The following is a 57671-nucleotide window of genomic DNA, read 5'->3' on the forward strand; positions in this document are numbered from 1 at the left end:
AGGCGTCGACGTCAGCCGCGAGCAGATGGCCGCCCTTCACCTTGAGCGCTCCAACTTCCATGGTGAGTGGAATTACACCCTCCGGCCAAACTGAAACTTTATTTCTGCGCGGCTCCTTAGCGAAATCTTTATGAGAGCCCCCAGACCCATTACGCGCCAGGTGGGGCCGACTCCTAATGGTGCGTCCTGAGCATAGATGGGATGAAGCGGCAGGACACTACCCATGTGGTAGTCCCGCAGCCCCACAACGTAGGACGGGTGGAGGCTTGCAATGGAGTACATCGGGACCGAGCGGGAGCACTTCGCCGAGCTACTCGAAGGCAGGTCCTCTGCCCGCATCCTCATCGAGTCCTCCACCGAGAGTGCGTGCGTGGCCCGGTGCCAGGAGGGGCTGGGGCACGAAGTGGTGGTGGCCGACCCCAACTTCGCCCCCATGTACGCAACACGCAGCCGGCGGGTGAAGACGGACAAGCGCGACGCGCGGACGCTGGCGGAGGCCTGCAAGCTGGGGGCGTACAAGTCGGCTCATCGCACCTCAGATGGCCGCCGACATCTGCGTGCCCAGCTGACCGTGCGCGAAGCGCTGGTGCGCACCCGCGCGCGCTACATCAGCCGCATGCGTGCGCTGGTGAGGCGCGAAGGGTTTCGCGTAGGCAGCGGCAGCGCAGAGGCCTTCCCCACGCGTCTGGAGCTCCAGCTCCGAGCGGCGGGTTCGAATCCAGCCGCCTCAAAGCAGAACAACTTATTGCCCGCAGCCTCGGACCTCCACCGACAGGCTGTTCACCATCTTAACAGCTACGCGTACCTACCGGCGTGCGCTCATTCATAGGCTCCCAGGTTGCGCACCTCGCACTGTCGCTGCGGACGCCTCGTACAGGTAAACGCCCCCAGCGTCGTCCAGTGGCCCATCCAGTGCTGCGGCGCTCGTGACAGGCCCATCCTGGATGGCGCCGTCAAGTGCGGCTTCTACGGCGGCCACGTGGAGCGCGACAAGCGTGAGTTGAGCCTGCTTTGTCCGGAGTGCTTCGCGTGACCTGGAAGCCCCAGGTGCTTCTGGGATGCCTGCCAGGCAGTGCCTCTGCCGCAGGAACAAGGCCTCACGATAGAGTCGGTCCCATGAGCGAGCGGAAGTCAGATCGGCGAGCCGCCGCCGCGGGCGCCTTGCTCGTAGCCCTGGGGATCGCAGGGCTCTGGCTCTTCCTGGGCGATCCTTCGGAGGCGCCTGGGCCCGAGAACAGCTCCCTCACCCGTTCACAGCCTCCCGTCACTCGCCCCACGCAAGCCACCCGGCCCCCACCGGCTCCCCGCCCCGAGCGGCCCTCCAAACCGGGACAGGACAACCCTCCCACAGGCGTGCTGGAAGTGGAGGTCTTCTCCGAGAACCAGCCGCTGCCCGGCGCTCGGATCCAGGTCTACGAACGCGAGCCGGGTGACCCCACCCTCTTCCCAGCACGATGGACTGGCAAGGACTCGGGCGATACAGGCGAGAACGGGCGGTGGGTGCTACCCGTCTCTCCAGGCAGCTACTACGTGACGGCTCGCGCGGAGGGGTTGGCTCCAGGCTATGCCGCCGTGGTGCACCCACCGAGCTCCGCGAGAACCCGTGTACGACTGATCCTGAACAAGGGCGTGGAGCTGGTGGGCTTTACCTTCGCGAAGGCAACAGGCGAACCCGTGTCGTTCGCGGAGGTCTCCCTCATTCCTCCCGCCCTTACGTCGGGCGCGGGAGTTCGCCCGGATGTACCCGAGGAGGAAGCACTCGTAGCCACGAGCAACCAGGTGGGCGAGTTCCGGTTCTCGGGAGTGGCTCCGGGCCGCTACCGCATCGAAGCCCGCGCCCCCGGCTACATCACCGCCATGCTGCCCTCCGTGCCAGCTCCATTTGAATCACGCGTGACCCTTCTGATGGGCACAGGCGGCAACGTGAAAGGCACGGTCCTCGGCGCGAATGCTCAACCCGCGCCTGGGGCAGAGGTACTCGCCCTGAGCGGAGAGCAAGGCAGCTCGGTATTCACCGACGACGAGGGGCACTTCTCCTTCGAGCTGGCTTCAGGCACCTATTCCTTGTCGGCTCGGAAGGGAGAGGAGGCGGGAGCTCTAGAAGGCAGGGTGACGGTCGCCGTGGGGCAACCCACCCAGGGGCTGCGCCTTCAGCTCGGAGCGGGAGCCTGGGTCTCTGGGAAGGTGCTCCGCAAGGACGGCTCGCCTGCGCTGGGAGCGCGGGTGGAGGCGCTGCCTCCAGGTAGCAGCGTGGCGCGGGGACAGACGGGAACGGACGAGCGCGGCGCCTTCTCGCTCCCAGCCCTGGCTCCGGGCACCTACGTCCTCCAGGTCACCTTCCCCGAGGACCGCTCCTTCCAACACGGTCCCCTCACACTGGCTGCGGGCGAGCATGTCTCCCTCACGCTCACCCCCAGCGATGAAGCGCCCGGAGAAGACATCGAGTGCCTGGTGGTGAATCCGCGCTCCCGTCCCGTGACGGGGATATACATCCGCATCAGCGCGACCACGGCCGTCCCCAAGCCCTTCACGGGCCTCACGAATTCCCAGGGCATCGCTCACATCAGCGGGCTGCGCCCCGGAACGTTCCGCATGGAGGCACTGTATGGCGGCCGCCCCGTGGGCCCTGAACAACCCTTGCTCGTGCAGGAGGGGCAGCGTACCCCATGCTACCTCCAGATTCCGGACGTGTTCGAGCCGGAGAAGGGGCTCGTGGAGGGCCAGGTCCTGCTGCGCTCGGGCGGACTTCCCGAAGAGCCCGTGCAGATCCAGGTCACCGGTCAGGTCTGGTCGCCGCAGGAAAAGAAGCAGATCCAGGCGCCCTATAAGTCGTTCCCCGCGGATGACCAGGGGAGGTTCCAGCTCGCATTGCCCCCCGGGCCATACACCCTGAGCGCGCTCCGGCAGACCCGCCTCGGGTGCGGCACGGTGGAGCAGAGCCAGATCCAGGTGGAAGCGGGTCAACGGGCGGAGGCCACGCTTCTCCTGGAGGATCCAACATCCTATTTCCGGCTGCGGGTGCTGGACTCGGAGGGAGCGCCCATGAAGCAGACGCTGGTGAAGCTGCAATTCCATACCGAGAGTGCCTTCACTGACTTCATCTGGACGAACGCCCAGGGGTTCGTGAATGTCTGTCTCCCCCCGGAACTGATGCAGCCATCCACCTCCTTTCTGCTGACTGTCAGCACCTCCTCTCTGCGGGCTGTCAGGCCCCCCTCCTCCACGCTCACGGCGAGGGCGGAAGTGACGAGCGGAACGCGTGAGCTCACCGTCCGGTTAAAGCCCATGGCTGTCGTCCAGGGGCGGATCATCCATCCACACGGGCTTCCCGTGAGGAACTCCATCGTGGACATCCGCTCGCTCGACCCGAACGAGTACCCCAGCACCTACGCGTTCATGGGGGACCGGTTCGAAATCCCCCAGTTCCCCGTGGGCCCCGCCCAACTCGTCGTCATCGCCGAGGGGATGAGCGCCTCGCTCTACCTCGATCTGCAACCCGAGGAACGCAAGGTGCTGGAGCTCCCCGTGTATCCGGGTGTCACGGTGACAGGCCGGTTCGTGAATGCGGCCACGCGGCAACCGGTGATCGGACTTCTGAGGTTCTATCCCACCGAGACCGGCCCGGACGGCCGCTTCGTCTTGCGCGATCTGCCCCCGGGAGAGTTCTTCCTCCGGATCGACCTCGGGCCCTACCTCCGAGTCAAGCTGCCCCCCGGACAGGACACCGACTTGGGGGAAATCGCCATCCCCGGGCGGTGAGACGGCGGGGACTCGAACCCACCCCAGCCAGTGGCGAAGTCCCTTCCCAAGAAGTCCAGGTGCAAGCAATAGCGTCCAGGCTTCAGTACTCCTTGTCGCCGACGTAGCTTGCTGTCACTCCTCTATCTGTGGTGACACCAGCTCTCCCATCACGAAGAGCAACCTCTGAGCCTCGTCATCGATCAGGACGAAAGGCCCCATGAAGTCGAGTGAGCGCCAGGCCCGAGAGGTGCTCGCCAGGCTGCGCAGGGCCTCGACCAACTCGGACCGAAGGGGGGACTTCGGCGGCAACATGTTCCGGAGCCGATCCGCCATCTGCAAGAAGAGGTGCTCGATCTCACGGCCATACTCCTTCAGTCTGTCGAGGCAGCTCCGAGCCCAGACCTCCGGGAACGCGGACACGAGTTCTTTGATGTCGTCGTGAGAAAGCTGTCGGTTGTCCGTCCAAACAAAGGGCCAGGCGAATGCGGCACGTCGTGCCCAAGGCTCTGTCTCTTCGGGTTTCAATCGCATCAGGTAGAGGCACGCCTGGTAGAGGGCCGGTGACGGCTCGACGGACTCCGCCACGGCGCGGAGGACGGGTTCGATCTGTCTCAAGATACCCGCACGCGAGGCAGCCGCGAGCCAAAGCGGGAGAGCCCCCTCCTCGAAGAAGGGCTGTTCACGGGGCCACGCATCCATGCGGTTGAGACGGTCCGCGAGCACTTGGGCTACTTCGGGCGGAAAATCCCCCTGTAACCAGGCCTCTAGCGCCGCATTCATCCGCTCCAGGTCTCCGTCGCGAACCCAGGTGGCGAGCCCCTCTCGTATCACCTTCTCATCGGTCCAGGCAGGCCACAGGGCACGCAGGAGCCCCCCAAGAGGGGCCACCCCCAGATAGCTGATCTCTCCGTTGCTGTCGGGCTTGCCCTCGATGGCGTACTTCCAGGCACCGACAGCCGTCACCCGGGCCGCCTCCCGAACCTCCGGTTGTGCCATGAGCGCGCGGAGCAGACTGCGCGGGAACGGGACAACCATGTCCACGCACAGGGGAAGCCATTCAGCGTAGATGCTCACGGCGTCACTCTCGCCTCGAGCTGCGAGCGGTTCGAGAGCGAATCCCGGAAAGAGCGACGGCATTGTGGCATCGGCCCCACTGCGCCAACGCTTCACCAACGCCTCCCCAATCCGCGAATGCTGCGAAGCAGCCTGCCCCAGGGCCTCCTGAGCTTCCCATGGGAAGAAGCGACTCTCTCCTCGCACCAACTCCACCGCAGCCTCGGGAACCTTCGCGGCGATGGAGCAGACTGCCCGGGCAATGTCCCGCGGATCGAAGCCCGCCGATTGCAACTTCCGCCGGAGCTCCGGACTGCGAAGAACGGGCGCAATGATCCAGAGCAGCTCTCGCTTCACGACGGAGGAGACCGGAGGGGGCTGGGAACTGTCCACCTCTCGTGATGCAGAGACGGACGGTTCCCTGGCGGCCGCGGACGGAGGCCTTGGCCAGTGGTGCTCAAGCCACGCCTTGCCCTCTGGCACACCGCGGTAGGCATCAATGGCCTGACAGACAATGAGAAAGCTCCACCCTCCCTGATACAGCGTCTGAAGCGCGGGAAGGGCCTCTTCGGCGGGCACCTCTCCTGGCAAGAGGGCCACGGCAGCGGCTCCCGCAGTGAGCCAATCGCCCTCGTGAAGGAGTTGCCGCAGACGCTCCCGCATGCTGTCCGAGTGCGGCATCTCACGGAGGACGCTCGCCGCCGCGAGCACAGGCTCCTCTTCCATCGAGAACCCGAAGTGATGACCTTCGTCCGAGAGCTGTCCAAGGAGAACCTCCTGAACCTCGGGGAGATGATTCCACCGGGCCAGCTTCTCCGTCGCCACCACGCGGATCGCGAGATCCGGGTCTCGGAGCTGGGCGATCCAGAACGAGACCGACTCCTCCTCGTGGCGAGCCAACCAGGCGGCCCGGCTGGCCACCGTGAACAGCACCGGCTGCAACTTCCGCCACAGCGCATCCCAAAGGGGACCGCCTTGGAGCGCGAGACTTCGCACTTCCTCCCCCACGCGGCGTCGCCTCCACGTGGATCTTTCCTCCGTGAGGAGCTGCATCAAGTGCTGTGTGAGCGATTCGACGGCGGCCGGGCCCAACCTCAGATCGCGAGCCGTTTGCAAAGCCACCAGGGCACGGCGCAGGGAGTGATCTCCCTCTTCGGCCGGGTGTCTTTGAAGGAGGCGCTGAAGCAACATGGGCACCCGCTTGGGCTGGGATAGCCCGCAGCGCTCCAGTGCCAGGCGCGCGACCTCGCTCGCCCACGGCTGACCGGCGAGGGAGATGAACTCCGAATCCTCTCGATCCAAGAGGGCTCCCGCAGCGAGGTACTCAGCGACGGCTCGGAAGGGCAGTTCCCAGGTTCCGTCCGTCTTGAAGCGAATGAGACCGAGCTCATTTTCAGCGACATCCATGGCGCGATCGACCCCGGAGTCTCCCAAGGCCTGGGCCAATTCCATTTCGAGCACATGCCTCGGCAATGGACCGCTTCCATGTTTGAATCCTCGGAGTGCTGCCCGCTCGAAGGCACCTTGGAGTTGTTTCCAATCCTGGGTACCGCGTGCCTCGGCCCACCTCCGAAAGAGTCCGTCCACGAGCGGGCGCAAGAGTTCGGCCCGGCTCCCTGGAGGCACTTCCCCCTTCGGGGCATAAAGGGCGAGCAGCGTGTTGCACAGCGGATTGGCACTCATCAAAGGGTCGAGCGCCAGGAGCGTCTCGACTGGAGAGGCGGGCTCTCGGTCCGGGGCGGCCTTCCGCCAGCGCGACAAGAACTCCCTTCTCTCGTCTTCGCTCCACGGAGGCACTTCGATCCGTTGGGCTCTCGGAAGCAGGCGGGGCTGGAGATGCGAGGCCCTGCACCCGACGGCCACCCCCGCGACCTGACCGAGGTCGACAAGCTCTGAGATCCGTTGCAGCCCTTGTGGGTGAAGCCCGACTTCTATTTCATCGATCAGGAAGATCCATTGGCTGAGAGGATCCGCCCATAGAGAGGCGTGCTCTCTACTGTGCTGAACCAGTTCCTCCAGGGATTCGCTCACGAGATCGCCCGCCCGCAGGCGCCACGGCAGCGGAGCTTGTGGCTGCGCAAGAGCCACCGCCGCCAACCGAGCCTCGGCTTCAAAGAGGGCCGTGGTCTTTCCTCCTCCCATGGGAGCCACCACGAGGACGAAGGGTTTGAGCGTGGGATGGTCCGGACTCAGCCACTCGACGAGTTCTCCGTCGTAGCGCACGGATGAGGTGCCGCCTTGCGCTAGCAAGGGCTCCTCCGTCTTTTCGCCCTTCGATGCGCGCGGCTCCTCCAGCACCGTCTCCGCCCGCAGATGGGGCATGAGGCGCAGGCGCCTGGGGAGCAGAACGTCCTTCAGGAGGACCCCGCTCTGCAACAGGGCCGGAATGCTCAAGGGATACAGCGGACCAGCCGACTGGAACGCCTCCAGCTTCCGGCGGCAATACTGTTCGCGCATCCGCAGGCGTTCCCTCTGGGACAGCCATGGGCCCGACCCGCAGTGGTCACGCAACAGCTCGGAGAAGTGCTCCCAGTCCCAGACTTCGAAGTCGAGGTGAAGCTTCTCGCCCAACTCCCGCGCGGTGTCCTTGACGCCCGCGGTCACCTTCGCCGTCGTCACCACCACGAAGGTGTCGAGCCGGCTCCGATGTGGAAACCCTTCGATCAACGGGATCAGGTCCCGCAGGTGCTGCGGCTGGAGCGACGCCGAGAGGTAGTGCTTCGCCTGGAAGGCCCACAGCTTCCCGGTCCCTTCAGGCCGCCGGTCTTGTGCCACGACGTCGATTCCATGCTGCCCGTTTCCCTGCACGCCATAGCGGCTGGCATGGAGATCCTTCAACAGCGCTCGTGCGAGTCGAGCGACACAACACTCGAGTTCCGACCAGGTCTCGGGGAGGGGAATCTTCGGGGCCATCAGTTCACCAGTGCAGGCTCAGGCTCATAGCCCATCGGCTCGTACCCGGCAGCACCATCCCGCCCAGCCGCTTCCACCACGCAACACAACCCCTACCCTCAGGGCTTCGAACCCTCGGCTCCGGTACCTCAGCCTCCGGCACCGGAAACTTCGAACAGAGGGCCATTCATTCCAGTTCTCGACCACACTCACAGTGGATTCCGAGGGCGCGCCCGTCGTCGGCTGGTGCGAGAGAGACACGAGCGATCCGACCGGTCAGCTCTTCGTGCGGCGCTGGGATGGCGCGGCATGGCAGCCACTCGGGTTGAGCCAGGCACTTCGCGATCCTGTGAGGGACGCCGCAGGCCCCGCGTGTTCTTGGCTTCACGCTGGGCCTGGGCGCCGGTGCTCAAGTGGCCGCACAGCTGGTCGGCCCCTTGGGCACTCTCACTTCACGATGCTGTCTTCGAAGGCGGCAAACTGCCCCTCCAGCTTCCACTGGAGCGACGCGCGCTTGTTCTCGGAGAGGAAGCGCTCGCAGTCGGCCGAGGCAGGCGTCGCGCCCAGGTCATCCTTGGCGCAGGCGCTCACCGCCTTGCCGTAGACCTCCGACTGGGCCCAGAGGCTGGCGCCCTCGACGAAGGCGTTCTCCAGGCTGACTCGCGCCATGTACTTCAAACGCCGGTAGTCCAGGCCCTGGTCGGTGACGGCCGCGAAGTACTCGTCGCTGATGGTGCCGCGCAGGATCCCCTGATCATCCGTCGCCAGGGTGACCGGCACCCCGTACTCGATGTACTTCGAGAGCGGATGAGCGGCCCCCTTGGCCCCAAGCAGGACGCGGTTGGACGTCAGGCAGATCTCCACCGTCACCCCGGCATCGTGCATGTCCCTCACGAGATCGTCGACTCCATCACCGATCGTCTCGCCCAGCACGTCCACGCCGTGCCCGATGCGCTCCGCATGGGCCATGGCCACCGCATTGCGGATGTGGAACGTCAGGTGATCCTGCGATGTCGTCGACAACACCTGCGGGATCAGCTCGCCCGCATGCAGCGCGATGTGCACCGGCTTGCGGCCAGGCTGGTTGTCATTGAAGTCATCCAGCGTGCCCAGGGCGAACATCTCATCGTTGTAGTAACTGAGGGAGTTTCCGTTCTCCTCGGGAGACACCAGGTTGATCCCCACCATCTGGGGAACCACCTGCGCCAACTCAAAGGCATACACCCACTGACCGAAGACATTCTCCCGGGTCGCCGTCCGGTTGGCGGAAGAAATCAGGCGCACCTCCACGTCACAACCCGGGTCAGGCGCAGCGGTGTCGCAGCCGAGGATCTGACGCGCGCCGCTCAGCGTCGACGCGATGCTCGCGGCCATGTTGCTGATCGCCGTCTTGAAGGCAGGGGTGTCGATGATCTGCTGGCGCTTGGCCAGCAAGGTCGGCGCATCCCACGTATCCGAAGGGCTGAAGAGTCCGGCCGCGATGCCGCCGCCCGTACCCGCGCCGAAACCCTGCATCAGCTCCACGTAGATCTGCTTGTTCTGGCCGGCCTTGGACAGGATGTCCGCGTAGCTATCGTCGCTGCGCGAGTCGAGCTGCACCGCGCCATACTTGCCGAAGGCGTCGAAGAAGTGCTGGTGCGCATCCAGCAAGGGCCCGGAGAAGCCCTCCATGGACCACGCTCCCAGGACGGCGTCATGGAACGCGCGATCATTCGCCGCATTGGACAGCGGAACAGTGTTGGGCGCACAGGGATTGCTGGCAACGTACGTGGTGGTGTTCACGCACGCTCCATCCTCCCCTCCCCACTGGATCAGCTTCTCCGTGGTGATGGAACCCGAGGTGTGGTTGTGCAGATCTCCGCCCTTGGGCAGGTCTTGGAGAAAGGTCTTGAGGGCCGCAGGATCGGAGCGCAGCGACTCCACATGATCGTTGACCTGGTCCTCGCGTTCCTCCGGCGACGGATCTCCGCCACAGCCGACGAGGAGGAGGGTGGACATGACAGCGGTAGACAACATGCGATGCATGAGATTCTCCATCAGGGGGTTTTTAAGAGGGCCGCTCGGATCGGGAGGCGATCTCGCGGTGGACATCTCCCATGGCCGCGAAGGCCAGGAGGTGCGCGCGGCAACTTGCACGTGCCGGGCCAACCGTTCGGCAAGCCCGTAACACCCTCTCTTCCCTCGTAGCGAGGGCTGCGCCCACTGACATGGCTGTGTCAGCGCGCGCGACTGGCGTGTCAGTCTGACACGTCAGCCTCACCCCGGCTTGCGGCCCGAGACGATGGGCACGTGCCATACCGCATATTGCGGTGGAGTCTCGATCGCCGAGATCATGGCGTCGAAGTTGGCGGTGACCTCGGGGACGGAGTGTCCGCTGGCGTCCGCCAGAACCTTCACATAGCCATCCCGCCAAGCCTTGAGGATGCCCGCGAAGGTGACACGCGGCACTCGCAGCGTGTCGACAGTGACGTAGTCCATGGCGATGTCGAGGTAACCGAACCGGTCCAGCAAGGGCGGTGAGTGGCGGCCGATACGGGCATCGCAACCGATCTGGTGCGCGAACGCGACCACGCTCGTATTCCAGAACCGATCTGGATCGAAGGCATCGCCACCCAGCGCGGGCATATGCAACATGCCGTAGTCCTCGGACAACAGATGCAGCCAGCCGCCGGGCTCGAGCACGCGGGTGATCTCGGCCAGGACCTGCGGGAAGTCGGGCACTGCCTGCGACATGTGCCGGCACACCACGAGTTTGAAGCTGGCATCCCCCTGCCCCAGCGCGAAGGCATCACCCTTCTCGTAGCGAATGCGCCCACCGAACGTGTCGCCCTTGCGAGCGATCGCCAGGTTCGACTCGAGGATATCGATGCCGAGCAGACGTGCCTGCGGATAGCGCAAAGCCAGCCTCCGGGTGATCTCACCGGTTCCACAGCCGAGATCGAGGATTGTCAGTGGGCCCGACAGACCATATCGATCGAAGAGGCGTTGTTCCTGCGGCCAGATGGCATCCGCCTGGTGAGCGAGCGTGCGCACCATCGACTCGTCCCCCATCTGCTCTGATTGTGGATTGCGGTCATGGTCCATGCGGTGCCTCGAGAGGTGCCACATCCATAACACCGTCGAGGCGAGTGTTCCCGCGCATCTCCTGTGCCGAAGGACGCTCTTCTTCACCTCTGTTCCTCGGCGTCGGACGCGTTCATGGAGGAGCGCGCCTGCGCCTGAGCCCGGAAAGCACACGGCAATGCTGGTAGCTGTGTACACCGCGATGAGGGAAGATGGGGCCATGCGCACTCAGCTTCTGATCATCTCGGCTCTGATCCTGGCCGGGGCCGCGACCGCCGCGCCCGACACCTCGAAGTGGCTGCGCCACCAGGACAAGGCCACTCAGGCCTCGGCAGCCTATCAGTGGCTCGATGTCATCCTCGAGGCGAACGCCCGTGCGGTGGACCGCGTGGGGGCCCGCCCCACCATCCTCTCGCGCGACATGGCCATTGAAGTGACCGCCATGTACGACGCCTGGGCGGCCTACGACAGTCAAGCCGTCGGCACCCGCCTGGGGGGTCGCCTGCGCCGCCCAGCCGCCGAGCGCACCGATGCCCACAAGGCTACGGCCATCGCCTACGCCGTCTACCGCGCGCTGCTCTTCAACCACCCGGAAGACACGGCGTGGATCGAGAGCGAGATGCAGCGCATGGGTCATGACCCGAAGAACGACTCGAAAGATGTGACGACCCCGGCCGGCGTCGGCAATGTCGCCGCGGCCGCCCTCATCGAGTACCGGCGGCACGACGGTGCCAACCAGTTTGGGGATGAGGTGGGCTCGCTCACGAAGAAGCCTTTCTCCGACTACACCTACTACGCTCCCGTGAACCCGGGCGCGACCATCAACGACCCCAATCGCTGGCAGCCCATCCCCTTCTCGGACGGCAAGGGCGGCTTCTTCACCCCCGGCTTCCTCACCCCCCACTGGTACCGGGTGAAGCCCTTCGCCCTCGAGCGCGCCGACCAGTTCCGCCCGGCCCCGCCCCCCAAAGTGGGGGATCCGAAGCTCGACCGCGAGATCAAGCAGGTGGTGGACTTCAACGCCAGCCTGACGCTGGAGCAGAAAGCCACGGTGGAGTTCATGCGCGACGGCCCCCGCTCCACTGGCCAGTCAGGCCACTGGCTGCGCTTCGCCCAGGATGTGTCGCGGCGGGATGGCTTCGGCATCGACCAGGATGTGAAGGTCTTCTTCTCCATCGCCAACGTGGCCTTCGACGCCTTCATCGCCTGCTGGGACGCCAAGCGCTTCTACGACTCCTCCCGTCCGTGGACGCTCGTGCGCCACCTGTACAAAGGCCAGAAGATCATGGGCTGGGCGGGCCCCGGCAAGGGGGTGAAGAAGCTGCCCGTGGAGCAGTGGCACCCCTACTCGCCCGACAACTTCGTCACTCCGCCGTTTCCCGGTTATCCCTCGGGCCACAGCACTGTCAGCGGCGCGGCAGCCAAGATGCTTGAGCTCTTCACCGGCAACGATCGCTTCGAGGTGATCGAACACCGCCGGGCCGGGGTGCTCACCGAAGAAGGCATGCGGCCCGAACTGATGCAGTCCGTGAACGGAAAGGCCGCCTCCAAGGCCGACGCCGAGATCGTGCTGCTGCATCCCACCTTCAGTCAATGCGCGGAGATGGCTGGCCTCAGCCGGATCATGGGCGGCTATCACATTGAGTCCGACAACGTCGAAGGCCTGGCCCTGGGCCGCACGATCGCCACCTACTCCTGGCCAAAGTATCAGGCGTGGTTCAACGGCACGGCCGCGCCCTGAACGCTCCAGGTTGCTGAATCGGGGCCTCAGGGCTGGCCTGAGAGGGAGGAGGTGGAGGTAGCGCGACCCAGGGCTTCACGGGAGGATACGGCCTGCACCGAGGGCGTTCCCCATGGAGAGGAAAGTGCTTATGACGGCTACACCCAGGGCAAGCTCTACAGCGAAGCGTTGGGAGGAAAGGCGGTGATCATCTCGCCTCAGGTAGGGTTGATTCCATGAGGGAAAACATTCCCGTCATCCGCTTGAGGACAGACACCGACAGGCTGGTGACCCGCGATGGCGTGGTCCTCTGCTTCTTCATGCGCCGGTCGCACTCTGAAGTGGCCTCCACAGTGTGGCGGGCCTTGCAGACGTACTTGCGTGCCGTCCCTCCAACAGCACTGAGCTGGTACGGCTCGGATGATGGAGACACGCTCCCTCTCGACGACAAAGGCTGGGAGGTGATCCGTAAGCAGATGCTCGAACGCCCTGGGGGAATCGCACGAATCGTGGAGCTGGAAGAGGACGCCAGCGCCGTGGGCGGTTACCACTTCGAGTATTACGGCCGGAATCTCGCCGAACCGATGTTCTCTCACGACGAGGATTCCACGACCGGGGTGCTCTTTACGCTGCCCACCGAGTATCTCTTGGAGCAGGGCCCTGCGCGCGTCTGTGCTTTGGCGCTCGAGTTGGCACGTGAGCTACCCTTCAGCTTCGGCTACGCCAGCCTCGCCTTTGTCGCTCCACACGGGCTCTGGTACGCGGCGAGGCGCGAGCTGAACGGACTGCTCGCTCGCTACCTGGGCTTTGACTTGTACAACCTGGGGGATACCAGCCGGGCCATCGGGACGCGAGCGCGGGGAGCCTACTGGCTCACGTTCCTGGGCCAGCCGTTGCTGGGGCAGTTGGGTGGCATCGAGGGGCTGCGCGACAAGCTCTCCTTCTCGGAGGTGTCGCTCCAGCCACTGGAGGGCGAGCGCCTGTTGATCTCCCTGGGAGAGTGGCCGGATGCCATTGACACCTCGAAGGAGGTGTACCTGCCGCAGTACCGTGCGCTGGCACACCTGCTCGAGCCGTTCCTATACGAGGAACGCACCGGCTGGTTCTCGCAGGACAAGGAGAACATGCGCCGCTGGCTGAGGCGGCTGTGCCAGTAATAGCCGTTGGGATGTGGTGACGTCAGGCCTCGGCTCGCCACTCCAATGCGCGGACGGCGTGGAGTTCCTGGACGAGTGTCTCTGGCGGGTTCTTCTCCCGGAGATCCACGGGCATCCACTCACCTGAGTTGACTCGGCCCAGGAAGCCGGCCACGGCCTCCGTCTGGGGCACCGTCAGCCGATCGAACCCGAAGGCGGAGACGGGCCGCATCCACTGATCCGCGAGTAGCGCCTGCACGAACGCCGGATCCAAAGACGAGCGCAGCAGATCGAACGCTCCGATCACCTCCGGAGGCGGAGCTACGGGCCGCACGGTGCCGCCGGGGAACGCACCCCAGGAATCGATCATCTCCAGCAGACACACTCCTGCCCGGCCTGCCGCTTTCCCAGCAGGGGCGCACCGGGGGCCGGGCTCTCTTGGCTGGCTGGGGCGGCTTGAGCTTCAACACCACGCGCTCTCGGGCGGCCCTCGCGCAGGCGCCAGGTGTGCACTCGCCGGGGGCAACCCCAGGGGCTCCTCAATCGCTCTCACCCCTCCGGCTCCCTTCACCTACACCAACACCCTTAAGAGCGCCTAACAAAAGTCCTTTCCGAGGGGCTTCTCCCCTCTGTGAGGGCGCTCCAGTCCTTACTTTTGTTAGGCGCTCTAAGCCTGCCTCCACACCTCAAGCTCGCCAACACTTCCAGCGCGAATCTCCTGCGCACCAGCCCGGCACAGTCCAAACGCCGTATGCGCTCCATCCAAAGGCTCCTCCTCCGTCGCGCCAAACGCGGGGCGCTCCTCCTCCTGCACAGGCTCCACACCTGCTTGAGGGAGCAGAGAATGGCACGCTCTTCTTGCTGGGCAGCACGCCGGGCAACACGAGCTCCACCGCGCACAGCAACGTGTTCCGCGCTCAGCCCGAGGACACTCGGGCCCCGGCCTTCCCCCAGACGGCCGATCTCGGCCAGCCTCAGGGCGCCGTACGAGACGCCCAGGGCCACATCTGGCTGCTCGGCCGGAGAGGCGTGGCGCGCGTGTCTCCTGATGGCCAGGGCGTCTCGGTCATCGCCGGCTGCGAGCACCCACTCTTCGCGGGGGGCGGGCTGGCCAGGGAGGGAGGCACCAAGGTCACCAGCGGCTACCCGGGCATCGATCCGGCCGGCAACTTCTACTTCACGGTGCATCGCAAGGCGGCGGGGGACAGCTTTCCTCCGGCGCTCTACCGCGTCCGCCCCGGAGCCACCGAGGCCGAGCTGTTCTCGAATGCGCCACCCGATGGCGCCCCTTGAACGGCTATGGCTACATCGTGGGACCGGACGGCACGCTGTGGACCACCGTTGGCAACACCCTCAATGCGTCCCTGGTGAAGCGCGCGCCCGGAGAGGCGCAGTGGCGCCACCTCATCGATCTGTCTCTCGACAACCTGCACGTCTATGTGCCGAACCAGGGGCATGTGTTCCTGGTCGAGAGCGGCATCGTGTTGGATGACGGGGTCTACAAGCTCGTCAGTGAGTGAGCGCGCGCCCCATTCATAGACAGTTCTCCGGCAGGCTCCTAGCAGTTGGCCCGCGGAGGCCAGCACCCGCCTCCTGCCTCCATACTGGGGGCAGGCGGACAACCCCTGCCTTCCTGCTCCTCCTTCTCCCTCAGCTCAACATCCATTGAGGAGGCGAGCCTGCTGGTACTGAGTGGGAAGTGGGAAGCCCCAGCCGGCAGCCCTCTGTTGAGGATGCCGGGAACATCATGCCAGAGGCGGTACCTTCGAATCCCACGGCGTCACTCGGCTGTTTGCACCTGACAGATCTGCATCAGGGCTTGAAGGACCAGAGCTGGCGCTGGCCCAGCGTCCGGCAACTCCTCTATGACGATCTGGAGGCACTGCATGGAAAGTCGGGCCCCTGGGATCTTGTCTTCTTCACCGGGGATCTCACCCAGAGAGGGAGCGAAGAGGAGTTTCAGGCACTTGATGAAACCCTGACGCAACTCTGGGCGCACTTCCGGAGGCTGGGCTCTTCTCCCCTGCTCCTGGTGGTGCCGGGCAATCACGATCTGGTCCGGCCGCCCCCATCTCCGGCACTCGAGGAACTCCGGGAGTGGCAGGGACGGCCCGAGGTCCGGGAGCGCTTCTGGCAGGAACCGGCCGGCAGCATTCGAGCGATCGTCGACGATGCATTCCGTCCCTTCTCCGAGTGGGTGGCGCGCTGGTACCAGCGCCATCCGGTGCCTTCGACGATGACACTCCGCCCGGGGCTGCTGCCGGGAGACTTCTCGGTGATCTTGTTCCGCGGAGAACTGCGCCTTGGAGTCGTCGGGCTGAACTCGGCGTTTCTCCAGCTGACTGGCGGCGACTACAAGGGACTGCTCGATCTGGGCGTGCATCAGTTCCATGGAGCATGCGCGGGTGATGGCGTGGCGTGGCAGAGGCAGAACCACCTCACCTTTCTTCTGACGCATCACCCCGTGGACTGGCTGCATGCGCGGGCCCAACAGGCATTTCGTGCCGGGATAGGAGCGCCTGGCCGGCTGGCGGCTCATTTCTTCGGGCACATGCACGAGGCGGTCTCAGCTGCGGAGCGGGTCAACGGGTTCAAGCAGCAGTGCCGACTCCAAGGTGCCTCGCTGTTCGGCTTGGAGACGTTTGGGGGACAGGAGATCCGCATTCATGGCTACAGTGCTGGCCGTGTGGACTTCACCAGCCCAACGGCAGCCCGGCTGCGCATTTGGCCGCGCATCCTGCATACGACCGCACAAGACTTCGAGCACATCGTCCCGGACCAGAACTTCCAATTGAGGGAGGAGGAGTTCTCCTACCCTCTGGAGGTGCACGCCGTGACCGCGAGCACGCCGCCGGCAGCAGCAGGCCAGGCCGCGGTTCAAGCAGAGATCACCGCTGGGCGCCTGAGTCAGGCCCGCGTGAAGTACTCGGTCCTGGAGAGAACGGGCGCCAGCGAGGAGGAGCGCGCCGGCGCGCGCCGGGAGGTGATGCGGCTGCAAAGCGAGCTGCGCATGGGAAGACCCGTGCGGGCGGGCGATGTCCTCTCTGCGCGGTACGAGTTGCTCCGGGAAGTGGGCCGAGGCGGGTTTGGCACCGTCTGGGAGGCCTACGACGATCAGCAGCAGCGATTTGTCGCGGTGAAGGTCCTGCACCAGAACATGGCCGAGGAGAGCGCACGCCGCGAGCGCTTCTTCAGCGGTGTGGAGGCGATGGCGCGGCTGAGCCATCCGAATATCGTCAAGGTCTTCGACAAGCGAGGGGAAGATCCCCCGTACTTTTATGCGGTGATGGAGTATGTGCCAGGCGGCGATCTAGAGACGGCGGTGAAGCAGAAGCGCCTGTCACCCCAGCAGCTGCTCGGTATCATCCTGCAGGTGGGAGAGGCGCTCGAAGAGGCGCACCGCGCACCGCACCACCTGATCCACCGGGATGTGAAGCCAGCGAACATCCTCCTGGACAAGAAGGACCGGGCGCTCCTTATCGACTTTGATCTGGTGCGTTACACGGACGTGACGCCCAGCACTCGAACGGACAGGCTGGGGACCCTCATATACTCGGCGCCGGAAGTGTTGATCCCCGAGCCGGGGAAGCCTCTCGCAGGCCAAGCCGACGTGTTTTCGCTGGGGATGACGGTGCTCTCCGGGCTCTATGGGGGCAATCTCACGCTGGATGTCTTCAGGAATCCCGGCGCGTTCATCAAGCAGCTTGTTTGCGATGAGCGGCTCAAGCCTGTGTTGGCCCGGGCCGTGGAATGGAACCAGGACAAACGCTATCAGACGGTGGCGGAGTTCTGCGAGGCGTTGAGACGCGCTTCAAAGCCACGCGCGAGCAATATCTCCTCCCGCCAACTGTTGCAGATGCTGGCAGTCCTGGGACTGCTGGCCGTGCTTGCCCCCTTGGCGATCCCACCCGGGTTACCTCCGGCGCCCCCAGCCCCCAAGGAGTCTGGATCTCATCCTGAGCACACACAGGAAAATCAGCCAGGTGCGCAGGACGGAAACCACACCCCCCCAAAGGGGCCGGAGGAGGTCAAGCCCGGGGGGCCTCCGGGCGAGAATCAGCTAGGTGCGCAGGACGGAAACCACACCCCCCCAAAGGGGCCGGAGGAGGTCAACCCCGGGATGCCTCCGGGCAAGAAGAAGACCAAGAACCCGGGGCAGAAGGCCAAGAGACCGGGGCTGGAGATTACCTACGTGAAGGAGAGTTTCGGCCTCGGGGAGCCAACAAGTGTCACACTCCCCGATGGCACGATCGTGAAACCCACGCCCGACCGCACGATCGTCCGCCCCGACGGGTCGACCGTGAGCCCCGCATTCTCTGATGATGACCTTCTCAGCTGGAGGGTCGCCTCCCTGGCCGAGCTCGCTCTTAGTCACAACGAGCATGCGCTCCTGACGTGTTTTAGCCGCCAGGCCTCGTTCGATTGGGAGGTGCGAATCTCTCAAGAGGGAGAGTTCAAGGCAGAGGAGGCCCCGGGGCTCTCCTTGAAAGAAAGGACGTGCCTCAAGTCAATCGCGAGCCAAATCAGGCCCGTGAAGCGGCTTGATGGCGTGAGCAGCCTCGTCTTCAATTTCCATTTGAAAGTGACTCCTTGAGCGCCAAGTAGTGTCTGCACGGGCCCGTGGCAGCCCCGCACTTTCTGCGTGGAGCCCTCAAATCCTGCAAGGTGTGCGTTGCCTTCAGGCGCTTCAGGCCAAGTGGCCTCTCGGCAATTCTCTACAGGCACTCCTTCTGCTCCTGAGACCGGCAAGCGGCCCACCGCTTGAGCATGGCCCAGCGAACAAGGAGGAATACCCATGAGAAGATCTTCTGCTGCCTTCACCGGAGGGACGGCACGCCTCGTGCTGGCCCTCCTGCTCCTGGGCCCATGGACGGTCCCGGGCCCAGCTCCCGCGCGACGCCGTCATCCAGGACATCCAGGCGCCGGCATCGCTGGCCCCTGGCGAGAGTGGGCAGGTCCGGGTGCGCGTAACGAACACCGGGACCGAGACCTGGACGACGGACTGGTTCCGCCTGGGCACGACGTTCGCCGCCGGTGAGGCCAATGCGGTGGAGTGGCTGCTGGGACCGTGCGGCGGGTACTCCCAAGGCCTCACAGATGCGCGCGTGTACCTGTGCAACCCGTCGCACCGGGGCAGACCTACGACTTCGTGTTCGACGTGCGGATGCCCCAGGACGCCTCGGGCTCGCAGCGATTCGGGGCCAAGATGGTGCGCGACGGTCTGCAGGGTGGGAGCTGGTTCGGGACTCCCGGCTTCCGGGACATAACGGTCGATGGAGGTGGCGGCTCCGGGGCGGACGTGGCCGTCACCCAGGTGTGATGGACGCCGGCAGCTCCACAGGCGGGGCAGCAGGTGCAGTTCCACGCCACGGTGCTCAACCAGGGCAATGAGACGACGGGGGACATCGTCGGAGTGGGGTTCTCGATCGGCAGCTTCTACGGCTGGGCATCCAGTGGCAGCCGCTGGGACCTGGGGAGACCGCGACCATTGACATGGACAGCGGAACCGCCGGCAATCGCTGGGTCCCCTCGAGCACGGGCACGTTCACGGTGACAGCCGTAACGGACGACATCAACCGGTTCCCGGAGTCGGACGAGAACAACAACACACGCAGCGCGCAGGTCACCGTGGGTGGCGCGCCGCAGCCGCAGGCGGGCGTCGTCGTCACCGAGGTGTCGTGGACACCCGCGCAGCCGGAAGCGGGCCAGGCGGTCCAGTTCCACGCCAGGGTGGTCAACCAGGGCACCGCGGTGACCGGAGGCATCGTCGGCGTGGGCTTCGGGGTAGGCGTGTACTATGGCTGGGGCTTCCGGGCCCCGATGCAGCCGGGAGAGACCGCCCTCATCTCGATGACCGGTGGGCCTTCCAATGGCCGCTGGTTCCCGCCCTCGACCGGGTCCCTTCAGGTGACCGCGAACGTGGATGATATCAACCGGTTCCCGGAGTCGGACGAGGGCAACAACACCCGCCAGGCCATGGTCACGGTGGGCGGCGGCGGCGGTCCCGGGCCGGTTGGGCCCAACAAGTTCGGCATTGGGATGGCCGGGTATGGCAACTCCACGCTCTACGATCGCGCTCGCGATCTCGTGGGCGAAGGGGGCTGGGTGCTGGCCATCTGCCCGGAGATCACCCTGGCGAACACCGGCGCGAGCGAGGACTGCAAGGGTGCCGTCCGGGAGATCACCACCCGCGGGCAGAACGTCATCGTCCGGCTCGCTCCACCCTGGGGCAACCAGATGATCTGCCACGACGCGGATCCGGGCTCGAACCGGCTGCGGTACCCACTCTTCGCCGCGAAGTACAAGATGGTTGTCGAGCAGCTGCTGGCGGCCATGGGAGGCCCCCAACGCAAGCTGGTGGCGCAGACCGGCAACGAGCTGAACCTCTGCTACGAGTGGGAGAGCAGCGAGGAGTACGAGTGGACCACCATGGCGCACGAGGTGGCCGCCTTCCAGCGCGACGTCGCGGACGCGCTCCAAACCCTCACCGACTCGCGGCTGGTGGTGGTCTGCGCTCCGCTGGCGCCTGGAGGGGCTGGGCGCTGTGTCCCTGTGGGGGACGCTTCGCCGGGCGCCACACATCCCCGGACTTCATCCAGGAGGTGGTGAATGCCGTTCCGGGGCTGTTCAGCAAGTTCGACGGCTTCGGGTCGCACCCCTACCCCGCGGCGTACATCGGTTACTGGTACATGGTCCCGTTCGCCGAAGCGGGGACCGGGCTCCACGTCTACCGGAACGAGCTGCAGCGGGCGGGCGTGTCCTTGCCCGTCTACGCCACCGAGACGGGATGGCCTTCCATCTGGCGGGAGGCGGGCAAATACCGCGACTACTCGCACGAGCAGATCGGAAGCATGCTGGTCCAGGCCTTCACCTCCACCAGCGGTGGCTGGATGAACGACTCCCGGGTCGCCGCGGTGACGCCGTACATGCTGGAGTGGACCGGCGAGTGGCAGCAGTTCGCGTGGCTCGACGAGAGCCTCAACGCGCGGGCCCAGTACCACGCGGTCCGCAACGCGCGGTGCCAGTACTTCGGTGGCCTGGGCTGCAACCCGGTGCAGAACACGGTGGGGCCGGGCACGAACCAGACATACGCGGTGGTGGTGCCCGCAGAGCAGGCGCTGGTGACCTTCTCCACGAGCTGGCCCGGCAGTGACGTGGTGATGACGCTCACCGCGCCCTCGGGCCGGGTCATCGGCCGGAGTACGAGCGCCCCGGACGTCAGCCATGCCGTGGGCGCGACCTTCGAGACCTATCGCATCAGCAACCCGGAGCCCGGGCCGTGGCAAGTCAACCTCTTCGGCGCGGACATCCCCTCGGCCTTCGAGCCGGTGGAGCTCAACATCACCGCCGAGCCTCACTCGCCAGGGGACACCACGGGGCCGGAGATCGTCCCCGTCGTCACAGGCACGGCCGGGGCCCACGGGTGGTACGTCAGCGACGTGGCCGTCTCCTTCCGCGTGAACGATCCCGAGTCCGGCATCGCCTCCACCTCGGGCTGCGGACGCACCGGGGTGAGCACGGAGACGCGGGGAATCTCGTTCACCTGCTCGGCGGCAAACGTGAACGGGCAGGAGAGCTCCGCCTCCGTCACGGTGAGGACCGACAAGACGCCGCCCTCCGCAGTGATGGCGGTGACCGGAGGGACTCCGGGCCTGAACGGCTGGTACATCAGCAATGTCACCGTGCGCACCTCCGGTGCGGGCACGGTCAGCTGCCCGGTGCTCTGCACCCCGGAGCAGCACCAGACCGAGGAGACCTCAGGCACGGTGCTCCACGGCTTCTGCACCAACGACGCCGGGCTGCAGGCCTCTGCCAGCCCGGTGCTCGTCAAGCTAGACAAGACGCCTCCCATGCTGTCCGGCACCCGCGCCCCGTCTCCGAACCCGCTGGGATGGAACAACACGGACGTGGCCGGAGCACAGGAAGGACAGGAGCCCGCTTGGGTGTAGCGGGCGGGAGCAGAGCGGGAGGTGAGGGCCGCTGACGGGAGCCCATGAGCCGCACGCCGAGCCGGCGCACAAGCCTTTCATCTCCAGCAGACACACTCCTGCCCGGCCCTGCCGCTTTCCCAGCAGGGGCGCACCGGGGGCCGGGCTCTCTTGGCTGGCTGGGGCGGCTTGAGCTTCAACACCACGCGCTCTCGGGCGGCCCTCGCGCAGGCGCCAGGTGTGCACTCGCCGGGGGCAACCCCAGGGGCTCCTCAATCGCTCTCACCCCTCCGGCTCCCTTCACCTACACCAACACCCTTAAGCCTGCCTCCACACCTCAAGCTCGCCAACACTTCCAGCGCGAATCTCCTGCGCACCAGCCCGGCACAGTCCAAACGCCGTGTGCGCTCCTTCCAAAGGCTCCTCCTCCGTCGTGCCAAACGCGGGGCGCTCCTCCTCCTGCCCAGGCTCCGCACCTGCTTGAGGGAGCCCCCTTCGGATCCGCTGCCTCCAGCCGAGCCCACAGCGCCAACAGGGCCGCCTCGCCTCGAGGCCAGCGCCGTCCCAGCTCGCGCAGCTGCGAGTCCTCGAGCGTGTGCAGCCCCGCGTCAGGCCTGAGTGGTGTGGGGAAGAGGGAGGCCAGGAACTGGCCGAAGTCTACGGCCTCGCGCACCGCAGGCTGGGTGTCTGGCAACAGCTCCGCCATGCGCGACTCCCACACGCCGGGGGCAAATCGTGACGCGAGGAGGCCCAGCTGCAAGTCCAGCACCGACAGCAGTTGGAGCAGGGGAGCTTCCGCACCAGCTCTGCCTGGAGAGCGTGCACTTCGTGCATGCAGCGGACGATGGGCGCCGCGTCGGGCCACTGCTCGGCCTGAGCGCGGCGGAGTGCGCCGGCAAGGACTTCTTCCACCTTGGGCTCTTCCTCGAGATGTGCCTTCCAGGAGCGCCACCAGACTCCCTGGAGCAACACCATCACGGACGAACCCTATTCAGCGGCAAGAGCTGGTCCTCTTCGAGGGGCCACATCGTGTCCGCCCTTCGCACCGCCAGCGTGTCGTCGTAGGGAAACGAGTCGTCCCACGGGCCCTCGTACGTCACGAAGCAGCGATGCACCAGCAGCTCGCGCCGAGGGCCGATGGGCAGGTCCCGGTTCGAACTGCTGGTGCTCTCGAACGAGGCTGGGTCCGCAAGATCGGACTCTCCCCCCGCGTTGAAGATGACGCAGTCACGCTCCTCGTAGTCGAAGCGAAACCGGGTCCTCCAGCGTGAGTTGGAACCCCAGCCATGGGATAGGTCCTTCACCTCTCGCCGCATCCGCTCGTGCGTGAAGTAGAGCGGAGAGCGGTCCGCCACCCTCTTGTGGATCTGGAAGTCGGGGTGGCAGACGACGTCCACAGCGCAGCGGGAGAAGATCAGCTCTCCCCACCGAAGGCCCGGCCAGTAGCTCCGGCCCAGCTGGATTCCTTCCTCGCGTCGCGTCCAGTTCCCCACTTCGACGATTTATTGCAACACGGCCGCAACCGTGTTGGTCACGCAATAGAGACGACCGCCGTTGTCGTAGATCTGGGCATAGCGGAGGTAGGTTCCGCTCAATCCGCCTGACGGGGGATTCTGGTATCCGGTCAGCACGGACGTCCCATAGCCGAAGGTGCCAGGGTAGCCTTCGCCGCTCGGTGGAATATCGGCGACGCCGTTCTTGCTGCCCTGGAACACGACCGTGAAGGACGTGGGAGGCCAGTACGCCGGCAATGGCGAGAACTCGGGCCTGAGGGTGATATTGATGGTGAATGTGAAGACCTGGCCGAGCGGAATATAGGACCCCGGGTTCACATTGAGTGAGCAATAGGCATCTGCTCGCGCTTCGCTCGTTGCGAGCGCGGACATCAACACAGCGGCAGCCAGAATCGACTTGAGCTTCATGGGGGGTCCTTGTGGCCGGGGGGCTGGTGCGAGGATAGGGGAATCGCAGTGTCGAGCATAGGTCAGTGATGCGTAGCCGCTCATCCACTTCGCTCAAGGATGGAAGCAATCTCCCGGAAACGCGGGCCAACGATCCGCGTGACTGCGGCTCGTCTTGCGGGACAACGCCTCGAATTGACAAGGACTCCAGCCGTCGCAAGGGCCTGGACGCGCTCTCTCTCCGCGATCGAAATCCCGCGCTTTCAATGCCAAGAGCATGAAGCCGCGCTGAGCGCCTGACACACTCGTGTGAGCAGAGCCGTACGCCCTGCGGGGTATCGCCTCGGCTCTCCCCCTTCTCTATTGAAGGTCGGGACATGGCCGATACCTCGATACAGAACGCTGGAGGGCAAGGTCCCCGGTGCGCTGGCCAGTCCGGTCAGGCGGCGGTGGAAGCCGCGCTGACGCTACCGCTCACGGTGTTCCTCATCCTGGGCCTCCTCCAGCTCTTCCTCATGATGCAGGCGCGCATCATGGCCGAGTACGCGGCCTTCCGAGCCACCCGGGCCGGCAGTGTCCGCCACGGCGACTGCGAGGCGATGACCCACGCGGCCATCCTCGCCCTGCTGCCCACCTTCCATAGCTACCTGGGCAGCGGGTTGAGCGGCTCGCCCGCGGACAAGCTCGGCCAGGCGTTCGGGCTGCGCAAGGGCAACGCGTACACCCCGGGCTGGGACGGCAACCACAACGGCTCCATCGTCTGGATCGTCCGTGAATCCCCCCAAGGCTTCGCGGCCCGGGAGGACAAGGACTTCGACGAGCCTCGCTCCGCGGAGCAGAACGACGCGATGCGCCTGGAGACCCGGCTGGTCTTCTGGTTCCCACTGAAGGTGCCCTTCGCCAACTGGGTCATCAGCCGGATGATGCTCTCGTACTGGGGCTACAAGAACGACACGGCCCAGGACCCGCTGATGCTCGCGCGGAAGACTCGCTGGAAGGCGAGCACCGTGAACACCATGACCCTGGAGACGGCTGTCCAGGGTGAGCTGCTCCACCGGGTGGCCAGCGCGCAGTACGTCATTCCCATTCACGCCTCGGCCTCGTTGCGGATGATGACGCCTGCGCAAGGCCGCTACTTCCTCACCCAGAACTGTCCCCCGGCGCCGGAGACCTTATGAAGAGGGATACTCGAGTCCGCGGGCAGACCCTGCTGCTCTTCGCGCTCACGATGCTGCTCACCACGCTGCTGGTGCTGATGACGCTCTCCCTCAGCACCCGGGTGAAGGAGAAGATGGAGCTGGATGCGGTGGCGGACGCGGCGGCCTACAGCAACGCCGTCGTCACCGCGCGCGCCTTCAACGAGATCGCCCTGCTGAGCCGGGCGCAGATCGGCAAGATGGTGTCCCTGGCCGCGGTCCAGAGCCTCATCTCCTGGAGCAGCTACTACCGGGCCCAGGTCGAGGCGGCGCGCAAGTCCTATACGATCGCGCAGATTCCGTATGATCTCCTCGAGGCGTCGTGCTGTGTGGAGGACTCGCCCTGTCCGGCCGAGTGCGCGTGCGCCACCAAGGCCATCCTGGACATCTCCCAGTCGCGCAGCGAGCTGGAGCTGTATCAGCAGCAGCTCCAGGGCAAGTGGGAGAGTCTCGACAAGGGCGCGGCGGGCCAGGCGCGGTTGCTCCAGCATGCGACGACGTTCCTCTATATCGCTCAGCTCGAGCGGTACGACCGGATCCGGCAGAAGCTCGGCAGACACGCGGTGGCCGACGACATCGTGGACAAGGCCCGAGCCGGCAGCGCCTGGCCCAACGAGTGGAGCGCCCCCAGCGACGCCAACGAGGTAGGGCAGGACGAGGCGGTGGGGATTCCCCTCCTCAGCGGTCTGGGCGGAGCCGCGCTGCCCATCACCCCGCTGAACTCGCACCATGTCTATGCCGCCATGGGGAGCCGGGGATTCTCCTTCACCACGATGCGCACCATGGGGGCGGAGATCCTCACCCTGCAGCTTCAGCAGAAGCTGACGAAGCCCGACACCGTCGTCATCACCAACGCGGGCAGCTCCTACTTCGCCAAGACCCAGAACCACGGAAAGCTGTTCCCCAGTGACGCGTTCGCCTGGGCGGATGACCACGCGGGGCAGGGCATCGCCAATACCGTGACCTTCAACCGGGGACAGTCCCCTTGTCCTCCCTCCTCCGTGGGCGTAGCCGGCGCCTTCGCCTTCTTGAAGTCCACCGACAGCGGCGACTCCTCGGACACTCACACCTGGAATCCCGGCTTCAGCGCCGAGGAGCCAGAGCGGCATGACCTGGGGATGTGCGTCGGAAGCTGTCCGAGCGTCTGGCCCCTCTTCGTGGACTACAACCCCGCGCACCTCGTGACGGGGGACGACAACCTCTGGGGTCAGCCCAAGAACCAGGCCGTCATCCAGCGCGACTACTCGCAGCGGCTCGGCAACCCGGATCCCTGGGCCCTCTTCTTCCCGGTCCGCTTCACCCACGGCGCCGACTCGATGGACTCGCAGTTCGATGCCCGAGGAATCCGGCTGGGGCCACGGAACGGGAACCTCGACATCAGCAAGCAGACGGCCCTGTCGACGGGCCTCGCCTACTACCACCGCCATGGCCACTGGCGTGAGCCGCCCAACCTGCTCAACCCCTACTGGCGCGCCACGCTGGTGCCCTTCGATGTGGATGAGGATGGGCCGAAGGACGTGCGGAAGTCGCTCGACCGTGCAGGGGTGAGCTGGGCGAATGAGGCCTTTCAGTCCCTGGTGAACCATGGCTACAGAGGAGGGCCATGAGATGGCACGCGTCCGCGCTTCCCGTCGCCTCCGAGGTCAAGCCGTGGTGGAGTTGGCCCTCGGCCTCACCGTCTTCGTCACGGTCCTGATGTTCGCCATCCACTTCGCGGAGGTGGGGTACATCTCGTTGAAGGTGACCGAGGCTTCGCACTCAGCGATGTTGGATGCCACAGGCTACAAGCTGCACGACTGGCCCCAGGATGATGGGCCCGCCACCTTCGCGGCCCTGCAGGCCGGCCAGAAGGCAGACGAGCGTTACAAGGACTTCGACAGCCGCCGCTCCAGCGCTGGCAGTGGCACGCTCACCCAGGTCTTCACCCAGGCCACTGGCATGAGCGTGAGCTGCCAGATAGGTGGCGGCCCTGGCTTCGGCCCTGGCTTCCTCACTCAGGATGCCTACAGCGACAACGGGGGCATGACGTGCCTGTCCTCGGCGGACATCACGGCCATCCGGTTGCCCACCGAGTTCCTCGAGCATGCCAACCAAGGCTTCTTCTCGCGGCAGCACTACAAGCCCACGCCCATCCACGTGTGCGGCATCGGCCGCGCTGCGGGAGGCAGTTGCCCAGGGCAGCTCACGACGATGCTGGATGACTGGGGCCTGTCCGGTGGCAGCGAGGGGAGGATGTGCGCGCTCATCCCCGACATGCCACTGCCGTGCGCGAACAAGGCGTTCTGGAAGATGGCTGCCAGCGTGCACCTCAGGTCCGGCGCGGGGCTGGGCTTTGCAGGCAGCACCTTGGCGCAGAGCATCGTCGGCATGCTGCCCTTTCCGTTCTTCTTCGGTGGCGAGAACGCCTTCTGGATGAGCGCCATGGGCGAGGAGTCCGGCATGGTGCAGCCGCTCCCAAGTGAGGGGTGGATCGCGTGGCCCACCTCGCCGGGGCTGGTTCCGGGTGGCCTCAGCGGCATCCCCTACACCGTGGCGTACTTCCAGCGGGACAGTTGCTTCCTCGGAAAGGACTGTCCGTGAGGCGCTGGGCACAGGGGTGGGGGCTGGTCATGACGCTGGTGGCCTCTGGAGCGGCCGCCGCTCCCACCGCGCGGCCCATGTTTCACTGGGACGTGCCGGGTCTCCTCCAATGGGTGGACGCTGCTGGCGTCCAGGTGTCCGACGGCGTGCCCATCCGCCTGGACATGGCTCGCTCGAAGCTGCCCGTGGAGGAGCTGGTCCAGCACTTTGCCAACGCCTTCCAGAAGGCCGGGCTCTTCATTCCCCCAGACTCCGCACGGGCGCAGGCCCTGCAACAGCCTCAACTCACCGCGCTCGATCCCGAGCGGATGGTCGCCTACACCGTCATCTTCCAGCGCAACCCGGATAAGACCGTGACGCTCCTCCTGGGCACGTCAGATCTGTCCCACTACGAGCCGGCGAAGGGAAGCTCACTCGACTGGGCGCCGCTGCCTCCTGAGGCGCAGGTGATGGTGCGCACGGACATGGAGGGCGGTCAGAGCGCTGTCTTCTCCATCGCCGCCTCGGAGGCACAGGTGATGGCCTTCTATCGGGACACGATGAAGCAAGCGGGCTTCGTCGAGGAGGAGCCCGGCCAGTTCCGCCGCGGCTCAGAGACGATCCATGTCTTCACCCAGAGCCAGGACGGCAGGCTGTCGGTCAGTCTCACGCGCCATCTGGGAGAGCAGGGGGGCGCGCTCACACGCTGAGCTGAATCACGTCGCGGTTCACGCCGGCGGCCCCGATGGAGGGCTCCGGCAGGAGGAGAAGGAATGCACTCGATCCTGAAGACACGGACCCAGGGGTGGCTCGGAGCTCTGATCGCGGCGACACTGGCCGCTGGCAACACCGGGGCCGCGCCTCACAAGAAGCACCAGGACAAGCAGGTCGCCTGTTTGCAGAGCTGCAACGGAGGCATCGAACAGAAGATGCGCTCCTGCATGGAGAGCTGTCCCAAACCTGGGCAAGGCAAGATGGAGGAGTTCCAGGCGTGCTCCCAGCGCTGCACCGAGAGCCTCAACACCAACGCCTGCTACAACCGTTGCGAGCGCGAAGGGCAGAAGCACCGCCCCGGCCCTTGAGCATGTACTCGAACAACGCGAGCTTTGCCTCCTCACGCGTCCGGAAACTGCTCGAGGGCCCGAGGCCACCGCCCCTGATCCGGGGTGTTAATTCATGTTCCCCGACACTCCTGAGTAGATCTCCGTCGCCTCGGCGAAGGGCAGGTGCCGGTGCTCCGCGTCGGCGAGCGCCTCGTCCAGCTTCTGTAGATCAAGCTTCAGCTCGGGAGTCTGGAGGGCCTGCACCGCCGCGCGGACGCGCGGAATGTCCTTCGGCGAGAGGCATCCGCCAACCATGTAGTTCTCGTGAATGGTGTCCGCGGCGGCCCAGGGGACATCGGGAAAGGCCTTCATCACCGGCATGACGAGCGCCATGTTCGCGATGAACAGGCGGCACGCGTCTCCGCTGAGCAGTGTCGTCGGCCACGTGAAGCCGCGGCTCATCCAGCCCGGCCGAAAGTGGGCGGCGAATTCGAGGACGATCTTCATCAGCTCCCGCCCGAGGAGACTGCCTGGCTCGAAGGTTTTGTCGCCGTAGTGCACCGCGGTTCGGCGTGCGCGGAGGGCCTCGCAACACGACCGCATCAGGTCCAGCCGACTCCGGAGACCTTGGGCGAGTTCGTGGGGTGGGGGGAGCGTCCCCGTGCCCCGCGGCGTGACGCGGGTGGAGAACCCGGGCTCGAGCGCGTCACACATTTCGAGCGCGATCCCGTCGACCTCCGCGGGCTTCGCCTCGAGGTACGCATCGATTCCCGTTGCGATTTCCTGAGGGGTCTTTCCAGTCACGAAGAACGGGCGGCCCCAGACGTGCAGGTGCGGCTCGAAGCCCTCCGGTGGAGAGGAACGCATCGCGCCGAGCCCCCAGGCATTCGCCCGGAAGCGCACTTGCTCGATGCGGACCGCCTGCTCGACGAGATCATCGATTTCATCGGCTGCGCCGAGCACGTACGGAAGAATCCGCTCGGTGATTCGCCCGTGGTCGACCGGGTGGAAGCTGGTGTCGTAACCCATGAGGGGCCTTTTGCCTCTGGGCAGGCGTGCTTTTCAAGAGCAACGGTATGCTGAGAGGCCTCGTTCTCGGGAAGGTGCTCGCATGGTCGTGTCTGTCCTGGTCTCCCTGCTCGTCGTCGCGGCTCCGATCCCGAAGGGTTGGAGCACCTACGCCAACGAGCGCTTTGGCTACTCTATCGGCGTTCCTGCGGGCTTGAAGGGGCAGGGAGAATCAGGGAACGGCGATGGCCAAGAGTTCCAGAGCGCGTCGGGAAACGTGAGCCTCAAGGTGTGGGCGTCGCCGGTGGTGGCGATTGAGGGAGACCCCAAAGGCAAGACGGACCTGTACTGGAACCACAGGGCCGCCATCGCAAGATGGAAGACGGAGGGCGTCCGCGTCACCTCCAATCCCGAGAGCAGCAAGGGGTGGTGGACGCTCTCGGGAGAAGATGCGAAGGGGCGGGTGCACTACATGAAGCAGTTGGAGAAGGATGGCGTCGTCTATGGCTTCGAGTGGAGCCATCCGAAGGGTGCCAAGGCCTGGCGGGACGCCACGGATGCCATCGTCGAGAGCTTCAAGCTGCCCTGAGGGGGCAGCCGGGCAAGGGGAGGAGCTACTTCCTGGCCACGGACAGCACCAGCTTGCCGCGCCCGTGCCCCGAGTCGAGCTGCCGGTGGGCATCCGCGACCTTGTCCAGGGGCATCACGCGCTCGACGAGCGGACGCAATTGCTTGCGCTCGATGAGCGACGTCATCTCTTCCAGGCGGCGGCGCTCGCGCAGCAGGAAGACGCCGTGCAGCGTGAGGTTGCGCGGGTAGAAGGCCGAGATATCCCCGCTGACTCCCAGGATGGTGGCAATGCGTCCGAAGGGCCGGGTCGCTGGAATGCTGGCGGGCACGTTCTTGCCCACGGTGTCGAACACGGCCTCCACTCCCTGGCCACCCGTCTCCCGGAGGGCCACCTGAGCGGGATCCTCACTGCGGTAGTTGATGACCACGTCCGCGCCCAGCTTGCGCAGCGTCTCCAGGTTGTCGGGACCGGACGTGGCGAGCACCCGCGCGCCCGCCGCCTTCGCGATCTGCACGGCGAACGAGCCCACGCCTCCGGCGCCTCCATGGATCAGCACCGTCTCTCCCACGCGAACCTGCAACCGGCGGACGATGGCATCCCACGCGGTGCCTCCGGCCAGCGGGACCGCCGCGGCTTCCTCGTGCGAGAGGCTCGGGGGCTTCCTCGCGATGATGCTGGCGTTGACCACGCTCAGCTCAGCGTAGGTGCCGTGCGGGTTCTGGAAGAGCTCCGGCGTGTAGAAGACCTCGTCCCCGGCCTTGAAGTCGGTGACGCCCGAGCCCACCTGCTCGATGACACCTGAGGCGTCGTAGCCGATGATCACGGGAGGCTGCAGCCCCGCCCACGAGCCATCCTGGCGCAGCTTGGCGTCCACGGGGTTGGTGCCAGACGCCATGATGCGGACGAGCACCTGACCAGGGCCAGGGGTCGGAGTGGGAACGTCACGGACCTCGAACAGCTCGGGCCCACCGAAGCGGGGAAGAACAATCGCGCGCATGGGCCGAGGTAGTACGGCGAGGCCCAGGAGCCTGCAACACCTTGTGAACGCAAGCGTCCGTGGCTCGACGCACGGTCCACTCACTCACTCTGAAACAGGCGCTCGGGACCCACCCCATCGAACTCGAGGGAGTGGGCCCCGGGCGCTGGATACCTGCCGCTACTGCGGCCCGGGAATGGCCAGAGCCTGGCGCCAGTAGTCGGTGACGAAGAGCTGTTTGGGATCCAGCTGTGCACGCAACGCCAGGAACTGCTTGTACATGGGATACAACTCCGGCAGGGACTCAGAGTTCATGTAGCTCGCACCCGGCATGTACTTGGCCCAGTGTGGACGGAAGGCGTAGTCCTCCAGCAGATCCCAATACTGCTGGTAGAACGCCTCGAGCGCCTTCTCGTCCCGGAACAGGTCGTGGAACCAGAACACGTCCACGCGGACCACGTCCTGCTTGTAGGCCGGGCTCAGCCAGAGGTCATCGGCCTTCGCCGCGTAGATTTCGCAAGAGAAGGAGCCCGTGGCCCCGAGCCCTCCCTTGACATAGAAATCATGCAGCCTGTTCATCACCGACTGCGTCTCCTCGAGCGGAATCCACAGCTCGGTGAACTCGGTGGGCATCAAGAAGTCGGAGACATCGTTGTCCATCGGCAGGCTGCTGTACCAGGCGTCCCAGAACGACTGCTTGCCCGTCGTATCCGGAGGAGGCGTCCCATCCTTCACCGTCGGCAGGCCCTGCAGTACGTCGGTCGGGACCTGGAGATGGAAGTAGCGCGGCAGCTTCAGACCACGCTTGCTCAGCTCCGACTGCAGCTTGGCAAGGTGGGGGCCCGCCCCGGGCATCCGAGCCAGCACATCCTTCCATAGATCGATCGGGACCGACGTGACGCGGGTCGAGCCCGCGGGAATCGAGGCATCCAGGTTCTGCATCCGAAGGATCGGACCGCCAGCCGCACGCCGCCCCGCGGAGCCCAGCGTCGCGGCCCTCTGTGCGGGCTGGCTCGAGGTATTCCTCACCAGTTCGACAACGCGCGTCTCCTCCGAGAACAGGCCCGTGGGCATCTCCGCCAGGGCGGGGGCCGGTGGAGTGTTGTCCCCCGTGTAGACAGGAGCGAAGAGGTTGATGACGAAGGGCAGGATGCAGTCCTCGTAGGCAACCTCGATGATCACCGAGAGCACATCGCGCAGAAGCTGGTCTTGAACAGCCATGTCGAGCAGCGTCGGCCAGCCCGCGGACAGCTGGTAGAACAAGGACGCGGCCACCTGTGCCGGAATCTGGGACCCGAGGATGACCGGGAACTCGAGGTAGGGCTTGGGCTTGAAGTTCCCGGGGGAACCCGTCGTCGGGTTGTAATCCGCCGCCTGCATGCGCTTGGCCTGCCAGACGACCATGCGATCGACGCCCTTCTGGGGCCACCAGAGCAGCCGCGTGTACTCCGTCTGGCGCATGAACTGCTCCAGCGAGGGCTTGCCGGCCGTGCCAGGCCCCAAGAAGTCGATGGGGCAGTTGGGATCATCCAGCGCGTAGCACGTCTCGTCGCCAATGATGTTGAAGCGCTGGTCCGGCTTGAACGTGAGCGTGGAGGTGATGCCCATCAACCCCATGGAGACGACCACGCCCTCGAACTCCGGATCCTTCCCCCGGGTGTACGAGCGCACCACGCCCTGGCCATCCACCAGAGAGATACCGACGATGCTGTCGGTATAGACGTACTTCAGAGAGCCACCCGAGCACCCCATCGTGGTGAAGCCTCCCACGGCCTGATGGGTAATCCCTCCCATGTCCGGCGCGGCCAGCCCCTTCTGCTCGAGCTGGTAGAAGAAGGTGTTCTCCCAGGGCTCGGGGGCATTGAGCCCCAGGTAGCACCCCGCCTGGACCGTGACCGTCCCATCGCCGTTGAAGGTGACGTTCCTGTACTGATCCAGCGACATGTTGATGGCATTCGACTGCGTGGACAGGATGGACGCCTGCACGGAGTGGCCTGAGCCTATCACCCGGACCGGCAGGTTGTTCGCAGCGGCATTCTGAACGAGCTGGATGATGTCCTGCTCACTCTTGGGGTGGTAGAGCCCCGTCGACGCGTCGAATTGGACGGAAGCGACCTGCTGCGAGAATTCCCTTGCGGTAGACATGCCTACCTCCTGCTGGGGGTTTGACTTTGCGTGGCCGCTCTTCCCAGGCAATCCCCGTACCAACCTCGACATGCAAGCCTTTGCTCGGTGCCCCTCCTCCATGAGGAGGCGTTGGATGGGCGCTGACACGTCAATGAGCCCCGCTGACATGTCAATGAGCCCCACCGACGTGTCAGTGCGCCGGAACGGAACGCCTTGGCGGGAACCGTGCTCGGCCGTTCAGGTAAGCTGGAGCCTCGATGGACGAACAGCGTGAGCACGGGCCACGCGCCTCGGATCTCCCCGGCGCTCCCACGATCGATCCGAACTCCCCCTCGACGGGCAGCGAGTCCGTCACGCCCGTGTTTCCCATCCCCGGTTGGGAGCGCTACCAGGGCATCCGCTTTCTCGGCCAGGGGGGCATGGGTCAGGTGTTCCTCGCCTATGATCCGCGCCTGCGCCGCAACCTGGCCCTCAAGTTCGTCAAGGGAGATGACTCCGAGCACATCCGCCGCCTCATGTCCGAGGCTCGCGCCCAGGCCCGCGTCGCGCACGAGAGCGTCTGCCAGGTGCACGAAGTGGCCGAGGTGGCTGGTCGCCCCTACATCGCCATGCAGTTCATCGACGGCGCGCCGCTCGGGCAGCTCGCCGGGCAGCTCAGCGTGGAGCAGAAGGTCCAAGTCGTCCGGGATGCCGCCCGAGGCGTCCACGCCGCCCACCGCGCCGGGTTGATCCACCGCGATCTCAAGCCCGCCAACATCCTCGTGGAGCGAACCGAGGACGGGCGCCTCCGGCCCTACGTCATGGACTTCGGGCTGGCCCATGACTGGACGGCCTCGGGGGGGACCGCCACCGGCTCGGTGCTCGGCACTCCGCACTACATGTCTCCCGAGCAGGCGCGAGGCGAGGTGGGAGACCTGGACCGCCGCGCGGACGTCTACAGCCTGGGCGCCACGCTCTATCAGGTGCTCACGGGCCACCTCCCCATCTCCGGCGAGAACGGACTGGAGGTCCTCAGCCGCATCCCCACCGTCGAGCCTCGCCCACCGCGCGCGCTGGTGCCCGAGCTCCCCACGGACCTGGAGGCCATCGTCCTCAAGTGCCTGGAGAAGGACCGCGCGGCCCGGTACGACTCGGCGCATGCGCTCGCGGAGGAGCTCGATCGGTTCCTCGTGGGCGAGCCCGTGCAGGCCCGCTCCCTGGGGCTGGCCTACCGCCTGCGCAAACAGGCCCGACGCCACCGCGTGGCCGTGAGCGTGGGGGCGGTGGCTCTCGTGCTGGTGGCCTGTGCCCTGGGTTGGGCCGCCTTCACCCGCCAGCAGACCGCGGAGCGAGAACGTCTGGCCCGCCGCTTCACCGAGCGGGTCGAGAGCATCGAGGCCAGGGCCCGCTACTCCGCCCTGTCCCGACTGCATGACGTTCGCGCCGATCGCGCGGAGCTGCGCCAGTCCATGGAGGCCCTCGAACAGGAGATCCGCCAGGCGGGCGACTCGGCTCGGGGACCGGGCAGCTACGCGTTGGGGCGTGGAGAGCTGGCGCTCGGGAACAAGGCCCGGGCCCGGGAACAGCTCGAAGCCGCCTGGCGCTACGGTTTCCGCGAGCCCCGTGTCGCGTGGGCCATGGCCCTGGTCCTCGGCGGCCTCTACCGGGAGCAGCTCCTCGAGGTGGAGAACCTCCAGAGCCCCGAGCGGCGGGAGTCGGCCCGGCGCGCGCTCCAGGCCCAGTATCGGGAGGCCGTCCTGGACTGGTTGCAACGGAGCGAGGGCGCCGATGTGCCCTCTCCCGAGTACGTGTCGGCGCTGCTGGCGTTCCACGAGGAGCGGCTCGACGAGGCGCTGGGCCTCCTGGACACGATGGGCCAGCGGCGGCCCTGGTTCTACGAAGCCCTCCAACTTCGCGGAGACATCCTCCAGGTACGGGCCCACCGCCGCTGGAACCAGGGAGACCGGGATGGGGCGCGGGCCGATCTGAAGGCGGGCCGGGAGTCCCTGCTCGCCGCTTCCGCCACGGCCGAGAGCCTGCCGGAGGTCCATGAGTCGCTGGCGAAGCTCGAGTACACCGAGCTCGTCATGGAGCTCTACAGCCGGGGAGACATCCAGCCCTCCTATGCGCGGGGCCTGGAGTCCGTGGCGCGCATGGCCACGGTGGATCCGGACTCTCCCGTTGCGAAGTTCTGGGGCGCGCGCTTCCACAACCGGCTGGCGGAGGCACGCCTCACCCAGGGCGGTGACGTGGAGGAGCCACTACAGAAGGCCATCGCCGCCGCGCAGGCCGCGCTGACGCTTCAGCCCGACCACACTCCGTCCCTCAGGGAGTTGGTGCAGAGCCTGCTTCGCCGGGCTCGCAGCCTCCAGGGACGGGGGTTGGATCCAGTCCCCTCGCTGCGCCAGGCTCTCGAGGAGCTCGATCGCCTTCCCGAGAAGGAGCGGGACTATGAGAGCCACGCCACCCGCGGGCTGCTCTTCCGCGTCTGGGCGGACCGCGAGGAGGAGACCGGAGCAGAGCCCTCGGCGCACCTGACACGGGCCATCGACGCGTACCGGCAGGCCATCCAATTGGATGAGCGGCTGCCGGATGCCTGGATCAACCTGGGTCAGGCCTATCTCAAGCGGGCCGGGTTCGCGAACACTGCGCAGCCCGAGGCCGATCTGGAACAGGCTCGACGGGCACTGGAGAAGTCCCGGGAGCTCAACCCGCGCAACTTCGTCGCGTGGTATCTGGGAGGCACCCTCCACACGGATCTGGCCCTGCGGCACCGCGACGCGGGAGCGGACGCACGGCCGGATCTCGCCACCGCCGTGGAGCTCTTCCGGCGCGGCATCGACATCAACGCCCGCGTGGCTCCGCTGCAGAACGGGCTGGGCATCGCCCTGGTCGAGCAGGGGCGCGAGGCCTGGGAGCGAGGAACGGATCCAGAGCCACTGCTCGCTCAGGCCCAGGCCGCGTATGAGCAGGCCGTGGCCGTCGCTCCGCAGCAAGGCTGGGGACAGAACAACGTGGGAGATGTCCACGCCGCGCGCGCCGAGTACCAGTTCCTCCAGGGAGAGAATCCGGGCGCCGAGGCGCAGGCGGCCGAGGCGGCCTTCATGCAAGCCGTGACGCTGCTACCCGGACAGGCCACTCCCTGGGCCAACCTGGCCAAGGTCCGCTCCCTGCAAGCGGCTTTCGCACTGGAGCAGGGAAGGGATCCGCGCAAGAGCCTCGACAAGGCGCAGGAGGCTCTCGCCCAGGCCTTCCAGCGCAACCCAGAGGAGGCACAAGCCTGGTTCCATCAAGGAGAGGTTCACGAACTCCGCGCGCGCTGGCTGGGCCAGCAGCACGATGTGGAAGCAGGCCCCCGCTTCGAGCAGGCCGCGCAGGCCTATGAGAAGGCGCTCCAGCTTGCGCCCCGTCTCCTGGACTACCGCGCCGCGTTCGGGCACTTCTGCCGCGAATGGGCGCGCTGGCTGAAGGCGTCGGGCCAGGACGCGGCCCCACCGCTGAAGCGCGGCCAGGCGCTGGCGGACGCGCTGCTCTCCGCCCGCCCGGACTGGACGGAGGCGCTGCTCCTGAAGGCCAGCCTGCTCGCGGAGCTCGGCACACCCGATGCCCAGCTCTCCGCGAAGGCACTGGCGGCCAATCCCCACTGGACCGTCTGGTGGCGGCGCCAGCAGTCCGGCCCCTGACGTTGGGCGCTACGGGCTCGTGGACTTCGTGGGCTCCGGCTCCGATCCGCCGCTCGTGTACACGTCGAGGCTCCCAGTCTTCGAGTTCACATCATCCGAAGGAGGGCACGTGGAGGAACCAAAGCACAGCTGGTGACACCCCCCCTTGTCGCTCACAACCTCCGGTGCTGGCTCTTGCCCCTTCGTCACGACGATGGACTGCGCCTGGCTCGTGAACAGCGTGCTCGGGTTGCTGAAGCTGATAACGACCGGCTTGTCGCACTCCGACTTGAACGTGACCTCGGCCCCCGCCTTGAGACGCTGGGCCTTGGGAGAGAAGCCGTCGCAGGTCAGGGTGTAGGTGATCGAGGGCTGGGGGAGCAGCAGCTCCGCTGGACACTCCACGGGCCCCTTCGCTGACTCCGAAGGCGCCACAGGACCGGTGCTCTTACAGGCCAGCATCGGACCCACCAGCGCTATCAGCCACAGCCGCTTCCAACCCTTCCGCCCAGCGCTTCCGGAGACCTTCGACACATCCACCTTCCTTCTCTCGAGGAACATGCTCACTCCGACTTGGAATCGAGCCCCAGCTCTTTCACGCGACGTGCCAGGGCGCGTTTGGATACCTCGAGCTTGCGCACCATGGCGTCCAGGTCTCCCTGGCACTCCTGGTAACAGCGGGTGATCTCCTCCACGCCCAGTTCGCCCGCGGTGCGGAGGCTGGGGCTGCGCTCGATCAGATCGTAGATGGAGGTGCGGTGCACCCCCAGCCGATCCGCGGCGGCCTGGAAGTCCCAGCCGCATGCGCGGAGCGTGGCGATCAGCTCCGTCTCGGGAATCTCGGAAGGCTTGCGCCGGGACGCGGTCCGTGACGCAGGGGCAGGCGGCGCGGGGACGGGAGCCCCCAGGGCCTCGCTTGTCACCGTGGCCAGTTCCTGCTCGAGCTGCGCGTCGAGTTCGAGGCGCGCTCGCCCCCGGCTGCCAATCACGAGCTGGCGCACCACGTTGCGCAATTGCCGGATGTTGCCGGCCCAGCCGTGGCGGAGCAGGCGAACGGCCAGGGACGAGGGCAGCCAGGGCTCGGCCAGCGGATCCTCGGGCTCCAGGCGCCGGGACTCCCCGAGCACCTCCAGCTCCCTGCGCGCGAAGTGATGGAAGAGCAGACCGATGTCCTCGCGCCGCTCCCGGAGCGGGGGCACGCGGATGGAGAAACCGGCCAGCCGGTGCAGCAGAGGAGCCTTGAAGCGGCCCTCCTGGATCTGCTGCTCGAGCGCCGCGTCCGTAGCGGCCACCAGCCGCAGATCCACGGTGATGGGCGAACGCTCTCCCACGCGGAAGACTTCGCCCGTCTCCAGGACGCGCAGCAGCATGACCTGGACCTCGGGAGAGGCCTCACCCACCTCGTCGAGGAAGAGGGTGCCCCCGTGCGCGGCCTGGAAGAAGCCGTCCTGATCCCGAACCGCACCGGTGAAGGCACCCTTGCGCGCGCCAAACAGCTCGGCGGCGGCGAGCTCCTTGGGGATGGCGCCGAGATTCACGCTGATGAAGGGCTTGCCGCGCCGAGGGCTGCGCTCGTGGAGCGCACGGGCGATGAGCTCCTTGCCCGAGCCCGTCTCTCCTCTCACGAGCACCGGTACATCCAGGTCCGCCACCTGCTCGATGAGCCGGCGCACGCGCTGGATGCCGACGCTGGTGCCCACCATCCCCAGGGCCTCCGCCGAGTCATGTGCCGAGGGATCGGCCAGGTGCAGCAGCAGCACCACGCGCCCGGCCAACTCCAGGGGCACGCCCGCGGCCACCTGCTCGGCGGAGAACTCCCAGGGCTCCTGGAGGAGCGTGCCCGCCACGGCCGTCTGCCTGCCTGGACCGGGATCCACGCGGACACCCCCCGCGGTGCCCGGAGAGAAGACCAGCGGCCTGCGGCTCACGCACGGATCGGACAGGTGCGCGCCCAGGGTGTTGCCGGGGCGCATGAAGAAGGGCTCGTTGCGGGAGAGTTCCACCGAGCGGCCCGCGGTCAGCGGAGACAGCAGCAGCCGCTCCCCCACACGGCGGGACATGGGGTGGGAGACGATGGTCAGCGCAGGAACGAGGGCGGTGGGTTGCGCATGGCCGCGACTCGCTTGGGCGTTGGCGGTGGAAATGTCCAGAAGGGGTTGCACTCGCCTGAAGCTCCTCCCCAGTTCCCTGGGGTCGAACCGCATTCTACATGCCTGGGGCTGGAGGGGTGCGCTCCACACGTGGAACAGCGGGCTTCCACACGTGGAACCAGCACCCGGCTTGGCGCCCGAGGCCTTCGCCTCCGTCACTTCCCTCTGGACAGGGGCGGGACTCAGACCTCAACAAAGCGCGCACCCGTGAGGCCTTCAGATTCAATGGCGGCCTTGATGTCGCCGGAGATGATCAGCGCCACACGCCATCCCCAGATACGGAAGATGCGGGCACTGCCGACCTTCGACGGATCGATGCGCAGACCATGGATGGCGCGATACTCGCCAACCTTGTCTGGCTCCTCGTCCTCAGGCTTCCAGTATTGGACCTCCGCGCACCGGGCATCGTCGACGCACTGGACGACGCGAAGCGCGTTCAGGATGAACCAAGGGCCCGGCCGACCCTCCACCCGCGCAGGGATGAACTGCACCCCTTCGACACTCAGGGATTCGAAAAGCCTGGCGAAGCGGTCATGCACCACGGGGATGCTGAAGGCAGCCCAGCTGAAATCCAGGGCATGCCCGGGAACATCGAGCGGAAACCGCGGGACATCTCCCAGTTCGAGAACCTTTCCGTGCTTGAACTGCCATGGATCCATCTCTTCACCGCGATCATCCACAGGAGCACCGAGGTGCCACCGGCCCGACGAGAACCTGTCATCCACCAGTTGATAGTATCGAGGCATGTCTTCTGGAGTCTCAGGGCCCCTTCAGGGCTTTGTGATGAGACGATGAAGAAACGATCCCTGGGTGCAGACTTCACTCCGAATCCTTCGGAGTTCGTTGATCAAGCGTTTCCTGCACTGAGAGACGGTGCGGCAGTCACTCAGCGCAGTCTCGAGCCGTTGGTAGATCTCCCGGTGATACTCCTCGGGATGAGGCCCTTGATGGGCCGCGAGATGAACAAGATTCTCCGGGTCATCGAGGGCCATCCCCGCAGTGGTGAACAGCCTCTCGAACAAAGGCGTCCACGGTCCTCCGTTCAGTGCTGACTTCTCGTTCTTGTCCGTAGCCAGATGGTGCCACCGGTAGCCGTCTTTCCTCTGGGAGCCATCATCACAGGCACTGCTCGCCGCAGAGCCAGCCGTGCCCAAGGCCGCGCCAGCAAGGACGATGGTGCCGTCGGACACCACATGGGCAGTGGTCGAGGCCTGGAACATCAGGCCTCCCCCCGCAGCAAAGCGAGGCGGACTCAGAAGCGAGCCGAGACCTCCCGAAGGACCGTTGGGCAGTACCTTCGACACCCCGAAGCTGGCGACCATGACGAGGACACGAAGGGCCGTGCCTCCCAGGGCACGGCCAAAGCGCTCGGCTACCGCCTCAATCTCCGCCATCGTCTTGGCGGCTTGCGCCTCTCGATAGAGCTGCAGGGCAGCCAGCGCCACGTTGCGCAACTCCAGCAACCCCACGGCCAACGCCAGGCGCGCCGTCACCATGGCGGCGAAGGATTTAGAGAAGATTGGCTCGGGCATGAGCCATGCGGCGAAGTAGACGAGGATCGAGAGAGTGACGCTGGCAATGAAAAGAGGCGAGCGGAACAATTCCTGAGCCGCGTCACGAAAGCCGGCCCCCATATATCGAGGGGACAGTTTGAGCGCCATGTAGAGAGGGCTGCGCTGCAAGGAGCTCGGCAGAGGCAAGCGCGCGGGGCCATAGCGGGCCAGGAACTCTCCGCGCAGGCGCGCTTCCCACGGCGCGGGGACAGCCAACCCAGAGGCCACAGCAGGAACGACTGAGAAGTCGGACAGGACCTCAGTGCACCGAAGAAAGTCGGCGAGCAGCGCTCGGACGTCCTCCTCACTCACCTGTTCCCAATCCGGAGCAGGCGGTGTCGGCGGAAAGTCGAGTTGGAGCCGCTCGCCGGGCAGCAGGGTGACTCGAACGGCCTCGGTAGGCTGTAGGAGTGCCGAGTCATCCGCCTCCCGTCCTCGAGAGGTGGCACACGAGGAAGGAAGTGCGAGGCACAGCGCGAGGAGCAGCCGCAGGAGGACCGAGGCGCGTTTCATCTCCTCCCCATCATGCACGGCCAGTATCAGCTGCACCATGAACCCGGGAGGCAGAACCACCCCTGGAACGCCTCGGGCCTCCGAAGTGGCGCTTTACAGCCCCCTGCATGAATGCCTGAATGCAGGGTGAGCTGCCGTCCGCCAATCTGGCCGTCAGCTCTGCATGAACGGCCCTCATGTCGGATGTTACCCAGGTCCACGGCGATGGAGATCTATGGATGAGACGTCTCACCTACCCCTCCTCCAAGCATTCGCTGAGCCGGGACGATGCCCTTGCCCTGGTCGAGGTCGTCCAGGAACTCGCCTACCTGCGTGAACTCGGAGACGTGATGACGTTGGTGCGCCGGGCAGCTCGCGAGCTCACCGGCGCGGATGGGGTGACCTTCGTCCTTCGAGAAGGAGACCTCGTCTTCTACGCGGATGAGGACGCCATCGCCCCGCTCTGGAAGGGACAACGCTTTCCCATCAACGCCTGCATCTCCGGCTGGGCCATCCTCAACCGCTACCCCGCCGTCATCTCGGACATCTACCAGGACCCGCGCATCCCCGCCGACCTCTACCGGCCCACCTTCGTGAAGAGCCTCATGATGGTTCCCATGCGGAGCGCGGATCCGCTCGGCGCCATCGGCGCCTACTGGGCCACCCAGCGCATGCCCACCGCCCGCGAGGTGGAGCTGCTCCAGGCGCTGGCTGACTCCGCCGCCGTCGCTGTCGACAATGCGCGGCTCTATGCCTCCGAGCGCCACACCCGCCATGAAGCAGAGATTGCCGCCACCGCCCGCAAGGAGCTGGTGGCCGTCGTCTCTCATGATCTGCGCAATCCGCTCTCGGCCATCGCCACGAGCGCCAGCCTCCTGGGACCCATGCTCGTCGCCCTCAACGGCCGGGCACGGCGCCACCTCGACGTCATCCTCCGCTCGACCTGGCGCATGGAGCGACTCATCCATGACCTGCTGGACGTGGCGGCAATCGAAGCCGGCGCGCTGACCATGAACCTCGCGCCCTTGGAGGTCGGGAAGGTCTTCGAACAGCTCTCTGAGCTCCTTCCCCTGGGCCACGAGAAGGGGCAGGAGTTCGACTTCCGCCCCCCGGAAGAGGCGGCTCACATCCACTGCGACGCCGAGCGGATCCACCAGGTCTTCTCGAACCTCGTCGGCAACGCGAGCAAGTTCACCCCCGCGGGCGGGCTCATCACCGTCGCCGCGCAGCTCACGGAGAATGCCGTCGAGTTCGCGGTGACGGACTCGGGCCCCGGCATCGCGCCCGAGTTCATGCCCCAGCTCTTCCAACCCTTCCACCGACGCTCCCGGCCGATCGGCGGCGGCGTAGGACTGGGCCTGTCCATCGCCAAGGGCATCGTCGAGGCCCACGGCGGAACCCTTCGGGCGCTCAGCCCTCCGGGCTCCGGAGCCACGTTCGCCTTCACCATCCCCCGCGCCCGCTGAGACGGCGCTCGCCCTCAGCTCGGGCAACACTCCCCAGGGTAGGCACAGAGTATACATCGGCCCACCTTGGCTTTGGCTCGGGATGTGTAGAGGAACTCGCACACAAAGTACGCAACCCGCGCCTTCCATTCGCGAGAATATCTGGGAGGCGTGATCCCAAGAGGAGCGACCGGTGCCCCTTCACATCCCTCGTACCATCTCGTCTTCGGCCCACTCCGCGGCGGACCCGGGAGCAGCGAAGAACGGGGGGTGGAAGCACATCCCTCACATCGAGCAGCTCAGCCCCAATGGCGCCAACGAAGGCTATGTGAACGGTGAGCTCTTCTGCGGGCCCGCCGTCGTGGCCATGCTGGCCCGGGGCGCCAACCGGCAGCCCGGCATGACGGATGCCCGGCTCATCCAGGAGCTCAGCCAGGACCTGGTGTCCCCGAGCGGGTCGACGCCCGAGGATCTGATGACAATGCTCGAGCGCGTCAATCTCCATCCGGGCGAGAAGGCGCTGTCCAGCACCTACAAGAACTCGGACGTGCAGCGGGAGCTGAGCCAGGGCACCAAGTTCATTGCCCAGGTGGAGAAGGTCAACCCGAAGACCGGCGAGAGCAGCGCTCACTACATCCTGGTGCGCGGCATGACGCCCGACGGCAACTACCGCATCTCGGATCCGCTGGCCAAGCATCCCCAGGAGATCTCTCCCCAGAAGCTCCGGGGACTCGTGGGTGGGGCGCCCCCCGATGGAGGGCTGCTCATCCCCGTGAAGCAGCCCCGCTACGTCTCCGACACGCCCACCCCCGACAAGCTCCGGGGCGCGTTCGATGGCACGCGCACGCAGGAGCACTCCCTCTGCGGGGTCATGGCCAACCGCGAGAGACGCCACGACTTCGAGATCGACATCGACTACGTCTGCGGCGAGGTGGCACGCAACGGCTACACCAAGCCCGTCACCCCGCGCGACATGACCTCTCATGAGTTCGCGGATCGGGTGCTGTGGCTCAAGCGCAAAGGCAATCCTGAGAAGGCCCTCGCCCTGCTGTCGCTCATGCAGGGCAGCCCCTTCCCCCGGGATCAGCACGTGTTCGATCGCGTCATCCGGGCCGAGCTGCGCCAGCCGGGCATCGGCAAGAAGACGGTGGGCATTCCCGGCTGAGCCGTCGCGGCAGGGGGCCCGCTCGTAGCCAGTGCCCTCCACACGGCGTGTGCTAGCATCCGCCCGCTTGTCGCCAGTGCCTCCAGAGGAAGACGAACAGCCAGGGGACTTCGAGACCACCCCTCTCGAGAAGGTGCGTGGCAGCGCGCGAATCCGTCTGAAGCTCGTGGTCATCTCCGGGCCAGATGTCGGCCGCAGCGTGTCGCTCGAGGTCGGCGAGTACCGGATCGGCTCGGCCGCCTCCTGTGAGATTGCCTTGAGCGACAAGACCGTGTCGCGCCAGCACCTGCGGCTCGAGGTGCGCGAGGATGGCGTGCGCGCCGTCGATGCGGGCTCGCGCAACGGCTCCTACTGCGAGCAGATGCGCTTCTCGGAGCTGGAGGTCCGCGTCGGCGCGGTGCTCCAGGTCGGCACCACCGAGTTCAAGCTGGTGCCGGAGGACTCCCGCGAGCGCGTCGTCCCTCCTTCTACACGCGAGTCCTTTGGGGCCCTGGTGGGCGACAGCCGGCCCATGCGCGAGCTGTTCACCCTGCTGGAGCGCCTGGCCGCGGGCGATGCGGATGTGCTCGTGCAGGGCGAGACGGGCACCGGCAAGGAGCTGTGCGCGGAGGCCATTCATCAGCAGAGCCCGCGCCGCCAGGGCCCCTTCGTCATCGTCGATCTCGCGGGCGTGGCGCCTTCTCTCATCGAGTCCGAGCTGTTCGGCCACGTGAAGGGAGCCTTCACCGGCGCCCAGGCCGACCGCGCTGGCGCCTTCGAGCGGGCCACCGGAGGCACCGTCTTCCTGGATGAGGTGGGCGAGCTGCCGCTGGAGATCCAACCCCGGCTGCTACGCGTGCTGGAGCGGCGCCAGGTGAAGCGCGTGGGCGCCAATGAGTACCGCACCGTGGACGTGCGCATCGTCGCCGCCACGCACGTGGACCTCGAGGGCGCGGTGAAGGCCGGCAAGTTCCGCCGTGACTTGTTCCACCGGCTGGCCGTGCTGCGCGTCACCCTGCCCTCTCTGCGCGAGCGCCCCGACGACATCCCCCTTCTGGTGGACACGGTGCTTCGCCGGATGAAGAAGCAACCGGGCGCACTGTCGGACCAGACGCGCGCGCTGCTGGCCCAGTACCCGTGGCCCGGCAACGTGCGAGAGCTGCGCAACGTGGTGGAGCAGGTGGTGAACCTGGGCGAGGAGGCCCTGCCCGAGATGCCCGCGGACTCGCAGGGGCCCTCCGCCGGCACGGGGGCTGCGGAGCTGGAGCTGCCCTTCAAGGAGGCCAAGGAGCGGCTCGTCGAGGGCTTCGAGCGCGACTACCTCCGCAGTCTGATGGAGCGGTGCGAGAGCAACGTCTCTCGCGCCTCACGCGAAGCCGGCATCGACCGCTTCTACCTGCGTAAGCTGTTGAAAAAACACGGGTTGGACGGGCACTGAGCCGCGGGTGGCAACTCGCGTCGCCAGGTGGCGACGTGACTTGCCGGGGGGTGGCGCCTGCCGCCGAGGCCCGTGCGACGAGGGCTCCTCGCTAAACCCTTGAAGACACGTACGCACCTTGTGCCGCAAGCAGGGCGACTGTGTGGCACGCCCCTCGCAGTAGGTCCAAAGCATCCAGCGTCCCTCCGGACGCGGTGCTCACCCCTACTGCAAAGGAAGAAAACCATGCGCCCGATCAGCTCTGCCTCCTCCGTTCAGACCTCTCGCAAGGCGTTGTCCACTGGGAGCGCGGCCACTGGGTCCGCGACCGCCGGGGGCAAGTCCGCAGGGAGCGCGGCGTCCAAGCCCACCTCGCGGGGCGAGCGCCTCATGCAGCACCAGACCAACCAGCTCAACCGCATCCAGAAGGGCCTCAGCGACAGCACCCTCACCGCCGACGAGGCCAAGGGCCTGGCGCAGAAGCAGCTCGACATCGCGAACAAGACGCTCAGCGCGCTCAGCGACGGCAAGCTGGACAAGGGAGAGTTCAAGGAGCTGCGGCAGATGCAGAAGGGAGCCAGCCGCGACATCTTCGAGCAGCGGCACAACGACACCGAGCAGCCCGTGGCGGCTGGCGAGCGCACCTCGCACATCGAAGGCTTCCAGAACAACATGAGCGCCCGGATCCAGAAGGGCATCTCGGACGGCTCGCTCACCTCCGAAGAGGCCAGCAAGTTGATGGACGGGCAGAGCCGCATCGCGGAGGCCAAGGGCAGCGCGCTGGCCGACGGCACGATGGATGAGACGGAGTACTCGCAGCTGCGCGAGCTGCAGCGGCAGGCGAGCAGGGACATCTTCGCCTCGCGCCACAACCAGGGCATCAAGGGGTAGCCACTCGCCCCTGCCTGGCCTGGAGCCAGGTGTCGATCTCCGCCGCCTTCTGTTGCTTCCCCAGCGCCGTGTAGCGATCTCGAGCCCGCCGAGCCTCTTCGCGGGCCCGCTCCGGCTCCGAGCCCACGGCCCACAAGGCCTGGGCCAGGGTGAAGCCCGTCTGCGCCAGCGCCTCCGGCTCCGTGTTCTCGTAGCTGAGCGCCTGCTTCAGCGGCCCGATGGCCTCGGCGGCGTGTCCCTGGGCCAGCAGGGTCTTGCCCTCTCCATCCAGCGAGTAGGAGAGATCCGGGTGGTCCGCCCCGAGCGCCTTGCGCTTGAGCGCCTCGGCATCGCGGAAGGACTTCAGCGCCTCGTCATAGCGCTTCAACAGCAGGAAACACTCCCCCAGCTCATCCAGGTCATCCCCCAAGGAGGGGTGCTCCGGCCCCAGCGCGGCCTGCCGCACCGCGAGCGCCGCTTGGGCGTGCTCGAGCGCGAGTTCGGGTTGTCCACTGTCCCGGTAGGCCGTGGCCAGCATGCTCTGGTGAATGGCGACCTCGGGGTGCCGGGCCCCCTTGAGCTCCTCCGTGCGCCGCAGCGACTCGGTGAACAGGGCGATGGCCTGGGGAAGATTTCCCAAGCGCAACGCCGCCACCCCCAGGGCGTGGCTCACCGTGGCCCGCCGCGTATCCTCGGGCGCGAGCGCTCCTTCCAGAGCGCGGGCCTTGGAGAAGAAGTCCCACGCATCCTGGTAGCGCCCGCCAAAGAGCGCGGTGTACCCCAGGTTGATGCTCAAATCGATGGCCGCAGGCGGCTCGCTGCCCACGCGCTCGAGCACGCCCCGCGCCATGTCTCCCCACCGGTTTGCCTCCTCCGCGTGGCCGTTGGTGGCCAGCGCGTAGATGAAGCGGGTGAGCACCTCCAGGCGCCGCCGGTCCGCGCGGCTCGCCTCGGCATCCTGAAGGGCGCGCTCGAAGTGGCGCAGGCTCTCGTCCACCTCGCCCTGCTGATGGAGCAGCCACGCGAGCAGGTAACCCAGCTCGGCCTGCAACGGCCGGTAGCCGATGAAGGCGGCTTGGGGCTCCAGCTTCCGCGCGAGCTCCAACCCTTGAGGATAGAGGCCCGCGTCGAGCAGCGCTCGGACCTGGGCGAGCGGTTCCCCCAGTTGTTCGACCGCCGCGCGACGGGCTGGATCCGTGGGCAGCGCGGGCTGCTCGGCCAGGGACTCGATGTCCCGGCAGTCCTCCAGTCTCGGGAGCGCGGAGGCCGCATCCACGGAGCGCTCCACCACCCTGCCCTCCGCTCCGGTGAGCAACCCCACCAGCGCGCTCAGGCTCTTGCGGCGCCGCTCCAGACACACCATGCGCAAGGAGAGCAACTCCTCGGTCTGCTCACCGCGCACGCGGGTGGCCACGCAGGCCTCGGTGTGCAGTCCGGCCCACTGGCCGGCATACGCATCCAGCAGCCGCGTCACCGCCCGAGCACTCTGCACGGCGAAGGGCTTGCCCGTGGCGCTGAAGGCAGCCTCCAGCTTCTGGCGCTGCGCGGAGCCCCACACCGAGGCCACCAGCGAGTCCGCCCCCGCGCATACCTGGCTCTGGCGATAGAAGTACAAGCCGGTACCGGCCGTGGCCGCCGCCAGCAGGCCCGCGGCCGCCAGGGCTCCGCGACGGTTGCCCTGCCGCTGCTCCCACGAGAGCTCCTCCAGGAGCGCCTCCATGGACGGGAAACGATCGTCCGGGTGCAGGGACAGGCCTCGCAAGAGCGCGCGCCGGACCCGCGCGGGGACCTTGGCCTCCGCGGGGGGAAGCTGCACGGTGCGGTGAGGCAACAGCGTCCAGGGCTCCGTACCGGGAGGCTCCTTGCTCTGGCGACGGGCCGCCTCGGTGGCCGCCTCGATCATCCGCCGGGGCTCCACGACGTGCTTGCGGTAGAGCGCCCAGAACAACGCGGCGCAGAAGCTGAATTGATCCGAGCGTGCATCCACGCCGCTGGCCAGGTACTGCTCGGGCGGCATGTAATGGGGGGTGCCTCTCACCAGGCTGCCCTGCGTCAGCGGCGAGTCCAACAAGAGGGTGCCGGGCTGGTCCGGCATCCCCTCCTCTGGGAGGTGCGTCCCCTCCTCCCCCATGGAGACAGGCACGAGCCGCGCCAGCCCGAAGTCCGTCACGCAGACACGGCCATTGAGGCCCATGAGGACATTGGCGGGCTTGAAGTCCCGGTGCACCAACCCGGCCCGGTGCGCCGCGAGCAGGCCCTGCCCGGCCTGAAGGAAGACGCGCACCACCTCGCGCGGCGTGGGGGGCGTCTTGCGCCGGATCCACTCGTGGAGGTTCTGGCCCTGGAGGAACTCCATGGCGAGGAAGACCCGGCCGTCCACCGTCCCCACGTCATGCACGGTGATGACATTGGGGTGGGAGATGCGGGCCATGGCCTGGGCCTCGCGCAGCAGTGCCCCCGCTTGATCCGAGACATCGGGGCTGACCTTATCCGGGCGCAGCAGCTTGAGCGCCACCTTGCGATCCAGCTCCGGATCATAGGCGGCATAGACGACGCCCATGCCGCCCTGCCCCACGGGCTTGAGAATGACGTAGCGCTCGACACGGGCACCGCGCTCCAACACGAGCCCTGCGGCCGTGGACGCCGTCGCGAAAGGAGTGACAGGTGCGCTGGGGGAGGGAGTCCGCTCCGGTTCCCTGCGCTGGGGCGGACTGGCGGGCAGCGTCGCGCCCTCCTCTCCCGAACCGGAGATGTCTTCATCGGAAGGAGGCTTGCTCATCGTATGTCCATGGCTTGCTCGTAACTTTCGCTTATAAGCAGAACATCCCCTCCAAGAAGTCATATGCGAAAGGCCTGCCAGATGAGCGTCCTGCGCTTGACCCTACCTTCACTCACCCACCGCAGTTCGCGCCGCCTCGAGCCTGTGCTGGGTGCACTCGTCGCGGGCCTCGTCATCTTCTCCGTGGGCTGTGGCGGAGACGGACCCGAGCCGTCCCTGTGGAGGGATACGAACGGTCAGACCTCCTCTTCGGGCCTCGCGGGGGAAGAGTCCGTGCTCGTCTACACGCAGAATGGCTTTCAAGGACTGAGCCAGCAGTTCGTCGCGGGCCGCTATGACATGGGGCAGTTGACGGTGGGCAACGACACCATCCGCTCCGTCAAGGTGCCCGCGGGCTTCCAGGTCACCCTCTACGAGCACGCGGCCTTCGGAGGACAGCGGCTGGTGCTGACGCAGGACACGGACCTCTCGGGCCAGTTCTTCAACGCGCAGGCCTCCAGCCTCGTCGTCGAGTCCCCGACGGCGCGCAACGGCAACATCCTGTATGGCCTGTGGAGCGGCTCCGGAGGCCCGAGCGCCTCCAGCCCGGCCAACCGGCAGTTCCTCGTGGAGTACACGGGAGCACCGGAGACCGTGCTGTTCGATCTCGAGTCCCTCGCCGCGGGCGTCAATCCCTACCTCTACCTGCTGGACGCCACCACCGGACAGGTGCTGCAGGAGAGGACCAACACGGACGGCGGCACCCACGCGCGCATCTCCTTTTTCCTCAACCCGGGCACGTACAAGCTGGTCGCGGCGACGACGCAGGCGGGCAAGAGTGGCGAGTTCACGCTGCGCTCGGACAAGACGCGCCTGCGCTATCCGCAGCGGCTCACGGTCCAAGCGGTGACGTCGTTCAACTTCGTGTACGACGACCGGGGCACGGGAGCCAACTCGGACGTCTCCGTCTGGCGGCCCAACCTCAGCCCGTATCCGGGTTACTTCTCGCTGGGTGACATCGCCATGCCGGGCCATGGCGGGGCGCCGCGCATGACGTTCGTAGTCTCAGGCGAGGGCAACGTGCTGGCGCGTCCGGTGGACTACAACTGGATCTGGAGTGACTCGGGCTCGGGCGGAGACTTCGACGTGAGCTTCTGGGATCCGGTGGCTCCGGCGGGCTACACGTGCCTGGGCTCGGTGGCCAACCTGGGCTACGGCAAGCCGTCCAAGGACCTCATCCGCTGCGTCAGGAGCGAATACGTGCTGCCGGCCAACAGCGGCTGGGTGTGGAACGACAGTGGCTCGGGCGCGGAAAATGATCTCACCCTCTGGCAGGCGGATGCGCGGGACCACCGGAGCCTCACCGCGTCCACGATGGTGGGCCAGGGGTCCTACGGCAATGCGAACGGCGGCCGCTTCTGGGCCCTGAACAAGAGCGCCCTGGGCAACGCGGAGCTGCAGGGAGGCTTCGTGGACGAGCTCTCCGCGCTCCAGTACGCACCCCGCATCTGGCTGCACAACGAGGAGTCCTACTGGCCGTCCTCGACCGGGTTCTTCCTGCCGAACATGCACAAGGACGGGACCCACCTGTGGACGAACCAGCCGTTGGGCTGCGACTCGTGCACGGATCCTCAGTTCCTGGATGGACAGCGCCCGGACCAGACGTACGTGCCCGTCTACGCGCAGATCGTCACGAGGACCCAGGGCGGTGCGCCGACGAACATCACGGACATCATCTATTGGACCTTCTACCCCTACAACAACGGCAAGCGGGTCTGCATCGGCATCTACATCAACGGAGTGGGGTGCGTGGGCGGGTACTCCACGTTTGGCAACCACGTGGGGGACTGGGAGCACCTCACGGTGCGGTTCGTCGATGGGCGCCCCTCGCAGGTGTACATGAGCCAGCACGCGAACGGACAGACCTTCACCTTCGGGAGCAAGGACATGTCCTCGGTGGGCTTCCACCCCGAGGCCTATTCAGCGCTGGGCTCGCATGGGCTCTACCCGGACGCGGCTCGCCACACCTACGAGGAGCTCTTCAACGGCGACACGCTCAACGACGACACGGCCCGAGGCATCGCCTGGAACGCGTGGGATCGCCCGGTGGTCTTCTATTGGCAGCCGATGGGCACCTTCACCGGCGCGCTGGAGTGGCTCAACATCACCGAGGATTGGGGCAATGACTCGTCGGGCTGCGACAACATCGTGTCGCAGCAGTCAGGTGAGTGCGTGCTCAACAGCGGTCCCACGGCGCCCCTGAAGAAGGGCTTCGCCAGTCCGAGCGCCCTCGAGCTGGAGTAGGCCGAGCAGGCCCCAAACTCAGCAGGCAATGGAGGAATCGCTGTCTCACTTCTGCGGATCCTTCGAAGTGGGAGTGCGCTTCTGCTCGAACTTGGGCATGTAGCACCCGTTCTTCCACGCGTACGATTCATCATCACAGGGAGGGGTGAACTCATCGTGCAATTGGATCCAGCACCCTCCTCGGATGACTAACTCCCGGGCACGGCAAGGTGGACGGCGCTGACCTGGCAGTGGCTCGTTCGGCATCTCCAGGGCGATCACTGCCTCGCCGCGGGTGGGCTCGTGCGGGAGCACTCGGGTGGGAACCGAGGCATCGGCCAGCGCCGCTTCCCCTTCGTTCCGAGCTTCTTCTAGTTCCAGCTCTTCCGTCTGAATGTACTTACGGGAGTGGGCGTATGGCCCATGCCCCACCCACCACGTGACCGCCATCGCCGTCAGCGGCAACCCGGCCACCAGCGCAAGCCGCGCCCTCATCCTCCACCTCTCCACGGGTAACTGCGCGTGACGACTTTCTGGCTTGCTCACCTCCCGAACAGGAACGTTCTTCACGTCGGCCCACGCCTTGGCTGGCTCGGCTCGCACCACCTCGGGAGCATCGGCCACTTCGACAGGGGCAGGCTCAACCCTCGGTGAGGGCACATCGGCTGGAACCTGCACGCGCACGGGTGCCACTGTTTCACTCAAGAGCGGGAGGGGCCCTGTCAGCGGCACATCCGCCTCGGCTCCAGCGTGCTCTGCAACCGCCTCCGCCGCTTCCGCCACCTCTCTCGCAAGTCCTCTCTCTTGGGGCTGCGCTGCCAGCATCCTCTCTATCAGCGCCGACAATTCCTCTATCACCCGAGGATTGAGCTCTCGGGGCACATCCCTCCTCGGCAACGGCGCTCTCATCGGCTCCAGCTTCGCCTCCGGATCCGTTCCCGGTGGCGGGTACACTCCGGTCACCAACCGGTAGACACTCACTCCCAACGCATACACATCGTCATACGTATCTGCCTGGTAGTGAGCCCCGCGCTGTCGCAAGTGGTTCCACTGGTAACGCAGCGCCTCGGGCCCCCGGTACTCTCTCGTACCAGGCGGCATCAGGGTCTCCGTCAGCGGCGGGGCTCCGGCCCACGTGCCCGAGCCGAAGTCCGTGAGGAACGCGCGCCCCTCCGGTTCCACCAGGATGTTGTCTCCCTTCACATCCCGGTGCAGCCCTCCGGCCCGGTGCAGCACTTCCAGTCCCCATGCCACCTGCGCCACCACCTCCAGCACCCGCCGCGAACTTGGCTTGTGCACCCTCCCCCACTCGTACAGAGGCTGACCGTTCACCCACTGCATCACCACGTACGGGTGCACCCTTCCCGTCTCCGTCGTCCACCAACCCCGGTCCACCAGCTGCGGCACAGAAGGGTGGTTCACCCGCGACAGCAACTCCACCTCTCTCAGGAATCGCGGGTCATACGCGAACACTGCCACCTTGAGCGCCACAGGCACTGAACCCGGGTGCCCGGCTCGGCGCGCCTGGTACACCGCTCCGTACGTGCCTCGTCCGGCATACCCTTCCACTCGCCACGGCCCCACCAGGCTTCCCACCCGGAGCCCGTCGGGGCTCTGTTCTTCCTTCATCGCTGACCTCGGCTTCCAGCGGCGGTTGGCTCCGCCTCCTTCAGCCTACCTCATGCGTAGGTCCGCGCTATTCCGCTCCCCTGGGTTGGATCCCACTCACCTGAAGAAGGGCTTCGCCAGCCCGGGCGCCGTGGAGTGAGCTCTCTGGCCACCTCCCTCCTGGGCAGTGGCGCTCGGGCGGACTCCAGCCTCGCCTCTGGATCCGTCCCCGGTAGCGGGTACACTCCCCGGTCAACAACCGGTGACGCTCACTCCCAGCGCCATCCTTGTCACCTAGGGGGAGCCGTTGGAGAGCCCCCATCCACGTGAACTCCTCCATCGGGAGTTCCCCCATCGTGATGCTCATTCCGCAGTGATCGCCAGGGGTTGTTTTCGCTTTCCAGCCACTCAGGACGCGTGAAGAACGGCGGGTCGTCCACCGGGGCTGATAACATGGGCACGAGATCACTCAGTTCGTATTCGCGGCGAGAGCCTGCATCTCTACTCGTACCAGCATCCGAGGATGAGGGAGGGGACTCCCACTCGGGCCCATCATCATAGCCATCTTCCTGCGTCAGAATGCGGCCATCGGTGCTGATGGCGTACTTGGCTCCCCAGTCCAGCGGCGCGGCGGTTCGCTCACACCCTTGAGCGAAGTCATCCGGGGAGATCGACACGAAGATGATGTCCCCTTTGCGAATGACGTCGAAGAGAAAATCCTCCGGCTTCGTCCAGCATGGGGACTTCTCGGAACGAGACGGGATGAAATCCTTGGCGGCAATCATCATGGCCTGGACTATCGCGCCATCCATGCGCACCCGCTGCTCGGATTGACCAAGCCGCAGTCCGGGAGACCTCAACGCATGAGGGAATCGAATAGATGGATCATACGGGGGGAGCGGACGAGGGACCGGACTCCTCACGCACGTGACAAGAAGAAGGCTCGTCAGCGTTGGCAGAAGCATTCTCATGGTGCATCCGTCGAGAGACAAGGAGCCGTTGCTTCCACGATGACAGGCTCCTCTAGCGCATCATTCCCCAGCCACTTGACGACATGGGTTTGAGTACAACTCCATTGTTTATCACCCCGGGTCCACTTCAATATCTTGCCGATGTAGGGTGTGTAGCCATAGAAGCCGTCGCAGCTCGGATTTTCGTGCTCGTTCGAGAAGAACGCGACAACAGAGAGCCGCGGGTTTCCATCCTTCGATTTGGGTTCGAAGCCATGTAACTGCCCTTGCCCCACGATGAAGCGGATGTCCTTGGCGGAGAGCCGATTGTCGAACGTGTGATTGTGAAGGACGACAATGTATTGGATGCTCTTCGCCGGGTAGCGACGATCCTCCACAAAGGAGGGAGGAATACAGCGCTTGGTTGCTCCCGTGGGATCGGGTTCTGATTGATCCGTCAGGAGGCTGATCTCGTATTTATCGTCTGGCGTGTAGTACATCCAGGCGCAATATTCCTTCGCAACTCGCCTGCGCAGACGGAACGCCTCCTGCTCCTCGCGGAGGGCTGTTGCAGAAGGGCTTCGGCCAGCGCTTGAACCGGGTTTCGTGAAGATCTTCCTGCAAGCCGCGAACAGCGCTTGCGAGTAGGTGTCGAAGGGCCCGAGCATAGGCCCCGGAATGCTCTCCATGCGTAGCCCTCCAGGCGCAGGGCGCGCGATATCGGCATCGATTTCCTCCGGGTCGGGAGTGAGAGTCTTCGATGACGAGCACCCAAGCACCGCAGAGGCGGTCAGGACACAAAGGCGGCCCTCCAGTGCACGAGTTTGAGCATGAGCAGAAATGGTGGCACACCTCCTGCCATGCAGCAATCCGCCCAGCCACCAGCGGATTTCGGCCGACTCCTGGAATCCAGGTCATCAATTCGACGCCCTCAAACAGGATGTTGTCTGCCATTCACCTCCCGGTGCAGCCCTCCAGCCCGGTGCAACACCTCCAGGCCCCACGCCACCTGCGCCACCACCTCCAGCATCCGCCGTGAACTCGGCTTGTGCACCCTCCCCACCCGTACAAGGGCGGCCCGTTCACTCACTGCATCGCCACGTACGGGTGCACCCTTCCCGTCTCCGTCGTCCACCACCCACGGTCCACCAGCTGCGGAACCGCTGGGTGGTTCACCCGCGACAGCAACTCCACCTCCCTCAGGAAGCGCGGGTCATACGCGAACACCGCCAGCTTGAGCGCCACAACAGGTTCGCGACAAGTCCGCACGGACCGCGCGCTCGTGCCCTTCGAACGAACGGGTGTGCCCCCCAGGCAAGCAGCGACATGCGCTCGCCCGCGCCGTGCCCCGCCCGCCCACAGTGCTGATGTTCCTTCCAGAACGCTTCCTCAGGAGGGAAATCCCATGGACGGAGGACTGGCTCTCTTCGGCTTTGGCCTCTTCTTGCTGTCGATCGCCGGCTTGTACGTCCGCTCGGCGTTCGGGCTGGCGTGGTTCATGCTCGCGGTAGCCCTCGTCTCCATGGGCATGGCCTTCAGCGAGTCCAAACGCCTGCGCGAGGTGTCGCTCGGCCTCGGCGTGCTGCTGCTCGGAGCCACCGTGGTCGGCCTCATCGCCGGCGTGCTGTGGTGGATGGCGCTCGGTGCCTTCCTCTTCTCGATGGCCTACCTGGTGCTCTGGGCGGAGTTCCGCTTCCCCTTCTTCGGCCACGTCTCCGCCGAACAGGTGCCTCACCACGAACGCCGCTGGCGCATCCACTGGCCTCGCCGCGCCCACCGCACCTAGCCCCGCACCAGCTCAGGCAGGAGCGTCCACGGGGCGAGGCGTCACCTGCCCCCCGTGGACATCCATCCACAGCGTGTCCGCCGCCGCCGCGCCTTTCACCAGCGAATCATCCGTCGTGGTGAGGAACACCTGTGCCCCACTTTGGGCCAAATAGCTCATGAGGTACGCGTTGCGCTCCGGATCCAGCTCGCTCGACACGTCGTCCAGCAGCAGCAGCGGCAGGAAGCCCATGGCCGCATGCAGGTTTTCGATCTCGGCGATCTTCCACCCAAGCACCAACGCGCGCTGCTGACCCTGGCTCGCGTAGGCCCGAGCACTGCGCCCGCCCAGCGTCACCGCCACGTCGTCCGCGTGCGGCCCCACCGAGGTGAAACCCCGCTCCAAGTCCCTGCGCCGCCGCCCCGCCAGCGCTTCCAGCAGCGCGTCTGTCAGCGCCTTCTCGTCCGCCTCGGTGAAGTCCTGCCCCAAGTGCGAGGGGTGGTACCCATACGTCGCCGGATCCGGCGTGCGGCCGATCGAGGCGAACGTGGCCTGCGCCCTCGGTGCCAGCTCCGCCATCAGCAACCGCCGCCGCACGTACACCCGAGCCCCCGCCTTCGCGAGCGTCTCGTCATACGCGTCCAGGTACGCCGGATCCGCCGCGGGCCCCTCGCGCAGCAATCGGTTGCGGTTCTTGAGCGCCCGCGCGTAGTCCCGGCTCTCCTTGAGGAAGGCCGGGAAGCGGTTGAACACCGCTCGATCCATGAAGGTGCGCCGCGCGTCCGGCCCGCCCTTCACCACCTCCAGGTCATCCGGCGTGAAGGCCACCACGGACACCCCGCCGAAGTACTCCTCCAGGCTCGAGGCCTTCTTGCCGTCCACGAAGGACTGCCGCACTCCGCTGCTCACCTCCACGGAGATCTCCCGCTCCGCTCCCTTGAGGAGGAAGCGGCCCGTCACCCGGGCCCCCTGCGTGCCCCAGCGCACCAGCTCCGACAGCCGGCCAGCCCGCAGGGGCTTGAGGGTGGTGAGGAAGTACAGCGCCTCCAGCAGGTTCGTCTTGCCCTGGCCGTTCTGCCCCACGGCGATGGTGGCGTGAAGGCTCGGCGCCAGGGAGACCTGGTGCAGGTTGCGGAAGTCCTGGGCTTGGAGCGCGAGCAGGCGCACGGTGGGGAGGTTCAGACTGCCGGGCAAAGGTGAAGGACAACCCTCACCCTAACGCTCTCCGGGCGGTTGCGGGGGTTGTTCCTGCTCCCCTGCCTGGTGGAGGCACGAATCCTCATGGGAGCCCCAAGGACAGCCAGGGGACTCACCCTCCCGGCCGAGCCACCGCGCGCGCGGCCTGAACGAGCTCCGGCAGCTCCTTCACGTCCGCCCCCACGTCTCGCGAGGGCAGGGCCGCACGGTCGGGAGAGAACAACCGCGCGGGAGTGCGTGCCTGGCCTCGCAGCCGGATGAAGAGGTGCAGCGCCTCGCGCACGCGCTCCACGTCGGGGCCCGCCTCACTCCGGGCCCGGAGCGCCGCGCCCCAGAGCCGAGCCCAGGCGGCCTCCTCGTTCCACACCCCCACGGGCCGCTCACGAGACAGCCGCGCCAGCTCGGCGGCCAGCTCGAAGAGCCCGGCGCGCCCCTCTCCGAAAGCGCCTCCCGCCGCCAGCCGCGTGTCCGGAGCGGATTCACTCGCCGCGAGCCACACCAACAGCTCCGGCACCTCGGCCTCGCGAGCCTCCACCGGAGCCAGCCGCGCCTCCAGCAGCTCTCCGAGCCGCTCACGCGCCACGTCGTGCCAGAAGGCCGCATGCAGCAGCAGCTCCGGCCCGCTCCGAGGCGCTCGCACGGGCGCGCGGCGCACGCGGCGCTGGAGGAAGACCCGGACGCGGCCGCTCTCATCGAAATGATCGAGTCGCTCCCAGAGCGCCCGGAGCGCCGCCTCCGCCAGGGGCAGCGCACGGCAGAGCTCCTCAGCCTCGGCGGTGTTGAAGGGGAGCGCTCCCTCAGAGGTGGGACGCTTGAAGACGCGTTCGAAGACTTCAGCGGCGGCACACACGGCACGCAGCTCCGGCAGGTTGCGCGGAAGCACCTCCACAGCCCGGGCCCACACGCGCCGCCCGAGCAACGGGCCGGTGTTGAGCACCTCCTCCTCCAGCCGCAATAGAGCCGCCCCCAGGGAGTCCGGAGGCTCCCCCGGCGCCAACCTCCGCTCCACCCCGCGAGTCACCTCCTCGCGCAGGTGCCGCACCTCCTCCAGGAGCCGCACCGGAGCCAGCTCCCGCGGCCAGCCCTCGGCGGCGGCGCGGCGGCCCACGGCGGCCAGCGTGGCATCCACCTCTGGCTGGGCCAGGGCCACCTCTCGCATCAGCTCCAGGTTCGCCCGAACGCGGTCCCTCCAGAAGAAGGCGTTCAGCATTCCCCGCAAGGCGCGGTACCGCAGACGCGTGGCCTCCAGGAGGTCCGCTCGGTCCTCCAACCGGGCGCGTAGGGTGTCGGGGTGGGTCGCCACACCCTCCACTATAAGGAGGAGCCCGGCTGGTGGCAGGCCTGCCGTCCAGGGCCAGGGGCTGGTGAACGATCAAGGGCCCCTTGGCAGGAGGCGGCCGGTCCGGCGATGTTGACTGTCTCGAAACGAGGCCTTCCATGAAGAAGCTCCCGTCGTCCTCCCTGGCTGCACTTGCCGTGATGCT

At 66.4% G+C, this 57671-nt stretch carries 44 protein-coding genes (1 of these 44 running past the window's edge); 24 read left to right on the top strand and 20 right to left on the bottom strand.

Annotated features, from left to right (window positions below; translation table 11 throughout):
* The first annotated feature begins 271 nt into the window (after positions 1-271).
* Both KY501_RS39385 and KY501_RS39390 read left to right on the top strand, forming a co-directional pair.
* A complete protein-coding gene (locus tag KY501_RS39385; RefSeq protein WP_224369048.1) occupies positions 272-829 on the top strand; it encodes an IS110 family transposase in 558 nt (185 codons plus the stop codon).
* Positions 830-1116: 287 nt separating this feature from the next.
* Complete coding sequence (locus KY501_RS39390; protein WP_224369049.1) at positions 1117-3759, top strand: carboxypeptidase-like regulatory domain-containing protein; 2643 nt, start codon at positions 1117-1119, stop codon at positions 3757-3759.
* A 114-nt stretch (positions 3760-3873) separates the two neighbouring features.
* Here KY501_RS39390 and KY501_RS39395 read toward each other — a convergent pair whose 3' ends face one another.
* The 3 genes from KY501_RS39395 to KY501_RS39405 all read right to left on the bottom strand — a co-directional run bounded on the left by KY501_RS39395 (position 3874) and on the right by KY501_RS39405 (position 10770).
* Entirely contained in the window at positions 3874-7707 is a 3834-nt protein-coding gene (locus KY501_RS39395; protein ID WP_224369050.1) for a restriction endonuclease, read from the bottom strand.
* Positions 7708-8133: 426 nt separating this feature from the next.
* A complete protein-coding gene (locus KY501_RS39400) occupies positions 8134-9711 on the bottom strand; it encodes an amidohydrolase family protein (protein ID WP_224369051.1) in 1578 nt (525 codons plus the stop codon).
* Between the two features lie 231 nt (positions 9712-9942).
* A complete protein-coding gene (locus tag KY501_RS39405; protein WP_224369052.1) occupies positions 9943-10770 on the bottom strand; it encodes a class I SAM-dependent methyltransferase in 828 nt (275 codons plus the stop codon).
* Positions 10771-10969: 199 nt separating this feature from the next.
* Between KY501_RS39405 and KY501_RS39410 the strand changes: the two genes are divergently transcribed.
* Positions 10970-12490, top strand: coding sequence for a vanadium-dependent haloperoxidase (locus KY501_RS39410; RefSeq protein WP_224369053.1), 1521 nt, complete (start codon positions 10970-10972; stop codon positions 12488-12490).
* Between the two features lie 215 nt (positions 12491-12705).
* Positions 12706-13626 carry a DUF3396 domain-containing protein gene (locus KY501_RS39415; protein ID WP_224369054.1) on the top strand — a complete coding sequence of 307 codons (921 nt, stop codon included), beginning with the start codon at positions 12706-12708 and terminating at the stop codon, positions 13624-13626.
* Between the two features lie 22 nt (positions 13627-13648).
* On the opposite strand, the gene KY501_RS39420 is transcribed toward KY501_RS39415, so the two are convergent.
* Positions 13649-13975 carry a hypothetical protein gene (locus KY501_RS39420; RefSeq protein ID WP_224369055.1) on the bottom strand — a complete coding sequence of 109 codons (327 nt, stop codon included), beginning with the start codon at positions 13973-13975 and terminating at the stop codon, positions 13649-13651.
* A gap of 488 nt (positions 13976-14463) precedes the next feature.
* Between KY501_RS39420 and KY501_RS39425 the strand changes: the two genes are divergently transcribed.
* From KY501_RS39425 to KY501_RS39450, 6 genes are all read left to right on the top strand, one after another.
* Positions 14464-14898 carry an SMP-30/gluconolactonase/LRE family protein gene (locus tag KY501_RS39425; RefSeq protein ID WP_224369056.1) on the top strand — a complete coding sequence of 145 codons (435 nt, stop codon included), beginning with the start codon at positions 14464-14466 and terminating at the stop codon, positions 14896-14898.
* Positions 14895-15125 carry a hypothetical protein gene (locus KY501_RS39430; RefSeq protein ID WP_224369057.1) on the top strand — a complete coding sequence of 77 codons (231 nt, stop codon included), beginning with the start codon at positions 14895-14897 and terminating at the stop codon, positions 15123-15125. Before KY501_RS39425 ends, KY501_RS39430 begins: the two co-directional genes overlap by 4 nt.
* A gap of 227 nt (positions 15126-15352) precedes the next feature.
* Positions 15353-18199, top strand: a complete 2847-nt coding sequence (locus KY501_RS39435; protein WP_224369058.1) for a protein kinase domain-containing protein — start codon at positions 15353-15355, stop codon at positions 18197-18199.
* A 519-nt stretch (positions 18200-18718) separates the two neighbouring features.
* The gene (locus tag KY501_RS39440; protein WP_224369059.1) at positions 18719-18925 is read left to right on the top strand and encodes a hypothetical protein; all 207 of its coding nucleotides are present in this window, start codon (positions 18719-18721) and stop codon (positions 18923-18925) included.
* A 173-nt stretch (positions 18926-19098) separates the two neighbouring features.
* Positions 19099-20214: a CARDB domain-containing protein gene (locus KY501_RS39445; RefSeq protein ID WP_224369060.1), complete on the top strand. Its 1116-nt coding sequence runs from the start codon at positions 19099-19101 to the stop codon at positions 20212-20214.
* On the top strand, positions 20211-21554 hold the full coding sequence (locus KY501_RS39450; protein ID WP_224369061.1) for a hypothetical protein: 1344 nt from the start codon (positions 20211-20213) through the stop codon (positions 21552-21554). Before KY501_RS39445 ends, KY501_RS39450 begins: the two co-directional genes overlap by 4 nt.
* 953 nt (positions 21555-22507) lie before the next feature.
* On the opposite strand, the gene KY501_RS39455 is transcribed toward KY501_RS39450, so the two are convergent.
* Both KY501_RS39455 and KY501_RS39460 read right to left on the bottom strand, forming a co-directional pair.
* Positions 22508-23026, bottom strand: a complete 519-nt coding sequence (locus KY501_RS39455) for a hypothetical protein (RefSeq protein ID WP_224369062.1) — start codon at positions 23024-23026, stop codon at positions 22508-22510.
* Between the two features lie 9 nt (positions 23027-23035).
* Positions 23036-23455: a hypothetical protein gene (locus KY501_RS39460; protein ID WP_224369063.1), complete on the bottom strand. Its 420-nt coding sequence runs from the start codon at positions 23453-23455 to the stop codon at positions 23036-23038.
* A 356-nt stretch (positions 23456-23811) separates the two neighbouring features.
* Between KY501_RS39460 and KY501_RS39465 the strand changes: the two genes are divergently transcribed.
* The 5 genes from KY501_RS39465 (at position 23812) to KY501_RS39485 (ending at position 28271) form a co-directional block, all read left to right on the top strand.
* Positions 23812-24612, top strand: coding sequence for a TadE/TadG family type IV pilus assembly protein (locus tag KY501_RS39465; RefSeq protein ID WP_224369064.1), 801 nt, complete (start codon positions 23812-23814; stop codon positions 24610-24612).
* A complete protein-coding gene (locus KY501_RS39470; protein WP_224369065.1) occupies positions 24609-26237 on the top strand; it encodes a pilus assembly protein in 1629 nt (542 codons plus the stop codon). The genes KY501_RS39465 and KY501_RS39470 overlap by 4 nt, the downstream gene beginning before the upstream one ends.
* Position 26238: 1 nt before the next feature.
* On the top strand, positions 26239-27210 hold the full coding sequence (locus KY501_RS39475; protein WP_224369066.1) for a TadE family protein: 972 nt from the start codon (positions 26239-26241) through the stop codon (positions 27208-27210).
* Positions 27207-27899 carry a hypothetical protein gene (locus KY501_RS39480; RefSeq protein WP_224369067.1) on the top strand — a complete coding sequence of 231 codons (693 nt, stop codon included), beginning with the start codon at positions 27207-27209 and terminating at the stop codon, positions 27897-27899. Before KY501_RS39475 ends, KY501_RS39480 begins: the two co-directional genes overlap by 4 nt.
* 63 nt (positions 27900-27962) lie before the next feature.
* Entirely contained in the window at positions 27963-28271 is a 309-nt protein-coding gene (locus tag KY501_RS39485) for a hypothetical protein (protein WP_224369068.1), read from the top strand.
* A gap of 87 nt (positions 28272-28358) precedes the next feature.
* Here KY501_RS39485 and KY501_RS39490 read toward each other — a convergent pair whose 3' ends face one another.
* Positions 28359-29261 (bottom strand): hypothetical protein, encoded by a 903-nt coding sequence (locus tag KY501_RS39490; RefSeq protein ID WP_224369069.1) that lies wholly within the window; start codon positions 29259-29261, stop codon positions 28359-28361.
* 82 nt (positions 29262-29343) lie between these two features.
* Here KY501_RS39490 and KY501_RS39495 point away from each other — a divergent pair, with 82 nt between their 5' ends.
* Complete coding sequence (locus tag KY501_RS39495; RefSeq protein ID WP_224369070.1) at positions 29344-29829, top strand: hypothetical protein; 486 nt, start codon at positions 29344-29346, stop codon at positions 29827-29829.
* 25 nt (positions 29830-29854) lie between these two features.
* On the opposite strand, the gene KY501_RS39500 is transcribed toward KY501_RS39495, so the two are convergent.
* Positions 29855-30808, bottom strand: a complete 954-nt coding sequence (locus KY501_RS39500) for a zinc-dependent alcohol dehydrogenase family protein (protein WP_224369071.1) — start codon at positions 30806-30808, stop codon at positions 29855-29857.
* A gap of 159 nt (positions 30809-30967) precedes the next feature.
* On the bottom strand, positions 30968-32932 hold the full coding sequence (locus KY501_RS39505) for a D-arabinono-1,4-lactone oxidase (RefSeq protein ID WP_224369072.1): 1965 nt from the start codon (positions 32930-32932) through the stop codon (positions 30968-30970).
* A 239-nt stretch (positions 32933-33171) separates the two neighbouring features.
* Between KY501_RS39505 and KY501_RS39510 the strand changes: the two genes are divergently transcribed.
* The gene (locus tag KY501_RS39510; RefSeq protein ID WP_224369073.1) at positions 33172-36576 is read left to right on the top strand and encodes a serine/threonine-protein kinase; all 3405 of its coding nucleotides are present in this window, start codon (positions 33172-33174) and stop codon (positions 36574-36576) included.
* Between the two features lie 9 nt (positions 36577-36585).
* On the opposite strand, the gene KY501_RS39515 is transcribed toward KY501_RS39510, so the two are convergent.
* The 4 genes from KY501_RS39515 to KY501_RS39530 form a co-directional block, all read right to left on the bottom strand.
* A complete protein-coding gene (locus KY501_RS39515; RefSeq protein WP_224369074.1) occupies positions 36586-37116 on the bottom strand; it encodes a hypothetical protein in 531 nt (176 codons plus the stop codon).
* 2 nt (positions 37117-37118) lie between these two features.
* A complete protein-coding gene (locus KY501_RS39520) occupies positions 37119-38759 on the bottom strand; it encodes a sigma 54-interacting transcriptional regulator (protein ID WP_373691699.1) in 1641 nt (546 codons plus the stop codon).
* A gap of 128 nt (positions 38760-38887) precedes the next feature.
* Positions 38888-39385 carry an imm11 family protein gene (locus KY501_RS39525; protein ID WP_224369075.1) on the bottom strand — a complete coding sequence of 166 codons (498 nt, stop codon included), beginning with the start codon at positions 39383-39385 and terminating at the stop codon, positions 38888-38890.
* 90 nt (positions 39386-39475) lie between these two features.
* Positions 39476-40771 (bottom strand): AHH domain-containing protein, encoded by a 1296-nt coding sequence (locus KY501_RS39530; RefSeq protein ID WP_224369076.1) that lies wholly within the window; start codon positions 40769-40771, stop codon positions 39476-39478.
* 218 nt (positions 40772-40989) lie between these two features.
* Here KY501_RS39530 and KY501_RS39535 point away from each other — a divergent pair, with 218 nt between their 5' ends.
* The 4 genes from KY501_RS39535 (at position 40990) to KY501_RS39550 (ending at position 45647) form a co-directional block, all read left to right on the top strand.
* Complete coding sequence (locus KY501_RS39535; protein ID WP_224369077.1) at positions 40990-42216, top strand: sensor histidine kinase; 1227 nt, start codon at positions 40990-40992, stop codon at positions 42214-42216.
* A gap of 172 nt (positions 42217-42388) precedes the next feature.
* The gene (locus tag KY501_RS39540) at positions 42389-43360 is read left to right on the top strand and encodes a C39 family peptidase (protein WP_224369078.1); all 972 of its coding nucleotides are present in this window, start codon (positions 42389-42391) and stop codon (positions 43358-43360) included.
* A gap of 76 nt (positions 43361-43436) precedes the next feature.
* Positions 43437-44777, top strand: coding sequence for a sigma 54-interacting transcriptional regulator (locus KY501_RS39545; protein ID WP_224369196.1), 1341 nt, complete (start codon positions 43437-43439; stop codon positions 44775-44777).
* Between the two features lie 225 nt (positions 44778-45002).
* Positions 45003-45647, top strand: a complete 645-nt coding sequence (locus KY501_RS39550; protein WP_224369079.1) for a hypothetical protein — start codon at positions 45003-45005, stop codon at positions 45645-45647.
* On the opposite strand, the gene KY501_RS39555 is transcribed toward KY501_RS39550, so the two are convergent.
* Complete coding sequence (locus KY501_RS39555; RefSeq protein ID WP_224369080.1) at positions 45637-48405, bottom strand: serine/threonine-protein kinase; 2769 nt, start codon at positions 48403-48405, stop codon at positions 45637-45639. The genes KY501_RS39550 and KY501_RS39555 overlap by 11 nt on opposite strands.
* A 96-nt stretch (positions 48406-48501) precedes the next feature.
* On the opposite strand from KY501_RS39555, the gene KY501_RS39560 reads away from it, so the two are divergent.
* The gene (locus KY501_RS39560) at positions 48502-50688 is read left to right on the top strand and encodes a Vps62-related protein (RefSeq protein ID WP_224369081.1); all 2187 of its coding nucleotides are present in this window, start codon (positions 48502-48504) and stop codon (positions 50686-50688) included.
* Between the two features lie 45 nt (positions 50689-50733).
* On the opposite strand, the gene KY501_RS39565 is transcribed toward KY501_RS39560, so the two are convergent.
* From KY501_RS39565 to KY501_RS39580, 4 genes are all read right to left on the bottom strand, one after another.
* Positions 50734-52296 carry a serine/threonine-protein kinase gene (locus tag KY501_RS39565; protein WP_224369082.1) on the bottom strand — a complete coding sequence of 521 codons (1563 nt, stop codon included), beginning with the start codon at positions 52294-52296 and terminating at the stop codon, positions 50734-50736.
* A gap of 269 nt (positions 52297-52565) precedes the next feature.
* Complete coding sequence (locus KY501_RS39570) at positions 52566-53087, bottom strand: hypothetical protein (protein ID WP_224369083.1); 522 nt, start codon at positions 53085-53087, stop codon at positions 52566-52568.
* A 155-nt stretch (positions 53088-53242) separates the two neighbouring features.
* Positions 53243-53914 carry a hypothetical protein gene (locus tag KY501_RS39575; RefSeq protein ID WP_224369084.1) on the bottom strand — a complete coding sequence of 224 codons (672 nt, stop codon included), beginning with the start codon at positions 53912-53914 and terminating at the stop codon, positions 53243-53245.
* Between the two features lie 397 nt (positions 53915-54311).
* Positions 54312-54494, bottom strand: a complete 183-nt coding sequence (locus KY501_RS39580; protein WP_224369085.1) for a hypothetical protein — start codon at positions 54492-54494, stop codon at positions 54312-54314.
* A gap of 136 nt (positions 54495-54630) precedes the next feature.
* Between KY501_RS39580 and KY501_RS39585 the strand changes: the two genes are divergently transcribed.
* Positions 54631-55011, top strand: coding sequence for a hypothetical protein (locus KY501_RS39585; protein WP_224369086.1), 381 nt, complete (start codon positions 54631-54633; stop codon positions 55009-55011).
* A 12-nt stretch (positions 55012-55023) separates the two neighbouring features.
* On the opposite strand, the gene recF is transcribed toward KY501_RS39585, so the two are convergent.
* Complete coding sequence (recF, locus tag KY501_RS39590; protein ID WP_224369197.1) at positions 55024-56157, bottom strand: DNA replication/repair protein RecF; 1134 nt, start codon at positions 56155-56157, stop codon at positions 55024-55026.
* A gap of 142 nt (positions 56158-56299) precedes the next feature.
* The gene (locus KY501_RS39595; RefSeq protein ID WP_224369087.1) at positions 56300-57490 is read right to left on the bottom strand and encodes a hypothetical protein; all 1191 of its coding nucleotides are present in this window, start codon (positions 57488-57490) and stop codon (positions 56300-56302) included.
* Positions 57491-57624: 134 nt separating this feature from the next.
* On the opposite strand from KY501_RS39595, the gene KY501_RS39600 reads away from it, so the two are divergent.
* A protein-coding gene (locus KY501_RS39600; RefSeq protein ID WP_224369088.1) for a toxin-antitoxin system YwqK family antitoxin crosses the window boundary here: on the top strand, positions 57625-57671 show its start. 673 nt of this gene lie beyond the right edge of the window; 47 of the gene's 720 nt are visible here — the first part of the coding sequence; its start codon is at positions 57625-57627; the stop codon falls past the right edge of the window.

It is taken from the genome of Hyalangium versicolor (assembly GCF_020103695.1).
Classification (GTDB): domain Bacteria; phylum Myxococcota; class Myxococcia; order Myxococcales; family Myxococcaceae; genus Hyalangium; species Hyalangium versicolor.

What these genes read in the sequence shown, in the direction of transcription:
- KY501_RS39470 (WP_224369065.1), top strand. Translation starts at nt 24,609, where the DNA reads ATGAAGAGGGATACTCGAGTCCGCGGGCAGACCCTGCTGCTCTTCGCG.
- KY501_RS39555 (WP_224369080.1), bottom strand. Translation starts at nt 48,405, where the DNA reads ATGAGCAAGCCTCCTTCCGATGAAGACATCTCCGGTTCGGGAGAGGAG.
- KY501_RS39415 (WP_224369054.1), top strand. Translation starts at nt 12,706, where the DNA reads ATGAGGGAAAACATTCCCGTCATCCGCTTGAGGACAGACACCGACAGG.
- KY501_RS39565 (WP_224369082.1), bottom strand. Translation starts at nt 52,296, where the DNA reads ATGAAGGAAGAACAGAGCCCCGACGGGCTCCGGGTGGGAAGCCTGGTG.
- KY501_RS39395 (WP_224369050.1), bottom strand. Translation starts at nt 7,707, where the DNA reads ATGGCCCCGAAGATTCCCCTCCCCGAGACCTGGTCGGAACTCGAGTGT.
- KY501_RS39505 (WP_224369072.1), bottom strand. Translation starts at nt 32,932, where the DNA reads ATGTCTACCGCAAGGGAATTCTCGCAGCAGGTCGCTTCCGTCCAATTC.
- KY501_RS39495 (WP_224369070.1), top strand. Translation starts at nt 29,344, where the DNA reads ATGGTCGTGTCTGTCCTGGTCTCCCTGCTCGTCGTCGCGGCTCCGATC.
- KY501_RS39585 (WP_224369086.1), top strand. Translation starts at nt 54,631, where the DNA reads ATGGACGGAGGACTGGCTCTCTTCGGCTTTGGCCTCTTCTTGCTGTCG.
- KY501_RS39575 (WP_224369084.1), bottom strand. Translation starts at nt 53,914, where the DNA reads ATGGAGAGCATTCCGGGGCCTATGCTCGGGCCCTTCGACACCTACTCG.
- KY501_RS39530 (WP_224369076.1), bottom strand. Translation starts at nt 40,771, where the DNA reads ATGAAACGCGCCTCGGTCCTCCTGCGGCTGCTCCTCGCGCTGTGCCTC.
- KY501_RS39420 (WP_224369055.1), bottom strand. Translation starts at nt 13,975, where the DNA reads ATGATCGATTCCTGGGGTGCGTTCCCCGGCGGCACCGTGCGGCCCGTA.
- KY501_RS39500 (WP_224369071.1), bottom strand. Translation starts at nt 30,808, where the DNA reads ATGCGCGCGATTGTTCTTCCCCGCTTCGGTGGGCCCGAGCTGTTCGAG.
- KY501_RS39490 (WP_224369069.1), bottom strand. Translation starts at nt 29,261, where the DNA reads ATGGGTTACGACACCAGCTTCCACCCGGTCGACCACGGGCGAATCACC.
- KY501_RS39475 (WP_224369066.1), top strand. Translation starts at nt 26,239, where the DNA reads ATGGCACGCGTCCGCGCTTCCCGTCGCCTCCGAGGTCAAGCCGTGGTG.
- KY501_RS39485 (WP_224369068.1), top strand. Translation starts at nt 27,963, where the DNA reads ATGCACTCGATCCTGAAGACACGGACCCAGGGGTGGCTCGGAGCTCTG.
- KY501_RS39410 (WP_224369053.1), top strand. Translation starts at nt 10,970, where the DNA reads ATGCGCACTCAGCTTCTGATCATCTCGGCTCTGATCCTGGCCGGGGCC.
- KY501_RS39520 (WP_373691699.1), bottom strand. Translation starts at nt 38,759, where the DNA reads ATGCGGTTCGACCCCAGGGAACTGGGGAGGAGCTTCAGGCGAGTGCAA.
- KY501_RS39570 (WP_224369083.1), bottom strand. Translation starts at nt 53,087, where the DNA reads ATGGATGGCGCGATAGTCCAGGCCATGATGATTGCCGCCAAGGATTTC.
- KY501_RS39550 (WP_224369079.1), top strand. Translation starts at nt 45,003, where the DNA reads ATGCGCCCGATCAGCTCTGCCTCCTCCGTTCAGACCTCTCGCAAGGCG.
- KY501_RS39510 (WP_224369073.1), top strand. Translation starts at nt 33,172, where the DNA reads ATGGACGAACAGCGTGAGCACGGGCCACGCGCCTCGGATCTCCCCGGC.
- KY501_RS39405 (WP_224369052.1), bottom strand. Translation starts at nt 10,770, where the DNA reads ATGGACCATGACCGCAATCCACAATCAGAGCAGATGGGGGACGAGTCG.
- KY501_RS39445 (WP_224369060.1), top strand. Translation starts at nt 19,099, where the DNA reads ATGGACAGCGGAACCGCCGGCAATCGCTGGGTCCCCTCGAGCACGGGC.
- KY501_RS39535 (WP_224369077.1), top strand. Translation starts at nt 40,990, where the DNA reads ATGAGACGTCTCACCTACCCCTCCTCCAAGCATTCGCTGAGCCGGGAC.
- KY501_RS39435 (WP_224369058.1), top strand. Translation starts at nt 15,353, where the DNA reads ATGCCAGAGGCGGTACCTTCGAATCCCACGGCGTCACTCGGCTGTTTG.
- KY501_RS39460 (WP_224369063.1), bottom strand. Translation starts at nt 23,455, where the DNA reads ATGAAGCTCAAGTCGATTCTGGCTGCCGCTGTGTTGATGTCCGCGCTC.
- KY501_RS39465 (WP_224369064.1), top strand. Translation starts at nt 23,812, where the DNA reads ATGGCCGATACCTCGATACAGAACGCTGGAGGGCAAGGTCCCCGGTGC.
- KY501_RS39390 (WP_224369049.1), top strand. Translation starts at nt 1,117, where the DNA reads ATGAGCGAGCGGAAGTCAGATCGGCGAGCCGCCGCCGCGGGCGCCTTG.
- KY501_RS39515 (WP_224369074.1), bottom strand. Translation starts at nt 37,116, where the DNA reads ATGTTCCTCGAGAGAAGGAAGGTGGATGTGTCGAAGGTCTCCGGAAGC.
- KY501_RS39400 (WP_224369051.1), bottom strand. Translation starts at nt 9,711, where the DNA reads ATGCATCGCATGTTGTCTACCGCTGTCATGTCCACCCTCCTCCTCGTC.
- KY501_RS39385 (WP_224369048.1), top strand. Translation starts at nt 272, where the DNA reads ATGGAGTACATCGGGACCGAGCGGGAGCACTTCGCCGAGCTACTCGAA.